We start from the raw sequence: 57,671 nt of genomic DNA, 5'->3' as shown, positions 1-57,671 counted from the left end.
CAGGGGCTTTTGCTGAGTGTGCTAATATGGATGTAAAAGCCATAGACGCACCAAATTTGACAAATGTTAGCTCACTGAGCGCTATGTTTTATGGTTGTTATGCTCTTGTTGGAAATAATAGTTTCAATTCATGGGATGTTTCAAATATTACTAATATGAACTCGCTATTTTCAGAAAGTAGTTTTAATAGCGATATTTCTAGTTGGGATGTTTCAAATGTTACTGATATGAGCAGTACATTCGGTTTCTCAGTATTTAACCAAGATATTTCTGATTGGAATGTTTCAAATGTTACCCAAATGGGTGGTATGTTCGGCTTCTCTAGCTTCAACCAAGATATTTCTGATTGGAATGTTTCAATTGTTACTAACATGAATCAAATGTTTATGGAAAGTAATTTTGATCAAGATATTTCTAGTTGGGATGTGTCTAATGTCACTCAAATGGGAAGCATGTTTTCCAATTCAGTATTTGATCAAGATTTAGGCAACTGGAATATTTCAAATGTATTGTTTATGAACGATATGTTTAATAATGCCGGGCTAAGTTTAGCTAATTTTGATAGCACTTTAGAAGGCTGGGGCACACAACAAGTGCAGTCAGGGGTAGCCTTTGATGCAGGCAACAGCCAATATTGCCTCGGTGAAGAAGCCCGACAAAAACTAATTGATGATTTCGGTTGGACAATTACAGATGCTGGTAAAAGTGCCGATTGTATAGATACCACATCTTTTATTACCACTTGGAAAACTGATAACCCTGGAGAGTCCGCCGATAATGAAATTACTATTCCCACAGTACTTGATGAAACATATAATTATACTGTTAATTGGGGAGATGGTACTTCGGATTTAGGAGTAACAGGAAACATCACTCATACTTACGAAACACCAGGAACTTATCAGGTTTCTATTTCCGGAGAATTTCCTAGAATACTATTTCCAAATGCAGTAGATCATCAGAAAATAATTTCAGTTGATCAATGGGGCGCCATAGAATGGAACTCAATGAATACTGCTTTTGCATCTTGTGTTAATTTAGAAGTACTCGCATCAGATGTCCCTGATTTGTCAAATGTAACTTCTTTAAAATCAATGTTTAGTATGTGTTCGTCGATGTCTGGCAACGGTTCATTTGGTTTATGGGATGTGTCGAACATTGAATCTATGGCGAGCATGTTTGAGCATTCTACTTTCAATCAAAATATAAGCTTATGGAATGTTTCGAAGGTAACCGATATGTCGGGAATGTTTTCAAACGCAGTTAATTTCAATCAAGACATTAGAGATTGGGATACCAGTTCTGTAATAAACATGGGAGCAATGTTTTCTGGAGCTAGCTCGTTCAACAACGATTTAAGTGGTTGGGATGTTGGCAAAGTAACTAATATGGGAGGAATGTTCTTGTTGACCTCATTTAATTATGATATTTCAGCATGGGATGTTAGCAATGTTACTGACATGAATGCCATGTTTGCTTTAAACCAAGAATTTGATCAAGACATTTCTAGTTGGGCTGTCGGCCAAGTAGAATTTATGAATGATATGTTTTTTCAAACGGCACTCGCGACTGAAAATTACGACAGTATTTTACAAGGATGGAGTATGCAACAGTTACAAGATGGTGTAATCTTTGATGCAGGCAATAGCCAATATTGTCAAGGCGAAGAAGCCCGTCAAAAACTAATCGATGACTTTGGTTGGACAATTACCGATGGTGGCAAAAGTGCCGATTGTATAGATACCACATCTTTTATTACTACTTGGAAAACAGATAACCCTGGTGTATCAGAAGATAATCAGATTACGATTCCAACTTTTGATGGCGAGGTGTACAATTATTCTGTTGACTGGGGTGATGGTACCTCTGATTCCGGTGTGACCGGAGATATAACACATACTTATGAAACTGTAGGTACTTATCAGGTTTCAATTGCTGGTGTTTTCCCCAGGATTTACTTTTTCAATGGGGAAACTGAAAAAGATAATAACAAACTTCTAGAGATAAATCAATGGGGTCAAGTAGAATGGAGTTCTATGCGGTCAGCATTTTACGAATGTGAAAACATGGACATGTTGGCAACAGACGTTCCCAATTTAACCAATGTAAATAGTATAGGTTTTATGTTTGATGGATGTACAAATTTTGTTGCTAACAATAGCATTGAAGACTGGGATACTTCAACAATTACCGATATGAGTGGTGTTTTTAAGGGTACGGAGTTTAATCAAAACATTGGGAATTGGAATACGTCATTGGCAGAAACTATGGATGCCATGTTTTATTACGCAACCTCTTTTAATCAGGATATTGGCGAATGGGATGTATCTACTGTTAACGCAATGGTTCAAATGTTCGAAGGAGCTGAATCTTTCAATCAAGATATTAGTGGTTGGGATGTTTCAAATGTTACAATTATGTGGGATACCTTCTATGGAGCTAGTTCTTTTAATCAAAACTTGGCCAATTGGGATGTTTCTAACGTGGGGACTTTTATTGCTTTCTTAGATAATTCTGGTCTTTCTGACGAAAATTATAACAATATGTTAATTGGTTGGAGCGAACTCCCATCTTTAAAAAACAACATAACTTTACAAACGAATCAGAGCCAATTTTGTGCCGCAAAAGAAGCCCGACAATTTATAATTGACACTTATGGATGGACGATAGAAGATGCTGGAGAATCAGCAAATTGTGAGTCCATTCCAGATTTCGCACTACGAATCAATACTGGTGGTACAGAAGTAATCTACAGCGGAGAAACCTTTAGTATAGATACCTATTTCAATACGGGTAATACATTAGATAGACCACAAACAGGTCTGCCAGAACCATATCAAAGTTTTAGATTTAGTCGTTCACAACAAATGAGCTACGATATTCCCTTAGAAGATGGCGAATACACAGTCAACCTCTATTTTGCCGAACTCTGGTTTGGGGCTACAGGCGGCGGTTCTGGTGGAGTAGGCAGTCGTATTTTTGATGTAAATATTGAGGGCCAGCTTGCAGAAGACAATTTAGATGTTTTTAAAGAAGTCGGAGCTGATGCTATGCTGATGAAATCGCATACGGTTACGGTTACTGACGGGATTTTGAATATTGATTTTAATTCGACAGATGCCGTTGGTGGTGAACGTCACCCAATTATTAATGCTATTGAGATTTTGGGTCAAGTGCCAGAACCAGTAGAACGTCCATTTATTACCACTTGGAAAACAGATAATCCTGGGAGTTCCGCAGATAACCAAATCACTATTCCTACTTCAGACGAATTTGATTATGATTATCGTGTAGATTGGGGTGATGGGACCTCAGATGATGGAGTCAATGGAGATATTACACATACTTATAGTTTGCCCGGTACGTATCAAGTTTCGATTTCAGGAAATTTTCCTCAAATTAAATTTTTAGATAAGGGGGACAAAGAAAAAATTCTTTTCGTTGACCAATGGGGCGATATCGAATGGTCATCCATGTTTCATGCCTTCAGTGGCTGCTCTAATTTAGATGTCTTGGCTATTGATACTCCAAACTTAGGAGATTTCGCCCATTTGCAATATTTATTCTACCAATGCAACAGCTTAATAGGCAATGAAAGTTTTGCTGATTGGAATACAAGTAATGTCCCAGCAATGAGCTTTACTTTTTGGGGAGCTGACCAATTTAATCAAGATATTTCTGCTTGGGATGTTTCTAAAGTAAGATCTATGCGTGGAATGTTTCAAGATGCGAGTTCTTTCAATCAAAATCTTAATGACTGGAATGTACTAAATGTAACTGATTTCACAAGAGTTTTTTACAAGGCTGCAAGTTTCAATCAGAATTTAAAAGACTGGAATATTAGTAATGCTTTCGCCCTTGACAATATTTTTGATCAAACTAGTCTTTCTACCGATAATTATGATGAAATTTTGATTGGTTGGAGTGTTATAAGTCAAAATGAATTAGGTATTCCAATCGGTTTAAGTTTAGGGGCTGCAAATACCGCATACTGCGAAGGCGAAGAAGCCCGTCAAAAATTAATCAATGATTTTGGGTGGAGCATTGTTGATGGTGGAAAAGCTAGCGATTGTTTAGATACGACTTCATTTATTACTACTTGGAAAACGGACAACCCTGGTGCATCGGAAGATAATCAGATTACAATTCCAACATATTTAGGAGAAACTTATAATTATTCTATCGAGTGGGGTGATGGTACGTCAGATTCGGAGGTTACTGGTAATATAACACATACCTATGCCACTCCTGGCACATATCAAGTTTCTATCTCAGGTAATTTCCCTGGTATTCATTTCAATACAAGTGAAGCTGATAAGGAAAAACTAGAATTAATAAATCAATGGGGAGATATCGTCTGGAGAAAGATGAATTCATCATATGAAGGATGTTCTAATTTAGATGTTAACGCTATGGATGCACCAAATTTATTAGGTGTTTCCACTCTAAATGGAACTTTCACCAATTGTACCAGCTTAATAGGTAATAATTCGTTTAATAGCTGGAATTTGGCCGACATAGTAGAAATTGAAAATTTGTTTGCTGGAGCCTCTCTATTTAATCAACCACTAGATCAGTGGAACGTTGGTAGCGTAATTGATATGACAGGAACCTTTAGTGGTGCTTCATCATTTAATCAACCATTAAGCACTTGGGAAGTTGGCAAAGTAGAAGAAATGTGGGATATGTTTGGTAATGCTACCTCCTTTAATCAAAACATTGAAGATTGGGATGTGAGTAGTGTTTTAGACTTTACTGGAATGTTTGCTTCAGCAAGTTCTTTTAATCAAAATTTAGAGAATTGGGATATATCCAATGCTTCAAGTATGGAATTTATGTTCAATGGATCCGCTTTGTCACAAGAAAATTACGATAACATCCTAATTAGCTGGAGTCAAAACCCTTCATTGTTAAATAATGTATCACTTGGTGCTAGTGATACCAATTACTGTCTAGGCGAAGCCGCCCGCCAAAAACTAATCGATGATTTTGGTTGGACGATTACCGATGGGGGCAAAGCTTTCGATTGCCCAGACCCTAATGATTTTGCTATACGCATCAATACGGGTGGTCCGCAGGTTATTTGGTCAGGTGATACCTTTATGGCCGACCAATACCGGACGGGCGGGGCAGTTTACGCTGTTGACTTTCCAATAAGCGACACTACCAATGATGAACTCTATCAAACAGAAGTATACGGGCCTGCAGTGGGTCCTTTTACATATGAAATACCTATAGAGACTCCAGGGGAGTATAACATTCGCCTCCATTTCGCAGAGCTATATTTTGGTGTTCGATCGGGTGGCTTAGGTTCTAGGGTCTTTAATGTTTCCATTGAAGGCAATGTAGTACTGTCTAACTTCGATATTTTGAACGAAGTATCACCGGCCACTGCTTTAATAAAGGAATTCAATAACGTACAAGTAAGTGATGGCTTTGCAACTATTGAGTTTACAGGGGTAACACAAAGAGCCAAGATAAGTGGTATAGAGATATTAGGAACGGGTCCGCAAGAGGAGCGACCTTTTGTGACCACTTGGAAAACAGATAACCCTGGTACTTCCACTGACAATGAGATTACGATTCCAACTTTCTCTGGAGAAACTTACAATTATATAGTTGATTGGGGGGATGGTACTTCCGATTCAGGAGTGACTGGGGATATTACTCATGCCTATGTAAGCCCTGGTGAATATCAAGTTTCTATTTCAGGTGATTTTCCCAGAATAGCTTTTAATAACAATAATGACGCAAAAAAAATAGTAGCAATAAATCAATGGGGCGATATAGAATGGAAATCTATGGATAGCGCTTTTGTAACTTGTAGGAATATGCAATTGCTTGCGAATGATGCGCCCGATTTGTCTAAGGTAACATCGCTTAGATTTATGTTCGCTTTCGCCGAATTAATGAATAGTGATTTATCCGGTTGGGATGTTTCAAATATTACAGACATGGCAAGTATGTTTAGTGGTGCCAGGTCGTTCAACCAAGATATTAGTGTCTGGAACGTTTCTAATGTCACTAATATGAGTTTTATGTTTAATATGGCAGAGAAGTTTAATCAAAATATAGGTATCTGGGATGTTTCAAATGTAACCAGAATTCCAGGAATGTTTCTAAATGCCAGTTCATTTAATCAAAATCTGGAGAATTGGAACGTTGAAAATGTTACCACAATGGCCCAAATTTTCATTAATAGTGGGCTTTCAAACGAAAACTATGATAATACACTTATTAGTTGGAGTCAATTACCATCCTTAATAAATGACGTGCCTATGGATGCACCTCAAAATCAATATTGTATTTCCGAACAAGCCCGCCAAAAACTGATTGATGATTTTGGTTGGATAATCACTGATGCCGGTAAAGCTGCAGATTGCCAGCCCTTTTCGAACGATGAATTCTGGCTAGAAGCTGAATGTGCCAATGTAGGCGAAAATTGGAGTACGATTAACAGTGCTAATGCATCAGGAGGACAATATTTACTATCGCCGGCAGGAGCCAATTATAATAGTGCACCAACCGATCCAGAATCGACTATACGTTTTGATTTTGACGCGGAAGCGGGCATCTATAAAATTTATGCAAGGGTAAGTGTACCTTCTGAGGAGGACGATAGTTTCTGGGTACGCGTCAATGATGGTTCTTGGTTGCGTTGGAACTTGATTCCTGGTAGTGCAGATTTCAGCTGGCACCAAGTACACGATAGGGAAAACAATACGGTATTCTTAACCTTCGATTTGGTTGATGGAGCAAATACAATCGAAATAGCTCACCGTGAAGACGGTGCAGGACTCGATAAGTTGTACGTTACAAGAATTCCAAATATTCCAACCGGATTTGGCGCTACAGATGAAACCTGTAATTCAGGAATTAGTGGCAAAAGAGCGGTTGTAGAAACCAATCCGGCAACCTTGACACCGAATCCGGTGCTAACCACAACGACTTTAAGTTTTGAAAAGCCAGTTCAGCTTACCGAGATTCAAGTATTCGATGTAACGGGTAGATTGGCACATACCTATAACGGGAAAGATGTTTTCGACGATGGTGCTTACCTACTGAATGTAAATGCACTTCCGGCGGGGACGTATTTTATAAACTCCGTTGATGTCAATGGAGTAAAACACCAAAAGCAGATGGTGATTAAAAAGTAGATAGAACAGAGCATAATTACAACAGAAAAGCGGCCTGAATTCAGGTCGCTTTTCTGTTGTAAAACATCGTAATCACTTTAGAACTAAAAGATGCATTTCATCGATGAAGTACTGTCTTATATCTATATTAACAGTGAGGTGTAATCTTACAAAATCTAGTTTTTGTAGCTTTAAGTAAGGCTAAAATAGTTACCAGTAGTTAGTCTAAATTGATATCAAAACCGAACCATTATTTAAAAATTAGAGGCTAAGAAGTTCATCTAAAAAGCCAATCTGAAAATCAAGTTGTTTTTTGTGAAGACTTTACAATTAGAAATCCATTATTGATATTAGTCTGTTATAAAACACCTTCACAACAACTTAGCCAATTGTATACCACATGATACCAGCGCTTCGCAACATAAACTTGATTACAGCCTTAAATTATAATAGTTTAACTATGCGTTTAAATGTACGCCCTTCCCAGATTTACTATATACATTCCCCTACTTTTTTTAATTCATCCAAGAATACCTTTTTTAGGTATTTGCACAGAATTTTGTGGTTATTGTTCCCCTCTATTAGTAGTGCTCATAACAATAATTAAAATGCAGTTATTATGAAAAACTTTACTTTTCTAGTTTTGTTCGTTTTCTTTTGTGCGGCAACTAATCTTACTGCCCAAGAAAATTTTGCCATACGTATAAATTCAGGAGGTACAACCACCGACTATAATGGAGAAACATATAGTGCCGACAACTATGCGGATACGGGCAGCTTATTGGATCGTCCCCAAACAGGCTTACCAGAACCCTATCAAAGCTTTAGGTACAGTCGTTCGCAGCAAATGAGCTATGTTATTCCTGTTCCCGACGGAGAATATACCGTAAATCTTCATTTTGCTGAACTCTGGTTTGGCGCAACTGGCGGCGGTGCTGGCGGAGTTGGTAGCCGTGTTTTTGATGTAACAATCGAGGGACAATTGGCTGAGGATAACCTCGATATTTTCGCCGAGGTCGGAGCCAATGCAATCCTGGTCAAAACTCATCAAGTTACAGTTGCGGGAGGAGTTCTTGATATTGATTTTGATTCTCGCGATGCCGTTGACGGTGAACGTCACCCAGTTATTAATGCTATCGAAATTTTAGGTGAAGAAGAACAACTAGATATTGCTCTGGAAGGTTTTTCTGTTTGGGAATTTTGGGGCGGTGATAGTCCATATGGAGCTTACCCTTTAAACAATGGTGACCAAATAAGACTGATAAATAATTCACGTCCTTATGTTGGTATTGGCGCTAACGTAAATGAACAAGCACAAAGTGTGCTTTACGAGTATATAAATGAAGATGGTAATCCTGAAACAAAAGTAATTAATCAAAGTGCAGGACTTGGAATTTGGATAGAACCGAGTATTAATATTGGTATGCATACTATTACAGCAACACCCTATTCTGAAGTTGATCAGGGTGGAGAGATGGGCACACCAGTAACAATAAACTACGAAATTGTTGAAGATTTAGCAATAACTCATTTTGTAGCGTGGAAGGCTTTCGTTAGTGGTGATTCGGGAGTAGGCCCAAATGGTTTTATCAACAATGGAGACCAGATTAGAAATTGGGAAGCTAACTACTCTTTTGAGGGAGTGGGGGTTGAAATTACCAATAGCGTTAAAAGCGTAGCTTATCAACATATCAACCCTGCAGGTATTATAAGCAATGAAGTATACAATACGAACGATCGAGGGAATGTTTTAGCCATAGCTACAGGAAGAGATCTTGGTATACATACTATTACAGCGACACCCTATTCTGGCGCTGATCAAGCTGGAGAAATGGGCACACCGGTAACGATATTTTTTGAGATTATTAATAGTTGTGAAGCGGTTTCTTTTGAAGTAGTAAATGCAACAACTTGTAACCAAAATGGAGGTTATGCCATACTAAGGGATGAGGCCAATAATTATGAATCTTGGTTAGATGACTTTGACAACCTTGGATTTTGGGAATTTGATGAGAATTTAAATGCATATGTAGCAAGAAACCTCTCAGCAGGTACATATACTACCGATTATTACGGTCGATATGGTTGTACAACAAAAACATTTACTATTGAAACAGTTGATTGTGAAGAAGAACCCAATGATTTTGCACTTCGCATAAACACAGGTGGTACAGAAACGACATACAACGGGGAAACCTTTATGGCAGATATAAATTACTCAACAGGTAGTGTACTGGATAGACCACAAACTGGCCTGCCTGAGCCCTACCAAACCTTTCGATTCAGTCGTTCACAACAAATGAGCTACGATATTCCTGTACCTGACGGAGAATATACGGTAAACCTGCATTTTGCTGAACTCTGGTTTGGAGCAACCGGCGGAGGTGCTGGTGGAGTAGGTAGCCGGATTTTTGATGTAACCATTGAAGGAGCTTTGGCAGAAGATAATTTAGATATTTTTGCTGAGGTCGGTGCTGATGCGATGTTAGTAAAAACGCATACAGTAAATGTTACTGACGGAATACTGGATATTGATTTTGATTCTCGAGATGCCGTGGGCGGTGAGCGCCACCCTGTTATCAATGCGATCGAAATTCTAGGCAATAGAATTGGACCCCAACCCAGACCATTTATTACTACTTGGAAAACCGATATTCCTTCGGGTGTTTCTGCAGATAACTTTATTGCTATTCCTACCCATCCAGGTGAGACCTATCACTATACGGTTGATTGGGGCGACGGGACCATCTCTGAAAATGTTACAGGAGGTATTAGTCATGACTATGCGGCACCGGGAATTTACACAGTTTCTATAAGTGGGGATTTCCCAAGAATTTTTTTTAATGATCCGAATAGTTTGCATTACGAGTCACCCACAACAGCTCTTAAATTGCTTTCTGTAGAGCAATGGGGCGATGTGGAATGGGGTAGCATGGAGGCCGCTTTTATGGGATGTCAAAACTTAGATATACTAGCTTCTGATATTCCTGATTTATCTGCGACGACTTCAATGTCCAGTATGTTTTGGGATTGCATTGACCTTAAAGGCACTGGCACCTTCAATAATTGGGATGTTTCGAATGTTACCGATATGGCGGCCATGTTCTATAATTCAAGTAATTTCAATCAAGATATCGGTAATTGGGATGTTTCGAATGTTACCGATATGTCGGCCATGTTCTCCGACGCACAGAAATTCAATCAAGACATTGGTGATTGGGACGTTTCTAACGTGACTAATATGAATAGAATGTTTGGTTACCATCTATATGGCGCCAGCGATTTTAATCAGAATATCGGGGATTGGGATGTGTCAAAGGTGACTGATATGAGTGATATGTTCTATCGCGCTTCAGATTTTAACCAAGATATTGGGAGTTGGAATGTTTCTAATGTAACAACTATTCGCAATATGTTTGGTGATGCAGAGGCCTTCAACCAAGATATTGGAGCATGGGATGTTTCAAATGTGACAAATATGAGTAGGACATTTCAAAATGCAATTGCCTTTAATCAGAATATTGGGAATTGGAATGTTTCTAATGTGACATTGATGAATGGCATGTTTGGCAGTCATTCTTTTAGATACGGGAATTTTGATCAAGATATTGGGGCGTGGGATGTTTCAAATGTTACCAATATGGCCGATATGTTCAAAGGAGCGAAAGATTTTAACCAAGACATAGGGTCTTGGGACGTTGCTAGTGTAACAAATATGCGTGCTATGTTCGAAAGTGCTGGAACCTTTAACCAAGATATTGGGGCTTGGGATGTTTCTAGTGTAACTAATATGCGTAATATGTTCCAATCTGCGGACTCCTTTAACCAAGATATTGGCGGATGGGATGTTTCCAATGTTACAGAAATGTATCAGATGTTTAGAGGGGCCGTTACTTTCAATCAAAATATTAATGCATGGGATGTTTCTGGCAATACGCTAATGGACGAAATGTTCTATGGCGCCCTTGCTTTTAATCAAGATGTCAGTAGCTGGGATGTTTCCAATGTGACCAGTATGGATTCTATGTTCAGGTCGGCTGAAAGCTTTAATCAAGATATTAGTGGCTGGGATGTTTCTAATGTTATGGATATGGATCGTATGTTCAATAATGCTAGCGCATTTAATCAAAATCTTGGGGCTTGGAATGTTTCTCATGTAACTTATGCATCCAATCCGGTATATCGAAGTATGAACAGAATGTTTACTGATTCCGGTCTTTCCAATGAAAACTATGACAAAACATTAATTGGTTGGAGCCAATTACCTTCATTACAAAGTGGGGTTACATTAGATGCTCCCCAAAACCAGTATTGTGCTGCCGAACAGGCAAGACAAAAACTTATCGACATCTATGGCTGGACGATCAATGATGCTGGAAAAGACACAAATTGCCTAGAGATAAGTGCATTGTACGCCGTAAGGTCCTCTGATGGAGCTTCAACTATTTTTGAAGAAATTATTTATGATTCTTCCGGTGATTACTCCTTTGATGTGGATCATTATGAGTCTGAAAATGGTGAGATTTTTAGCGGTATTGCTCCAATAATCTCAAGTAATGTTAAAAGTTTAAGCCTTGTAGTTAACAATAATTCTACAGGCACCAAGGATGAGCTGGTTATACATGGCGAATTTCCGGTGTACGATATGGATGAAATTGGAGTTTATGATGTTTACCTTACGCCATATTCTGAAGAGAATTTAGGTGGGGTGGCGGGCTTTACTTACTATTATCGCTTTAATATAGTTGATAATTGCGAGGATATTGCGTGTGAAGAACCCAACGATTTTGCTTTGCGCATAAATGCTGGAGGTTCTGAAGTTGAATACAACAATGAGACCTTTATAGCTGACACATATTTTGATACTGGTAGAACTCTAGATAGACCACAAACAGGTCTTCCTTCTCCATATAAAAGTTTTAGATACAGTCGTACCCAGCAAATGACCTATGCGATTCCAGTCCCTAATGGAGACTATAATGTAAGACTCCATTTTGCTGAACTTTGGTTTGGCGCCTCGGGTGGTGGTCAGGGTGGAGCAGGTAAGCGAGTATTTGACATTACCATAGAAGATGAATTAAGAAGAGATAATCTCGATATTTTTGATGAAGTGGGTGCGGAAGCTACGTTTGAGACAATTTATACCACTACGGTGAGCGATGGTATTTTACATATAGACTTCGATTCAAGAGATGCTGTTGGCGGCGAACGACACCCAGTTATCAATGCCATAGAGATTATAGGTCAAGAAGCTACTGCTTCCGGTAATTCCAACTTAAGTTCTAGGTCGTCAGTGTTAATCGTAAATCCGTCAGTTTTAACACCAAACCCAGCAGTGACAACAACTAGCTTGAGTTTCGAAAAACCAGTGGAGTTAACTACAATTAACGTTTTTGATGTAACAGGTAGGTTAGTACATACTTATAACGGACCAGAAGTTGCTGATGAAGGTTCGTATATTCTTCAAGTAAACGATTTAGAATCAGGTACCTACTTTATAAATTCTACTGATGTTAAAGGTGTGAAACACCAAAAGCAAATGGTGATTAAGAAATAGAAAGAATATTTAAACTCATAAAAGAAAAGCGACCTGAATTAGGATCGCTTTTTTTAGTTTCGTCTAACGTCTAACGTCTAACGTCTAACGTCTAACGTCTTATGTCATTCCTGCATCGTATGATACACATTCTGTACATCGTCGTCTTCCTCAATTTTTTCTAAAAGCTTTTCTACATCGGCAACCTGCTCTTCAGTAAGTTGTTTGGTCACTTGTGGAATACGCTCAAAACCGGAAGATAAAATTTCAACCTCACGTTTTTCCAATTCTTTTTGAATGGCTCCAAAGCTTTCGAATGGTGCATAGATAAGAATTCCATCGTCGTCAACGAATACTTCTTCTGCTCCGTAATCTATCATTTCTAGCTCTAGTTCTTCAGGATCAATACCTTCTGCGGGAATTCTAAAATTACAGGTATGGTCAAACATAAAGTCCACCGAACCTGAGGTGCCCAAGTTACCATTACACTTATTAAAATAGCTTCGGACATTAGCAACCGTTCTTGTATTGTTATCTGTAGCAGTTTCTATTAGAATTGCAATTCCATGAGGAGCGTAACCTTCGAATAGAACTTCTTTAAAATCCCCTAGACTTTTATCGCTCGCACGTTTTATGGCGCGCTCGATATTGTCTTTAGGCATGTTCACGGACTTCGCATTCTGAATAACAGCACGTAAACGTGAATTTGAATCAGGATCAGGACCTCCTTCTTTTACAGCAATGACAATATCTTTACCAATACGTGTAAAGGCTTTGGACATGGCCGACCACCGTTTCATTTTTCGTGCTTTTCTGAATTCAAAAGCTCTTCCCATAATTATATCCTATTTAACTTAAAATCAAAATTACTAAAATCAAATACAAACGCAAATTTCAAATACAAACACAAAATCTCTTAGATTCATGTTTTGAATTTGAGTTTGTTTTTTGAATTTGTGTTTACCTACTCCCCTTCGATAATACCTTCAATGGTATGCGCCAATTTAAAGTCTTTCTCGGTTACACCCCCTGCATCGTGGGTATTGAGACGAATATGTAAATTTTTATAAACATTACTCCAATCAGGGTGATGTCCCTGCGCCTCACATTCGAACGCGATACGAGTCATCGTGGCAAAGGCTTCTTTAAAGTTTGCAAATTCGAAAGAGGTTTCGATAGCTCCATCCACAAATTCCCATCCATCTAACTTTCCTAGATATTCAATAATCTGCTGGTCTGATAATTTTTCCATGCTTATGTTTTTTTTATTTTCATTTCCTCGAATAAGGAAATCTATATTTTTTGAATAGCTCTACTTAATGAGCTCATTTTCTAATAATTATTTGTATTTCAAAAGTACTGAAACGTTTTACAATACCTTAAAAAGTCTTGAGTCTAATATCTCAGAGCGCAGCGGTCTTAAGTCTTTTTTTTTAGCTTAAAATATGATGGTCGATAATGTCTTGATAACTCATCTGCAAATTTTTCGGCAGCTTATTATGCTTTGGGAGTACAGCTAGATAGCGATCTTCATTTGTGGTGAAAACACGTTTGTAAATAGGATTAAAGCTTCCAATGCGTTCTACAACTTCTTTGATGAAATCCTCGTGATGAACTAAATCTTTACTTCCTAAATGGAAGATTCCCGTTTTATTTCTGTTAATTAAATAATGAATTTGCTGTGTCAATTTATCAGCGCTTGTCACATTTAAAATCAAATTGGGAAAGACCTCTACCGGTTCATTTTCTAAAATGAATTTCTTGATTTCTTTTATCCGTGGAGAACCGTTACCAAACACCATAGGCACCCTTAAAATTGCCATTTTTTCTTTTGGAAGTCTTAATAGCATATTCTCAATGCGAATCTTCAGCCTTCCATAGACACTCTCCGAAAGTGTCTTGTCATTCTCGTAGGACGGATACTTACTATAAGCATCAAAAACATTCGCTGATGATATAAAATACAATGTGCAATCATTCTGAATTAGGTATTCTGTGATATGTTGGTGAGCCTGAACCTGAGCCGCAAAATTACCACGGACAGCTGAAATGATGATATTTGGTCGGATTTTTTCCAATAACGAAAAGATGTCATCTTCCGTCATGTCATATTTAAAAAATTGCTGATTTTTTTCGAATGACCTACGTGCAGAATTGTAAGTTCCGTAGGTGTCGAAATAGTTACAGAGTTCTTTGTAAATGGAGTTTCCTATAAAACCACTTCCTCCTATAATGAGTATTTTTTTTCCGCCGTCATATTGCCTCTCCTTTTTTTTGCCCATGCAAGCTTATGCTTTATAAAAAGGAAGTTTTACAACTGTTGCCGGAACTTTGTTTTTGCGAATCTGAATATTGATTTTACTACCCACTTCTGAAAAAATGGTAGGCACATAACCTAGTCCGATACCTTTGCCCATAGATGGAGACATCGTTCCTGAAGTTACGATTCCTATCTTTTTTCCTTGTCCGTCTACGATATCATAATCGTGCCTTGGAATGCCACGTTCATCCAATTCAAAAGCAATGAGCTTTCGTTCTGGTCCGTGTGCTTTTTCCTTGGCAAGTGCTTCACTATTGACAAAGTTTTTGGTGAATTTGGTTATCCATCCTAAACCTGCCTCAAAGGGAGAAGTTTCATCATTGATATCGTTTCCGTAAAGACAGTATCCCATTTCTAATCTTAAAGTATCTCGAGCTGCAAGGCCTATTGGTTTGATTCCAAAGTCGGCTCCAGCTTCCAATACCTTGTCCCATACTTGTTTTACTTCTTCGTTTTTACAATAGATTTCGAATCCTCCTGAGCCCGTATATCCGGTAGCAGAAATAATTACATGTTCAATTCCTGCAAAATCTCCAACCACAAAATTGTAGAATTTGATAGCCGATAAGTCCTCTGAAGTTAGACTTTGCATTGCTTCAACCGCCTTCGGTCCTTGAATCGCCAACAGGGAATATCCCTCTGAAATATCGCGCATTTCAGCGTTAAACTCTGCATTGTATTTTGAAATATGATTCCAGTCCTTTTCAATATTTGAGGCGTTAACCACCAATAAATACTGCTCCTCCTTCATTCGATAGACGATGAGGTCATCAATAATACCGCCCGTTTCATTGGGAAGACAGCTGTATTGTGCCTTTCCAATAGTCAGTTTTGATGCGTCATTAGAAGTAACTTTCTGAATCAAAGCTAAAGCGTTCGGACCACCAATCAAGAATTCCCCCATATGGGAAACATCAAAAACACCAACTCCATTTCGAACGGTTTCATGCTCGGCATTTACGCCTTCATAGGAAACGGGCATGTTATAGCCCGCAAACGGAACTATTTTAGCTCCGAGAGCTTCATGAGTTTGGGTCAAAGCAGTATTCTTCATATCTAAATTTTTAGCTTAGCAAAGCTATTGAATAATTTAGGGATGAAAAAAGAGGAAGCTATTGTTTTCTAAACTATTTTGTTTTCGGGAATCAACGATTCGTCAAAAATGTTTTCAAATCATCATAAGTTTTGATTTGGATGGATTTTTTCTCTTTATCCATTACCTTTTGAATCTGCGGAGGAATCGCCAATTTTTCAGGAATGGTTTCTTCTACTACATCTAAAAACTTCACTGGATGCGCTGTTTCTAAAAAGATGCCATAGGTTTCAGGATGCGTTTCTTGATATTTTTTTAATCCCAAATAACCAACCGCGCCATGCGGGTCGGCGATATATTTTGAATCGCTATAAATGGTTTTCATAGCAACTCTAGTTTGCTCATCAGAGAAAGTGAATGAAGATAGGTTTTCAGACAAAGCTTCAAAGTTATCTTGAAATAAATGCCGAATTCTAATAAAGTTACTGGGGTCGCCAACATCCATAGCATTTGAAATGGTAGCCGTTGAAGGCTTAGGATGGTATTCCCCGGTTTTCATAAACTCAGGAACCGTATCATTGACATTTGTTGCTGCAACAAAATGTTTTACCGGCATGCCTAATTTTTGGGCTACCATACCCGCACAGATATTTCCAAAGTTTCCACAGGGTACCGAGAAAACGATTTCTTTTCCTTGAGATTTGGCCTGTTTGTAAGCAAACAGGAAATAGAATAACTGGGGTAACCAACGTGCTACATTAATTGAATTCGCAGAAGTCAGTTGCATTTGATGTAACAATTCTTCATCTAGAAAAGCTGTTTTAACCATTTTTTGACAATCGTCAAAAGTGCCATCAACAACTAGGGCGGTAATATTTTGCCCTAAAGTGGTGAGTTGGCGTTCCTGAATATCACTAACTTTTCCCCTAGGGTAGAGAATAACTACTTTCACTCCATCAACGCCCAGGAATCCGTTTGCTACGGCTCCTCCTGTATCTCCTGAAGTGGCAACTAAAACAGTAACTTCCTTTGAATCACCCTCGGAAAAATAACCCAAACAATTCGCCATAAAACGTGCACCCACATCTTTAAAAGCCATGGTTGGGCCATGAAATAACTCAAGGGTTGCAATATTTTCTTCTATTTCAACTACTGGAAATTCAAAGTCCAGCACATTTGTCAAAATTTTCATTAATTTTTCATTCGGAAGGTCATCACTAACAAACTGATGAATAGCATTGAAGGCTATTTCTTGATTCGAGAGTTCTTCTATGTTTTCAAAAAATGAAAATGGCAAAGGAGTTATATTTTCTGGAAAATATAATCCTTTGTCAGGGGCAATTCCCTTAATCACAGCATCTTTGAAAGATACTTCTGGGGCTTGTTTGTTAAGGCTATAAAAGTTCATCTAATCTAAAATCTTTATTCCTGAAGGATTAATTTTTGAAACATGTATTTCGTAATCGATTCCGACATTTTTATAAACATCTTTCATGGAATCTGCGACCTTTCGAGCTATCTTTTCTCCACGACTTAATGCGAATATCGATGGACCAGAGCCTGATATTCCACAGCCTAAGGCTCCGGAAGCGATTGCTTCTGATTTAACTTTATCAAATTCGGGAATCAATATAGAACGAATGGGTTCTACAATATGGTCTTCCAAAGAGCGGCCTATTAAATCATAATCTTTGGTATAAAGTCCGGCAACCAAGCCACCTACATTTCCCCATTGTTTGATTCCATCTTTAAGGGTGATGTTAGTCTTTAGTATTTTCCGAGAATCTGAAGTCTTTACTTCAATCTGAGGATGAATCACTGTCGCGTATAATTCCTCAGGACTCGGTATCGGAATAACATCCAAAGGTTCGTAACTGCGAACTAAAGTAAATCCACCAAATAGGGCGGGGGCTACATTGTCTGCATGTGCAACGCCACTTGCTAAACGTTCACCTTCCATGGCGAACTTCACCAAATCTATTGTTGTAAAGGGCTTTCCTAATAGTTCATTCATGGCCCAGACCGCTCCTGTAGAACTTGCCGCACTGCTACCGATTCCGCTTCCAGCTTTGATGTTCTTATAAATTTCAATTTCGAATCCGCCTTGGTAATCACTTTCTTCTAAAAGTGCTAAGCCTGCAACTCCCGCAACATTTTTAAGGGTTTCCATGGGTAAATCTTGCCCTTTAAGCTTTGTAATACGAATGCCCTTTTCTGAAGTTTTTCGGACTACCATTTCATCTCCAACGGAATCTAGAGCAACACCAAGCACGTCAAATCCACAAGAGATGTTGGCTATCGTTGCTGGACAAAATATTTTTATTTTGGTTTGACTCATAATTAGAATTCACCGTCTTTACGAGGAGTTTTTCACGACGAAGTAATCTGTTTGTTTAGTGTTTCTAATGCACAGATTGCTTCGTGCCTCGCAAAGACGTTATTTTTAATCCTTTCACTTTTTAAAAATTACCTATTCGAATAATATCTGCAAAGATACCCGATGCCGTAACATCTGCCCCTGCACCAGCTCCTTTAATAATCATGGGTTGATTCGGGTAGCGTTCGGTATAAAACAGTACGATATTATCACTTCCTTCCAAGTTGTAAAAATCATGCCCTTTCGGAATTTCCTGTAAACCAACACTTGCTTTTCCTTCCTCAAATTGCGCTACATACTTTAGTTTACTTTCTTTAGCTACAGCGTCAGCGTATAGCTTTTGAAAATACCCTTCGTACTTTACCAAAGAAGCAAAGAAATCATCATTGTTATCGGTGTCTAAACTTTCCTGTGGTAGGAAGGATTTGTTTTCAATGTCATCGATTTCCAATTGATTTCCACTCTCCCGAGCTAGAATCAAAATCTTCCGCATCACATCAACTCCACTCAAATCGATTTTCGGGTCCGGTTCGGTATACCCTTCCTCTTGAGCTTGTTTTACAACGTCATGAAACGAAGTTTGGTCGTTGAAATTATTAAATACAAAGTTTAGACTTCCTGATAAAACCGCTTGAATTTTTAATATTTTATCTCCTGAAGCAATCAAATGCTTCAAAGTATCTATAATAGGTAAACCAGCGCCCACATTGGTTTCAAAGAGGAATGGTGCGTTGTAAGTTCGTGCGAGACTCTTTAATTCTTGGTAGTTGGAATATTCCGAAGAACAAGCAATTTTGTTACACGTAACAACCGAAATACTATTACCCAAATATGAGTTATAAGTCGTAGAAACTTCAGCACTGGCGGTATTGTCAACAAAAATACTGTTGCGATAATTGAGCTGATTTACTTTTTCGAAGAATTGTTCTTTATTGGCTTTTTCCCCGGAAGCTAAGGTGTCTTCCCAATTTTTAAGGGGAATTCCGCCTTCATCGAAAACCATCGTTCTAGAATTTGACAAACCGATAACTCGGATATTCAGTTTTAAATTTTCTTTGAGGTATTTCTTTTGCTGGCAAACTTGGTTCAAGAACTTTGCACCAACATTTCCAACACCCATTACAAACAAATTGAGTTGTTTTATGTTTTCTTCAAAAAACTCTTCATGCAATGCGTTTAAGGCTTTTTTTACGTCATCTTTTTTAATAACGGCTGAAATATTTCGCTCTGAGGCTCCTTGCGCAATTACGCGAATATTTACGTTGTTCTTTCCAAGGGTACTGAACATTTTCCCGCTTAGTCCCTGATGACTTTTCATATTGTCACCTACGAGTGCGATAATGGCCAAGTTTTTCTCAGCGATAACAGGTTTAATCTTTCCACGCTCTATTTCATATTCAAAAGCATTATTTACAATCTGCACCGCTTTATCAATATCATCCGCAGAAATACCGACACAAATCGAATGTTCTGAGGAAGCTTGTGTAATCAAAACTACGCTGATTTCTGCCTGAGAAAGCACTTCGAAAAAGCGTTTTGAGATTCCTGGTATACCAACCATGCCAGGCCCTTCTAAAGAGAGAAGCGCAATGTTTTCAACATGACTTATGCCACGTACCGTTTTTCCTTTTTCGTTTTGGCTTTTAGTAATTAAGGTCCCTTTGTCTTCTGGTCTGAATGTGTTTTTTATTTCTAAGGATATTCCTTTAGACAATACGGGTTGTATCGTTGGAGGATATAAAACTTTTGCCCCGAAATGAGATAATTCCATGGCCTCTTCATAGGAGATATTAGGAATAGCTTTCGCTTGTTTTACTAACTTCGGATTGGCCGTGTACATACCGCTTACGTCAGTCCAAATTTGAAGTACTTCGGCATTTACAGCGGCCGCAATGATAGCTGCAGTGAAATCAGAACCACCACGACCAAGTGTTGTGGGATTTCCATTTTCTGAGGAAGCAATAAATCCGCCTGCCACGATAATCTTATGAGGAGTTTCCGAGAAAAACTTTTGACAATTCGTATTTGTAATTTTGAAATTGACTGCTGCTTTTTCATTGACTTCATTGGTAACAATAAGCGTTCTGCTGTCAACATGGGCAGCATTTAATTGCTGATGTTGGAAGTACTCACTGATGATGTATGACGACAGCATTTCCCCATAACTTACGATTTTGTCTGAGAGTTGAGGTGTGATTTCTCCAATCAAGAAAGCTCCTTCTAATAAATCTTCAAGTGTGTTTAGTTCACTTTTAATTTTGCTCAAGACAGTACTTTGCCCGTGTATAGGAATTAAGCTTTTAACCGTATCTAAATGTCTTTTCTCAATTTCTTTGAGCACCGTTTTATATCTCTCATCTTTTTTTGAAGAAAGGTCTGCGGCATTTAACAAGGTGTCGGTAACACCGCCTAAAGCAGAAACTATTATTATGCATTTATCGGTAGCACAAGTTGCTACAATATCTTTAACTAGGGAAATATTTTGAGCATTGGCAACAGAAGTGCCGCCGAATTTTAAGACTTTCATGTCATGGGATTAAAAATGTAATTTTTTGAAATGGGCCAATAGAGGCAAACGGATGAATATAATAGCAAATTACCCCAAAGGGGTTGTGGTGGCTGTAGTGAACGTAAAGCCATTTGTGATAGAAAATTTAGTTGCTATATCGAATCTCATATCGAGCATTGGTCTAATAAAGTAGTAAAAGTAGTACTTTTGATTGCTTAATCAAATCATCAGTTGAATTTTTATGGATTCGGTATTAAATCGGATTTTATAGTATCGATTGTTAGATTTTGGCTTTAGTTGCTAACCTAAAATTAAGAATACCATTATGAAGCTTTTCAGTGCTGCACAAATTTATGAAGCCGATAAATTCACGATTGAAAAACAACAAATTTCAAGTGAGATTTTGATGGAACGCTCTGCGGTTCAGATTTTTAATTGGATTCACACGCGAATGCAAGGAGCTCCAGTAAAAATTCATTTGTTCTGCGGAATTGGAAATAATGGGGGAGATGGCATCGCATTAGCAAGACATTTGCAAGAGCATGGTTACAATATTGCTGTCTATGTGGTGAATTACAGTAAGAAACGTTCAAAAGATTTCTTAATCAATCTCGAGCGCTTAAAGGACCGAAAAATTTGGCCAGAATTTTTAGATTCTGATTGTACCATGCCTGTAATCGGAAGAGAAGATATTATTGTTGACGCAATTTTTGGCATAGGATTGAATAGAGCGCCAGCCCCTTGGGTGGTAAACCTCATGAATCATCTTCAGAAAACGGAGGCATTTGTGCTTTCTGTAGATATTCCTTCGGGATTGTTTACGGATAGACTACCAGAAGATGAAAAGGCAGCGATTAAGGCTAATTTTGTGCTGAGCTTTCAAACGCCGAAGCTTGTGTTTTTTCTTCCGGAAACTGGAATGTATATAGACCAATGGGAAGTCCTGGATATCGGATTAGACCCTGAATATCTGACCACGACCGAAACTGAATATCATTTGATTGGAAAGCATGATGTATTACCGTTTTATATTCCAAGGAAAAAATTTTCGCACAAAGGAAATTTTGGGCATGCGCTCATGATTGGCGGTAGTCATGGTAAAATTGGTGCAGTTCATCTCGCTAGTAAAGCTTCTCTTTTTATTGGGAGCGGATTAGTAACGGCCTATGTGCCTGAATGCGGTTATGTTGCTTTGCAAGCTAGTTTGCCTGAGGCAATGGTTCTGACTGACGGAGAAAAGCACATTTCAAAAATAGAATTTGATATTGTTCCTTCAGTAATTGGAATAGGTATGGGGTTAGGAATCGAATCAAAAACTGTGGAAGGATATTCTAATTTTATAAAAAAGAATAAAATTCCCTTGGTTATCGATGCTGATGCATTGAACATTCTGTCACTAAACAAAGCCTTACTAAAAGTCTTACCAGAACGAAGCATTTTAACCCCGCATCCAAAAGAGTTGGAAAGACTAATTGGGAAATGGAAAAATGATTTTGATAAGCTGAAGAAAACCAAGGCCTTTTCCAAAAAATACGACTGTATAGTAGTTCTAAAAGGGGCGAATACTATAACGGTATATGAGGGCAAAGGTTATATCAATACGACTGGTAATCCTGGAATGGCAACTGCCGGCAGTGGTGACGTTCTTACGGGGGTTATTTCGGGGTTAGTTGCACAAGGTTATGAGCCACTAAAAGCAGCTCTTTTTGGTGTTTATCTTCATGGAAAAGCGGCAGATATTGCAATAGAAGAAACAGGATATCAAACCTTAACTGCTTCCAAAATAATAGAGACTATTGGGAAGGCCTATATAAATTTGTTCGAAATACCGGAACCTCCTCAAGTTCAAGAACCAGAATAAATATAAATAAGACTAAAACAAAAAAGGACCCTGAATAAGGTCCTTTTAAGTATTTAGTAGTAGTTTGGTTTATCTTCCTCTAACTCGGCGTTTTACCCAAGCTAGTGCATTATCATATTGAATAAAGAACTTCATAGGTTTTTTGTAAAATAATTTTTCGATTTTAAAATTGTGCATATCAATTTCTTTAACAGAAACAATTGCAAACGCTTTCAAATTATCGAGACTTCTGAGATAGGTGTATACAGTAGGGTCAATTGCATAAGAGTTTTTACGCAAACTAATATATCCAAAATCTTTGTTTCTGAAATGTATTTCTGCAATACCTAAAATTTGGTATGCTCTTTCTAAGGTCAGCGTTGCACCATCTTCAAATACAGAAACCATATAGTTTTCAAAAACTTGTATAGTTCCCACATCTAAATGATACTCTCTAACAACAACGGTCTTCTTTGATTGCCCTATGCTCATTTAAATTCTAATTATAGTGGTCTGATACGAAAGTATAGCTACCCGTTACCTTTGGGAAAAATAATAGACCAATAACGCAAATATCGTTCGTACTGCATTTTACTAGGGATGCGCGTGTTTTATTTCTTACTGTTCTCATTCTATAGCACAAAAAAAGGAGCCATTTTAGATGACTCCTTTTGTTCTAATTTCTTACGAAATTTATGCTTCAGATGACTTTTTAGCCTTTTTAATTTTTATAGTAAGTTCCTCTTTTTTCTTGTCCAAATCCATATGAATACTATCGCCTTCTTCAAGTTTGGAATTTACGATTTCTTCTGCGAGCGTATCTTCAATATACTTTTGGATAGCCCTTTTAAGAGGCCTAGCGCCATATTGCTTGTCAAAACCTTTTTCGGCAATGTAATCTTTCGCAGCCTCGGTTAAACTTAAATCGTAGCCAATGTCTTTTATTCTGTTAAACAATTTCTCAAGCTCGATATCAATAATCTTATGAATGTCTTCTCTTTCTAACGGATTAAATACAATAACATCATCAATTCTATTCAAGAATTCCGGAGCAAAAGCCTTTTTTAAAGCATTTTCTATTACTCCTTTTTGATGTGAATCGGCCTGCGACTTTTTGGCTGATGTACCGAAACCAACTCCTTGTCCGAAATCTTTCAATTGACGCGCACCAATGTTCGAGGTCATTATAATTATAGAGTTTCTAAAATCGATCTTTCTGCCAAGGCTGTCTGTCAAATATCCATCATCTAAAACCTGCAGCAACATATTAAATACATCAGGATGCGCTTTTTCAACTTCGTCTAATAGAATAACAGAATAAGGTTTACGACGTACTTTTTCGGTCAGTTGTCCACCTTCTTCATAACCCACATATCCCGGAGGTGCACCTACCAACCGCGAGATGGCAAATTTCTCCATGTACTCACTCATATCTATTCTAATGAGTGCATCTTCAGAATCAAATAATTCTTTGGCTAAAACTTTGGCTAACTGGGTTTTACCTACTCCAGTCTGACCCAAGAATATAAAGGAACCAATCGGCTTATTTGGGTCTTTAAGTCCCGCTCTATTTCTTTGAATTGCTTTAGATACTTTTGCAACAGCTTCATCCTGACCAATTACGTTGGACTTTATAAGCTCAGGCAATTCGGCTAACTTATTACTTTCAGTTTGTGCAATACGATTTACGGGAATTCCGCTCATCATAGAAACTACATCTGCTACGTTGTCTTCTGAAACTGTTTCTTTATGAAGTTTGCTATCGTCTTCCCATTTTTCTTGAGCAGCCGCTAGCTCTTTTTCAAGACGTTTTTCATCATCGCGAAGTTTTGCGGCTTCCTCATACTTCTGCTTTTTGACCACACTGTTCTTTAATTCACGTACATCTTCCAATTGTTTTTCAAGCTCAACAATCTGCTTCGGTACATCCATATTAACAATATGAACACGAGATCCTGCTTCATCTAAAGCATCAATGGCTTTGTCTGGAAGGAATCGATCTGTCATATATCTATTGGTCAACTTTACACAAGCAACAATAGCTTCATCAGTATAGCTAACATTATGGTGATCTTCGTATTTTCCTTTTATATTTTGAAGAATTTCAATTGTTTCATCTACCGTGGTAGGTTCAACGATTACTTTTTGAAAACGACGTTCCAAAGCTCCGTCTTTTTCAATGTATTGCCTGTACTCGTCAAGAGTAGTAGCTCCTATACATTGAATTTCACCCCTTGCCAAAGCAGGTTTAAACATATTGGAAGCATCTAGACTTCCTGTAGCCCCACCGGCTCCAACTATAGTGTGTATCTCGTCAATAAAAAGAATAACATCGTCATTCTTTTCCAATTCATTCATAACCGCCTTCATACGTTCTTCGAACTGTCCACGGTATTTTGTGCCAGCGACTAAAGAGGCAAGGTCAAGTGTCACAACACGTTTTCCGTAAAGAATACGTGATACTTTTTTATTAATAATCCGAAGGGCAAGTCCTTCAGCGATGGCACTTTTACCAACACCAGGCTCACCAATTAACAACGGGTTATTTTTCTTTCTTCTACTTAAAATCTGAGAAACTCTCTCAATTTCTTTTTCTCTTCCAACTACAGGATCCAATTTATTTTCTTCCGCCATTGCGGTAAGATCACGTCCGAAGTTATCTAGTACAGGAGTTTTCGATTTCTTATTTCCTTTTTGACTCGAAGTTGCTCCGAAATTTCCTTCTTTCCCTTCGTTTGCATCATCATTCTCGCTAGGAAAAGATTCTGAAGTTGGTGCATCAACTATATCATCATCACTTGTAATCATAAATTTGAATTGTTCCTTAACACCATCATAGTCAACTTTTAGTTTATGTAGTAATTTGGTGGTAGGGTCATTCTCGTTTCTCAAAATACAAAGTAATAAATGAGCAGTATTGATAGACGAACTTTGAAAAAGTTTCGCTTCTAAAAACGTAGTTTTTAGAGCACGTTCTGCTTGTCTAGTCAGGTGAAGGTTTTTTTTGTCCTTTTGAAGGCCACTTTGGTTAGGATTTGAAGGGCTCAGAATTTCAACTTTGCGTCTCAAGTGGTCTAAGTCAACATCAAGTGCATCAAGAATGCTTATTGCCTTTCCATTTCCATCACGCAACAAACCTAGCATTAAGTGCTCAGTCCCAATAAAATCGTGACCGAGCCTTAGAGCCTCCTCTTTGCTGTAAGCAATTACATCCTTAACTCTTGGGGAAAAATTATCATCCATAAATTATGCGGTATGAGCATTAAAATTAGTAAATCTCAGGCAATCTAAGGCAAATACTATACCTGAAATCGACAAACTAGTTCGAAATGACGAAAAAAGGAACGAATTACAAAATAATTAACATTGTAATTATCAACTAATCACAACGCAGAAAGTGTTAATAAATTGTTTACTAAAGTATTTGATATGTGCTTCGAAGGCATCGATTTTACGTATATTGGCTTACTTTTTTAATCAATAGAAAAACAGCAAAATTTTAAAATGGCAGAAGGCGAAAAACTGATACCGATTAATATAGAAGATGAAATGAAATCTGCCTACATTGATTATTCAATGTCGGTCATTGTGTCACGTGCCCTCCCTGATGTCAGGGATGGTTTAAAACCTGTACACAGAAGAGTACTTTACGGAATGTACGAACTTGGTGTTCGATCGAGTAGTGCTCACAAGAAATCAGCACGTATTGTAGGAGAGGTGTTGGGTAAGTACCATCCTCACGGAGATACTTCAGTTTATGATTCAATGGTGCGTATGGCTCAAGAATGGAGTCTGAGATATATGCTAGTAGATGGCCAAGGTAACTTTGGTTCTATAGATGGTGATAGTCCTGCAGCAATGCGTTATACGGAAGCACGTATGCGCAAGATTGCTGATGACATGTTGGCTGATATTGATAAAGATACCGTAGACCACCAACTCAATTTTGACGATTCTTTAGAGGAGCCAACTGTTTTACCAGCCAGAGTTCCTAATTTATTAGTGAATGGAGCATCTGGTATTGCCGTAGGTATGGCGACCAATATGCCACCTCATAACCTTTCTGAGGTTATTGATGGAACCATCGCATATATAGAAAACAACGATATCGAAATCGATGAGTTGATTACGCATATCAAAGCCCCTGATTTTCCAACCGGAGGTATTATCTACGGATATGATGGTGTGAAAGAAGCTTTTCATACCGGTAGAGGTCGCGTTGTGATGCGTGCTAAAGCTACTTTTGAAGAAGTTCAGGGTAGAGAATGTATTATTGTTACAGAAATACCATATCAGGTCAACAAGGCAGATATGATCAAAAAGACAGCAGATGCTGTTAATGAGAAGAAAATTGAAGGTATTTCTAGTATTCGTGATGAATCGGATAGAAAGGGAATGCGCATTGTTTATATCTTAAAGAGAGATGCGATACCTAATATCGTATTGAATACCCTTTATAAATATACAGCGTTACAATCTTCATTCAGCGTTAATAATATTGCATTGGTTAAGGGTAGGCCACAACTGTTGAACGTAAAAGAAATGATTCACTATTTTGTGGAGCATCGTCATGAGGTTGTCGTCAGGCGTACGAAGTTCGAGTTGAAAAAAGCTGAAGATCGAGCACATATACTAGAGGGTTTAATTATTGCTTCTGATAATATTGATGAGGTTATAAAGATTATTAGAGCTTCAAATAATGCAGACGAAGCAAGAGAAAATTTAATTGAACGTTTCAAACTTTCTGAAATTCAAGCGAAGGCAATTGTCGAAATGCGCTTGCGTCAGTTGACGGGTTTAGAACAAGATAAGCTTCGCGATGAATTTGACGAGATTGTCAAGACGATTGCAGACTTAAAAGATATTCTTGATCGCAAAGAGCGAAGAATGGATATTATAAAGGATGAGCTTCATGAGATCAAATCTAAGTATGGAGATGAGCGTCGTTCTGAAATCAACTTTGCAGGTGGTGACCTGAGTATGGAAGATATGATTCCGAATGAGCAAGTAGTAATTACTATTTCTCACGCGGGGTACATCAAGCGAACACCCCTTACCGAATACAAAACACAAAATAGAGGAGGAGTTGGTCAAAAAGCCTCTTCCACTAGAAATGAGGATTTCTTAGAGCATCTTTTTGTTGGTACGAATCACCAGTATATGTTGTTCTTTACGCAAAAGGGGAAGTGTTTCTGGATGAGGGTTTATGAAATTCCCGAAGGAAGCAAAACATCTAAAGGTAGGGCCATTCAAAACTTGATCAATATCGAGAATGACGATAAGGTAAAAGCATTTATTTGTACTCAAGACCTTAAGGATGAAGAATACGTAAATAGCCACTATGTTATTATGGCTACGAAGAAAGGTACTGTAAAGAAAACTTCTTTGGAGCAGTATTCGAGGCCGCGTCAAAACGGCATTAATGCTATCGGAATTCGTGAAGATGATGAATTGCTAGAAGCAAAACTTACTACGGGAACAAGTCAAATATTCTTGGGCTTGAAATCTGGTAAGGCCATACGTTTTGAAGAAAGTAAAACGAGACCCATGGGTCGAAATGCTTCCGGTGTAAGAGGAATTCGATTGGCAAGTGAGTCTGATGAGGTAATCGGAATGGTTTCCGTTCATAATTTTGAGGATGAACTTCTAGTAGTTTCTGAAAATGGGTATGGTAAAAGATCCAGCATTGAAGACTATCGAATTACTAATAGAGGCGGAAAAGGTGTAAAAACGATCTCAATAACCGAGAAGACCGGCAACCTTGTAGCGATTAAAAACGTATCTGATTCAGACGACCTTATGATTATCAATCGATCAGGTATTGCAATTCGTATGTCTGTAGAAGACCTAAGGGTAATGGGTAGAGCAACACAAGGGGTTAAACTAATCAACATAAAAGGTGATGACTCTATCGCAGCAGTAGCAAAAGTTATGAAGGATGAAGATGATCTAGAAGAAGTTGACATACTTGATATTGAGGTAACTACGGAAGATGGCACGGCTATTGATAATGGAAGCACGGATGCTTCAGAAAGTAGCTCCGAAGAAGAATAAATTTATAATCAATAAACTCTAATTTTAATTAAATCGAAAATGAAAACTAAAATTTTTATACTGGCAGCCATGTCCTTTACAATGGTTGGTTTTGCCCAGAAAACGGAGATTAAAGCAGCTGAAAAAGCTTTGAAAGCTGGCGATGCAATGACGGCAAAGACAGCACTAGAAGGCGCATCAGGTACAATAGATGCAGCTGATGCTAAATTACAGGCACAGTATTATTCTTTAAAGGGTAAAGCTTTGACAGAAATAGCAAAAGGTGGAGATAATACTGCATTTTCAGAGGCAGTTGATTCTTTCAAAAAAGTTGTTGCTATTGAAGAGAAGAGCGGAAAAGTAAAATATACAGCTGATTCCAATCAACGATTAGCATCCATTACCGCTGATTTGGTAAACTCAGCAGTTGAAGATAATGGCAACAAAAATTTTAAAGAAGCTGGAGAGAAGTTGTATTTGAGTTACAAGATCAGTCCTCAAGATACGACTTATTTGTACTATGCAGCTAGTAGCGCAATTAATGGTGCTCACTATGAACAGGCTTTGTCATATTACAATGAGTTACAAGAAATTGGTTATGATGGTAGTGGCATAGAGTATAAGGCAACAAATAACGAAACTGGTGAAGTCGAAACTATGGATCGTGTTCAAAGGGATCTTATGGTGAAGTCAGGTACCTATAAAGATCCAGTTGATGAAAAGACGCCTTCAAAAAGAGCTGAGATAGTTAAGAATACTGCTTTAATTTATGGCCAATTAGGTCAAGATGATAAAGCATTAGAAGCTTATGCAAAAGCACGTGCTAGTAATCCCGAAGATGTCAACTTAATTTTGCAAGAGGCTAATCTTCATTACAAGTTAGGTGACAAAGATAAATTTAAGACCCTAATGGCGGAGGCTGCTACCATGGAACCCGATAATGCTGACCTTCATTATAACATTGGTGTTATTAACATGGAGCAAGGTAACCTAGCTGATGCAAGAGCCTCATACCTTAAAGCCTTAGAAGTAGATCCAGGTTATATAAATGCACAGTTGAATCTTTCTACTACTTATGTTAATGAGGGTAACGGGCTAATTGATGAAATGAATACCCTAGGTAATTCACGAAAAGATATCGCACGTTATGATGAGTTAAAGCAGCAAAAAGATAATTTGTTTAATGAGGGGGCTAAGGTCTTGGAAGATGCGTTAAAGCAAAATCCTGATAACCAAGGTATTCTTTCTCAATTAAAGAATATTTATGGTGCTATGGGTGACAATGATAACTTTATGCGCATCAAAAAATTATTGGGAGAATAAGAATTATAATCCCATTTAAATTAAAAAACCTCCTTTATTTTTTAAAGGAGGTTTTTTTATATGATTTTTTTGATTACTCTAAGTGAGTGACTATAGGTTCTGGTTTCTGAATTAAAAATACCAGTATGGTCTATACGGTCAATACGTACTTTGCCGAATGCATGTATAATATAGTTGTCTTTCATTATGATACCAACATGATTGATATCACCATCGTTATTATCGAAAAATGCCAAATCACCGGGTTCACTTTCTTCAATAAAACTAAGTGCATCGCCTTGGTTACATTGTTCAGCGGCATTTCTTTTCAATGAATACCCATTGATTTTATACACCATCTGTGTAAATCCTGAACTATCTATTCCGAACGGTGTTCTTCCTCCAGATAAAAAAGGAGCATTTAAGTATTGCAATGCCGTCTTTACTAAAGAGGGTTTTTCTCCTTGGGAGTTTGTAAAATCCCCTTCGAAAGCATTAGGGAGATTTTTGACATTATGCACCGAAGATCCCAAAATGATAGGAAGCAAAACATCGGCTTTGTTCGAAACAAAAGAAACTAGGTTGGCTGAATATTTAGGTTCCTTAGAACTTTCTATTTCATAGTAATCTTCTTCTGTAATAAGAATAATTTGAACATTACTTACCCATCCTTCAAACCCATCAGAAGCAATTCGAATGCGACTCCAGAATTTTCGTTGCTCGAGAACTTTAAAATGTTCTCCATATAAAACTTGATTTGTCATTTCACTCGCTTCATCAGCAAGCGATCGAACTGGAATGACGCTTAATGCGCAAATACCGTAGTGCATAGTTGTTTAAATAGGAACTATTGGTTTCTTTCTACAACGATTGCAGATGCTCCACCGCCACCGTTACAAATAGCTGCCGCACCTGTTTTTGCATTGTTTTGATCTAGAACATGAAGAAGTGTAACCAAAATTCTAGCTCCTGAACATCCTAAAGGGTGGCCCAATGACACCGCTCCTCCATTCACATTCACATTATCATCTTTTAGACCTAATAACTTCATATTGGCTAGACCTACAACAGCAAAGGCTTCATTGAACTCAAAATAATCCACATTATTTATTGAAATACCTGCTTTGTCTAGTGCCTTAGGCAATGCTTTGGCAGGTGCAGTTGTGAACCATTTTGGTTCTTGAGCGGCATCGGCGTAACTCTTAATAGTGGCTAAAGGTTTTAGATTTAATTCCTTAGCTTTTTCAGCGCTCATTAAAACCAAAGCAGCTGCACCATCATTTATGGTTGACGCATTGGCGGCTGTAACCGTACCATCTTTTGAGAAAGCAGGCCGTAAATTAGGTATTTTTTCAAGCTTTACATTTTTAAATTCTTCATCTTCAAAAACTATGATAGGTTCTCCTCTGCGCTGAGGAACTTCAACAGGAACAATCTCATTCTTAAACTTACCATTATTGGAGGCATCAGCCGATCTCTTATAAGATTGAATCGCAAAATTATCTTGATCTTCACGACTAAAATCATGTTCTGTTGCACAAGCATCAGCACATACACCCATAGCGTTTTGATCATAAACATCAACAAGGCCATCTTTCTGCATGCCATCGATTAAACTGGTTGGACCGAATTTTTGGCCTGTTCGCAAATGAACATAGTGCGGAATCAAACTCATATTTTCCATGCCTCCAGCAACAATTATTGATGCATCACCTAATGCAATTGCCTGAGCAGCTTGCATCACTGTTTTCATTCCAGAGGCACAGACCTTATTAATTGTTGTACAAGGAACGTTATCAGGAATATCCGCAAAAATTGCTGCTTGTCGAGCGGGTGCTTGCCCCGTGCCAGCTTGAACTACATTACCCATTAAAACTTCTTCAACTAATTCTGGGGATAAGTTGATTTTTTCAAGAGCACCTTTTATGGCGATAGCCCCAAGTTTAGGTGCTGGAATGGTTGACAAAGAACCCATAAAGCTTCCTATTGGAGTCCGAACAGCTGATACAATTACTACTTCCTTCATGCTAAAATTTCAATTTTTTGTACATCTGCAAAAATACGAATTTTAAGCTGAATTAGAGATTGTCTTCTGTTTGCTTTTGGAGTGAATTACTGATTCTGATATTCTATTTTGAGGCTCATATTTAAATTGGACTATAATCAAAAGTTACCTTCTCTTATATTTTTCTATTTTTGAAACTAGATACCTTCTCTATGAGCAAGTCATTGGATCGGTTATATAAGAACCAATCCCACATTTATAAATATATTTTATACGGACTATCCCTGTTTTGTATTGTCTTTTTTTTTCCGAAAGGAGGACAGTTCAAATATGAATTCCAGAAAGGAAAACCCTGGCAATATGAAAATCTCTATGCCCCTTTTGATTTTTCTATTAGTAAAGAAAAGTCTGAAATTTTGGCAGAACAGCAGAAGATTAAGAACAGTCATATTGAATACTATCAATATGATTTAGCTAAAGCGAGAGAAGTTTATCAGCAATTTGATTCGCGTTTTAATACGGCGTTTCCATCTGATAAGTATAATTCAAATCAATTAACCACTTTGCGCGAGACCTGCAGGTCAATACTTGATGAATTATATACAAACGGAATTGCAGTAAGCAAAAGTGCTACAAATTCTAAAAAACAGATTTATGTTATAAGAGAGAATGAAGCCAATCAAATAGCAATAAACGAACTATATACTGGTGAAGATATTGAACGGGTGGTCAATAGAATAATTCGCAATAAAGGTCTAGTTACTTTCAAGAATGCGTTTCAAGAACTATTTGTTGAACTGACCATACCCAATGTGTCTTATGATGAGAGTCTTTCTGCGAAGGCCTTAAAAGATGAGTTAGCCAGTATATCTTATACCCGTGGCACCATAGATGAAGGAAAACTAATTATAGCTAGAGGAGAAGTTGTTGAGTCAGAAAATTTTAAAGTTCTTAATTCCCTTAAGAAAGAGTACGAATCAGAATTATGGACCGATAAAAGTCAATATTTTATTCTCTTCGGATATGCTGTTTTGGTGGCCTTAGTGCTTATGATGTTGTTGCTTTTTTTGAAAAAATATAGACCAGATATATATGAGAATAATACGAAAGTAACATTTATCTTTTTTAACGTAATACTTATGGTTTTTGTAACCACAGTGGTTGTAAAGTATAATGAAGCTTATGTTTTTGTCGTTCCACTATGCATTCTTCCCTTATTACTTAAAACTTTTTTTGATGCTCGCCTTGGGCTCTTTATTCATGTTCTGACCGTCTTAATTCTGGGGTTCGTGGTGCCTAATAGTTTTGAGTACATTTTTTTGCAGATTATAGCTGGGATTGTCACTATTCTAACAGTTTCTGAGCTTTATAAACGAGCAAATCTTTTTATCTCAGTTGGGCAAATTACACTAATCTACATTGTTGGATATTTAGCCTTTCATATAATTCATGAAGGTAATTTGGAAAATATTGGATGGTTTACCCTTGGCTTGTTTCTTTTGAATGGAATGATTACACTTTTTGTACAACCTCTGATTTATGTATATGAAAAGGTCTTCGGGTTAGTTTCAGATGTATCTCTACTGGAACTATCAGATACGAATTCAAAATTACTGAAAGAACTTTCAAATAAAGCACCTGGAACGTTTCATCACTCACTACAGGTCTCCAATTTGGCGGAAGCGGCAGCAAATGAAATTGGTGCAAATGCCATGTTAGTTAGGGTAGGAGCATTATACCATGATATTGGAAAGATGTTGAACCCAACTTATTTTACTGAGAATCAAATTACGAATGTGAATCCGCATGATGAGCTGTCTTCAAAGGATAGCGCTAAAATCATACTAGATCACGTCATAGGAGGTATCGAATTGGCTCGCAAGAATAATTTACCCGATCGCGTAATTGATTTTATCAGATCACATCATGGTACTACATTGGTATATTATTTCTTTAAAAAACAGCAGGAAATTGACCCTGAAGCTAATGCCGATGATTTTAGATATCCCGGACCAACACCTTTTTCAAAGGAAACAGCAATTTTGATGATGGCAGATTCTGTTGAAGCGGCGTCAAAGAGTTTAAAGAATCCAACCTTTCTTATTATTGACGAATTTGTTGACAAGATTGTCGCAGGTCAAATGGCTGCAAATCAATTCTTGAATGCGAATATTACTTTTAAAGAGATTGAATCAATTAAGAAAATATTCAAACAAAAGCTTACCAATATCTATCATTTACGTGTGGAATACCCAGAATGAGAAATTCCTTAATTCAACAGTAAAAAAAGTAAATAAAATGTTGTGTAATAGCATTTGAAAAATGTACATTTGCATCCGCATTTTATGCGATAGTTCATTGAAGATATTTAGGAGAGGTGCCTGAGTGGCCGAAAGGAGCGGTTTGCTAAATCGTCGTACCCTAACAAGGGTACCCAGGGTTCGAATCCCTGTCTCTCCGCAAGAGTCTGTGCGAGAGTGCAGCAATACTAATTTCTACTTTTTGGAATTTGGTATTTATTTTTTGAAATTTTTATGCTACGGGGTGTAGCGTAGCCCGGTTATCGCGCCGCGTTTGGGACGCGGAGGTCGCAGGTTCGAATCCTGCCACCCCGACAAAAGTGGTATTTTTAGATACCATCTTTTTGCTAAACAAATGAAAATCAAGGAATTAAATTTTCCTTGATTTCATTTGAATAGTTTTAGAATCATATTTGAAGGTGTCCTATTAGGTGTCCTATTGATAAATATCAATTTTGTATCTTACACCTAGATCGTCGCAATTGATCTTCACAGCGATTTGACTTTCGTTTAACGGAATTAATAACTCTAAAACGAAAGTGATGAAAACAACACACACTTTTAGCGTAGTATTTTGGCTAAAGAAGCGTTCCACCAAAAAGGATGGTACTATCCCAATTTATGCGCGAATTACGGTAGACGGCATCCGAGCAGATGTCAGCACAAAACATTCTGTATTACAATCCTATTGGTCTTATGATACAGGTAGGGTAAAAACCAAGGTAAATGGAGCCAAGTCTATAAACGATGACTTGATGGAAGTTTACCAAGATATTACCCAGAGTAAAAAAGAGCTCCTAGAAGAGGGCAGGATTCTTACTGCCCAGTCCGTAAAATTGAGGTATCTCGGTCAGGACGTTCCTCTTAGAACACTTAAGGACTTGCTTCAATATCATAAGGATAATGAAGTACCGAAGTTGGAGCAGGGTACCGCTAAGAATTATGGTGCCACAGAAAAATACTTGTTATTGTTTATCAAAAAGAAGTATAAGTCAAAGAATGTGCACCTCGCCCACATCAACTATTCCTTTGTTCTTAGTTTTGAGAACTACCTTCGGAATTGTAAACCGTTAAAGGCCTCTCAACCATTGACTAATAACGGAATTATGAAGCATATGGAACGGTTGAAAAAGATGACGACCATCGCATTCAAATTGGATTGCATCAAGAAAGACCCTTTCGCGTTTTTCCGTGCAAACTTCAACCGGTACGATAGACCTTTCCTGAGTATCGAGGAATTGAAATTGATGGAGAGTCTTTCTTTGAAGGACATTGGACTTGAATATGTTAGGGATGTTTTCGTCTTTGCCTGCTATACGGGCTTATCCTACATAGATGCAAAACAACTTAAGCCTGAACACGTTGTTCTTGGGATGGACGGGGATGATTGGATATTCACGCGAAGGGAAAAAAGTGAGACACTTGTTAAGGTTCCATTATTGGACAAGGCCCAGGCCATAATGGACAAATATGCAGATAAACTTTACGGGAAGAATGAAGACTTGCTTTTACCGGTATATTCTAATCAGAAATGTAATAAATATTTGAAAATCTTAGCTGCCAAATGTGGAATTGACAAGAATCTTTCTTTTCACTGTGCAAGACATACTTTCGCAACATCTGTTACTTTGGCCAATGGTGTTCCAATAGAAACCGTATCTAAATTACTTGGTCATAAGAAACTTTCGACCACTCAGATCTATGCCAGAGTATTGGAAAAGAAGATTAGTGAGGATATTTCGGACCTAAAAACGAAACTTAAATCCACGGAAAGAAAAGTTGCGTAAAGCGTTTTTTTTTGAAGATTACGAAATTTTGATAAACAAAATGTGTTAAGATCGTTCGATTTTGGTTCTGGGTGTTTTATTTCCAATATGTTTATCGTTGAAGGTCAAATTGCGAGAAAAGGCTGAAATCAAACTTGGTTTTTGATTCAGCCTTTTTTTATTGGTATTTCATTTTCTATCAAAACCACTTGACTAACCCTACCCTTTGTTTCCCTAATTTTAGTTTTAATTTTTTATTCTTTTCAATTATATTTTGAAGTCTATACCAATGAAGGCATGATTTTTGGTGTTTGTTTAATAGAGAATTTCCTAACCTCTATTTAGTAATTCATATAGTTATTCCCCAATCCTATGATGAACGATAGTATGAACTATTGTCTAAATTTTGGGATATGGAAAGAGCATTACTTTCAGAAAAGTTATTAGAGGATTTAAAGTTAATTGAGAACACCATTTCGGAGGTCATTAAAAAATGTGACCTATCCATCACGAAATGCAGAGATGTTATTTATCGGTTTAAAAAGCAGATTTCAAGCTTCAAGTTCAAAAATACCGATGCCGAAATCCACTTCTTTAAATACATCAAACAAGTTCCATTGTCCAATTTGGTGTACTATTCGGAACTGCGTTCCTTTGAAATTCAATTTCCATTAGGTAACCAAGATGTCCAAAAAGAGTATATCCAGAAAAAGATGGACAAGATCAATCGATTCTTTAGATATAATCTTGACTTTACGCAATACATTGAACAGGAAAAGAACCACCTAGATGAGAATTACTTTACTAGGGCAAATTTTCGAGATGTAAATATTACTTATTCTAGACACTATTATCGTGACAGGGATTTCAGTACATCTCATGACTTATTGTTAGCCAAGTTATTTGCAAATAAGAGGTTGATAGACTATTTGAAAAAGCGCCTTTCAAAAATTGATTCCGACTGTCCACCATGCGATGAATGTTCTGAGAGTGAATTGAGATGGACATTTTCAAATACCGCTTATGTTGAACTCATATACGCTCTGGTGAGTGTAGGTGCGGTAAACGATGGTAAGATTGAAATTTCGACAATCGATAGGGCTCTCCGTAGGGTTTTTAACCACGACTCAGGTGATATTTATAAAATCTATTCAGAAATTCGAAGAAGAAAAAAAAGCCGTGCTAAATTTATGGAAGACCTGTCCAAAGGCCTTGAAGATCGCATGGACTCTGCTGATGCATAATTTAAAATTACCTTCATCTTAGCGACCGTTAAAAATGTTAAAATTTCACCAGAGGTCGGGTTAACTGGTGAATATTCTCCATTGTTTATAATCAAATTTGTTTAAAGGGATTCAAATTACTAAAAGTAGGATTGATTCATTCCCTGTACTTCAATTCTAACATAAACAAATAAGTTATGGCAGCAAATATTATTACAACAGAAGATTTAGAAGAGTTCAGGATAAAACTTCTTAACGAAATAAAAGAATTACTTGTGTCTAGTGGGAGGGTAGGGGTTGATCATTGGATTAAGTCTGGTCAAGTTATGAGTAAACTCGAAATTAGTCCTGGTACGCTACAAAATTTCCGAATAAACGGAACCATTCCCTTTTCAAAACTTGGCGGAATCATCTATTATGATGTGGAAAAAATTAATGAGATACTGGAAAACAACGAGATTGATTTTAAAAGAAAAGCAGCATGAAAATAGCGACCTTTAATATTCAAAACCTATTCCACAGACATATTGATATGATAGAGTTGGAATACGAAATTAAATCCGAGATTTGGAAAGAGGAGTTCGAATCACTTTTTTCCAAAACCCAAAAGAATTCTCTTGACTATAATCGTATGAGGGAACTGGCAAATCTTCTGGGCTTCCATCAAGCAACACATACGTCTTATCTATCAATGAGAAATATAGAAGGAAATCTACATGTGAAATCGGATATGCAGGTAATGGAGACACAAGCTTCTTACTTGACCAATTGGAACGGTTGGACAAGATTAAAATCAGCCCCAATAAATAAGAAGTCCATTATCAATAAAGCTAAAGTCATTTTAGAAATTGACCCAGATATTGTTTTATTACAACAAGTTGAAAATAGGGAATCCCTTATCCAGTTCCATGAATTATTCTTTGAAAAAAATAGTGAATCAGCCTATTCTGAAATTATGCATCTTCAGGGTAATGACGGCTTAGGTTTAGGTATGGGCATCCTTTTAAAGAAGGGTTATCATATCAAGTCAGTGAAATCCTTTTCAAATGAAAAAGATGCTAAGGGAAGGTTACTTTTCAATACTGATTTTCAAAAATATAAAATCAAAACTCCCCAAAATAAGACATTACATCTTCTATGTTGTCAGCTTGCAGGGGAAAACGAACCTGATTCCTTAAGAAGGCAACAAGCAAATAAGATTGCAGAGATTTATAACGACCTACAATCAAAAGGAGCAGAAAATATTATCATAGCCGGAACTTTAAATGCACCCTCTTATGCTGCCTCCATTTCTACAATTTTGGATACAGGAGTTATGGATATTGTCAAACATGATTCTTTCCATACAGTTCTGGATTCAGGAAACGATTCTCGTTATTTCAGAATGGGGGCTTACAGAATGGGTGTCAATATCAAACAGAAGGACTATCTATTGGTTTCCCCTTCGTTATTTCACAAAGTGGAGGATAGTGGATTGAATAGAAAAGCCATGTGGCCACTCAAGAAACCAGAATGGGAAACTTATGATACTGTTGAAAATGAAAAGGATGCAGCTAGTGACCATCCATTGCTATGGGCCGAATTCAAATTAGAAGATTCCATTCGGTTCTATAAAAAATGTGCCTGAACAGCTAGTTATAAATGGCCAAAACCATACTTTTTATATGAGTTTTGGCGACTTATAACTTTTTAAATAGATTATCTATTGTAAGTTCATTTTGCACATACTGCTTAGAATATTGATTTGAAACCAATCCGTAAGTAGTTATAAAAGTTACAAAAACACTCTTCTTGGTTTTGGTACTTTCTACAAATTTGTTGGACTTATTTGCTATTTCATTGGCGTACTTTTTATTCAATGTAAATTCAGTATTGTAGAACTTCATTTCACATAGATTGATGACATTATCATCCCTATCGATAAGCATATCTATTTGGGCTCCCTTTCCGTTACCTTTTTCAATCCAGCTTCCATGAGTTGAATTGATTCCTGCTATTTTTAACCCTTCCTTAATTTGTTCGACATGCTTTATACATATGGTTTCAAAACTGTATCCTGACCATATTTTATAGGACTGTTTCCCTTGCATTACCATCCAAAGACCACCCTGCGAAGGTTTTGTTTTTTCAATGTATTTGATATAGAACATCGAATATTCGTCACTAAGTCTATAGATGGAATCTTTGACACCTTGATATGGCAAGTAGTTTTCAATAAACCCTGAATCTTCCAATTCCATTAAAGCTTTTGTAAGTCCTCCGCCGGAAGGCATGCCCGTTTTGGCGGATATTTCATTTCTTGTCAGACCTTTTCTTACTGAAGCTAATGAACGTACAATCGACTCGTGGTTCTCATAAAAATCAAAAAGGGAAGCGAATACATTTTCAAATTCCGTTCGAAGAAATCCATTTTTCATAAAACACAATCGGTCAAGGGCCTGTGGAACGCTTTCACCAGGGTTTATCTTATCGAGATAATGGGGAATACCACCCATTGCCATGTAGATTTGTAAGATGTCATAACGAGAGAATTTTACCTTGTTCTGTTTTAGAAGTTGTTCTGTCTCATTAAGGTTAAATGCGGCCAATTGAATACTTTCCGTTAATCTATTATGTAAGCCTCCTTTATTCTTGATGATATTCTGAATCATATAAGATGCGGCTGAGCCACAAACGATGACAACCATATCATCTCTTTTTGAAGCATAGTTATTCCAGAAATTATCAAAGGCAGAAAGAAAATTCGACCGCCTAGAATCAAGCCAGGGAAATTCATCAATAAACAATACCTTTTTCTTTTTTGACTTTAAGGTATCAAAATACTTACCTAAATGATGGAAAGCCTCAATCCAACTTTTTGGTTCCTTGAACCTTAGGTTTTTATCAGAAAGTACTAAATGAAAATTAGCTAATTGTTCTTTTAAAGAAGCATTATGAATTCCAGAAAACCTGAATTTTATTTCTTTCTCATAAACTTTATCAATCAAAAATGTCTTCCCAATCCGTCTTCTTCCATATACTACAATAAGTTCAGGACGGTTGCTTTTTAAAGCTGCCTCTAAAATTCCTCTCTCCTGTATTCTTCCTACTAATTGTCTCATATATATATTATATCTCGCCAAATGTATTACAAAAATACTAGTTTTGGCGACTTATAAGTTCTTGTTTTTATAATTGCCCATGAAATAGGTCACTTCTTTGTACATCGTTGAAATAATACTTCCTATACTCTTAACAACTTCATATAACAGTTCTTTCATATCGTCAATTTTATCGCCATTAAAATTGCCAAAGCCAATGCCTTTCTATTCTCATTACCCTTTAGATAATCGGATTCATTTGAATTGGACAAATACCCAAGCTCTAATAGAAGCGCAGGACAGTGCTCTTTTGTTTCCCTTATAACCTGAAAATTGCCTTCTTTGGGTTTTCTGGTCACAAAGCCTAGATTCTGATTTAGCTCATACAAAATTATTTGGGCGTATAGTTCGGATAGTTCATTATTATCATAGGTAAAAACTTCTACGCCTTTTATGTTCGAATCATTTATATGATTACAATGCAGCGAAATAAAAATATCCGGCTTAATATGTTTGACAAGTTTAGCTCTATCGTCCAAGGAGATAAGTGTATCACTATTCCTTGTCAGATAGATATCGTATTTAGATTCCAACAAACCATGGTTCCATGCCATCATACTTAGAGCGATATCCAGAACAACATCTTTTTCAAGCAGCCCGTCGTCAGATACCGTACCCGAATCGATTCCACCATGCCCGGCATCAAGAACAATAACTTTTCTCTCCGCTTCTAATGTTTGACCAATAGCTTTGTTATTACCTAGAATAAATAGACATATAAGAAAAGTTGTCCTTGTTTTCATCTATTCACGATTTTACAATTCTTCATTGAGCAATATTCAACGAATCTTCCAAAACCATAAACTTCCATCAAAAATTAACGCTATTCCTAGTTAATTTTTAGGAATCCTTCGGCAAAAAGAGCTTTCCCCTTCTACATTCCATAATAATTAATCACAGGCCGAAATATTTCGACCTTAAAATTATCAGTTATGGAAAAAGCTAAAAGTCTAACGCTGGCATTCCTGTTTATGAGCCTTGCCAGTTACGCTCAGGTCGGTGGAATCGAAGATTCCGTAAACGATGTATCTGATACCATTCGCGCCATCTTTCCCATTATCCTTGGGGTCATCTTTCTTATAGGTTTCCTATTTAATGCGGGCCACTTTTTCGGAGAGAACGCGGACCTCAAAAAGGGTATTACAAGGGTACTGGTATTCGTGCTTATAGCCGGTGCCGTAGTCGGCATCTTTACTTATTTAATCTCAATAGTGGTGTAATGAGAAGCTACGAGGTTTACCGGAACATCCGCAAAGGGGCATTGATATGGGGTCTGCCCATATCGCTCTTTGCCCTTTTGATGGTGTCCGTCGTGGCCTCCCTGTTAGTTATCATTTTCTCGTTCAGTTTGATAATGGTGCTCTCGCTTTTTATTTGGAACGCTGGCCTCTTTATAGGCCTGAATAAAATGAGCAGCAGTACTCAACTTTTCAATATCAGAAAAGTATTCCCTAAAAGTATCAGTAATAAAAAAGACAATATCCTGAACCATGTCGAAGATTAATATCTCTAAATATCATCCCATAGCGGACATCAAGGACCACTTGTTATTCTGTAACAACGGGAATGTGGTGGCCTGCTATAAGGTAGAGCTACCTGAGATTTATTCCCTTTCGGAAAAAGATTTCGAGGACATGCATAGCAATTGGTTCCAGGCAATGAAATCCTTACCCGTCGGAACCGTAGTGCATAAACAGGACGTTTATTTCAAAAAATCCTTCACTTCGGAAAACCTACCCAATAACACCTTTCTATCGAAGGCCACATATGACTACTTTAAGGGAAGAGAGCATATGGAACACCAAGGGTATCTCTTCTTTACACTTACCAAGAACAAACAACTCAACAACTCAAAATATGTCAACCCCTTTCGCAAAGCGGATGCAAAGATTCCCGAAGTGCTACAGGAAAATCTGCAGCGTTTCAAAACCGCTGTCAACGACTCGGTTTCATTTATCAATAATGGACGAAAGGTGTCGCTGATACCGATGAGGAGCCAAGAAATCATATCAATGAGTTCGGATTATTTCAACGGCTATAACGAAGGTTTTGATACAGCTATTGAACTAGGAAGAAAAGATATCCAAATAGGGGAGAATCATTTCGATGTACTTGCCGTGAACAGTGAAAGCTGTTTTGGGGAGAAAGTACAGACCAGTAAGATAAACGAACGCTTTACCTCGGATGATTTCAGTTTTCATCAAGGTTTTATAGATGGACTTGGGCTTTCCCTAAACGAAAACCATGTGGTCAACCAAATCATATATCTCGATGACAAACAGAAATGGCGCAAGCTATTGGACAAGAAAATCGAAGAACTGAACAAGAGTTCCAATTTCGGGTCTCAGAACAAGGTCATCCTCAAGAAAATTCAGCACATCCAAGAGCAGATCAATACCGATGATAGTTCTCGAATCATAAGGGGTCACCTAAACGTCATCTACTGGCACAAAGAGGAAAAACAACTCGAAAAAATTGCTTCACAAATTAAGACGGAGTTTAAGGAACTGGATATCGTGCCTTATTATCCAAGTAGCGAAGAGCGCAAGAACTATTTTCTGAATAGTTATTGCTGTTTCGCTTCCAACTTTTCAAATGAAGACCTCTACGTGACCGATTTGAAGCATGCATTGTGTTTGCTCATCAATAACACGAATTATCAATCCGATAAAACAGGAATCATATTCAACGATAGGGAACATAATATTCCCGTTTTGAAAGATGTATGGGACGAAAAAAAGAAACGGATAAAGGCAAGGAACTTTGCAATTTTTGCGCCAACGGGTGAGGGGAAATCCTTTCTGGCAAACAATATCCTGCGCCAATATTTTGAAATGGATGTCCGTCTGGTCATCATCGATTTAGGGGGTTCGTATACCAAGTTCGCACAGTTATACCCTGAGCAGTATACTGTTCTGCGTTATGAGAGCGGAAAGAACTTAGGTATCAACCCCTTTTATATCTCGGATGTAAACGATATCAGTCCAGAGCGTTTAGAAGACCTATCCGTCTTTCTGTTTGAACTACTTGCGTCGGATTTAAAAGTGACCAAGGCACAATCGGTATCGCTTAAGAAAATCCTTCAACATTACTACAAAACTGTTTCCGAGGCTCATTCCTTGGAGAGCTTTTATGGCTTTATCCGAAACAATCGTGAGCAAATTCTGGAAACCCTTGGTATCGACAAGGCGTATTTCAACATTACCAATTTCTTGCACATCCTCTCGGAATATGTGGAAGGTGGATTGTATAGCTTCCTCTTCGAGATGAGCGAGGACCAATCCTATAAGATAGAAGACAAGCGATTGATCGTCTTCGAACTGGACGAGGTCAAGGACAATAAGGAAATCCTGTCCGTAATGTTAAAGCTCATCAAAACTGCAATCCAACGCACCATTTGGCGCAACAAGGAAGAAAAAGGAATCATCCTTTTCGATGAGTTCGCCAAGCAACTGAAATTTCCGAACGTATTGGAAAGTGTTGAATTCTACTATCAGGCCATCCGAAAGCAGGAAGGGGCCATCGGAATCATTTTGCAATCCATCAACCAACTCCCGGACAATTCCACATCCGCAAGTATACTGGAAAATACGCAGGTAATTTATAGTCTGAACAATGAAAAGGGGTATGACGAATTGATTAAACGGCTCAACCTATCCAGTCATGACCTGAACCAACTCAAATCAATAAAGAACGACCTTACGGGTGAACGCAAATACACCGAAATGTTCATCAAAATCGGAAAGGAGAGCAACATCTTCCGATTGGAAGTACCGCCCGAAGTATTCGCGGCCTACCTAACAGATGGCTCCGACAACGAGGCCATAATGGCACTTTATAACGAAGAAGACAATATGGAAATAGCTATCAAGCGGTTCTTGGAACGCAAGGCCGCATAGCATAAATAATGAATGTTGAATCAGATGACGAAATCAAAAGTTTCGGCATCACAAAAACCAGAAATCATGAAAATAGGAATCAAAAAAACTAGCATAATGCTAGCCCTTACAATGGCCTTTTTCTTATCTCCCCGCATTGCGGGGGCTCAGGGAATACCTGTTTACGACAATGTGAACTTCATCTCATTTGTCAAACAACTGTTGGAAGCTGGAAAACAGACCGCCAATATCATCAAGACGGTCAAATTCCTTAAAAAACAGAAAGAAAATATCGAAAAGGTAAGTGCAGCCATTGAAAAACTAAAGGCAGTGCAAGAACTCATTCGCAATAACAAACGCCTTTATGATACGGTGCAGGGAGATTTAAGGGATATACTTAATTCACCGCATATAAGGGCTGATGAAGTGGAACGGATATCCACATCGTTCAACGCCATCTTGGATCAAGCTACGGAGGACTTGGAATTCATTAACGAAATCCTGTCCAGTGACCATTTGAAGTTGACGGATGGGGAACGCATGCGGGCCATCCGTGCACATCAACAGGAGTCCAAGGAAATGGTGACCGAAATCGAGCGTAAGACTGAGCGGTATCGTGATATCATTGCCTTTCGTGAAATGCAGGACAAGATCAATAATAGAAAAACTAACTATTAAAGATGGAACTCATGATTTCCTTGAGCATAGGACTTGAATATGTAGACGCTGTCTTTGAGACGATCAAGGGCACCGACTTCTCTACCTATACCATTAGGGGTATCAAGGTCTTGGCCGTGCTGTTCTTTTTGGTCAACATCCTCAAAAAATACAATGAAGGAGTTGCCGATAAGGAAGGATATTCATGGGGACTATCCCCAAGGGATCTCGCCAAGAATTTTGTAATCGTCCTATTGGTCATATTCTCGACACAGATCCTGGGCTTTTTCGATGGTATTTTGGTGGCCATTGAAGGACAGTATCGTGATACAGCTCCGGCCTTGATTCCTTTGCAATTACAGGAAATTCCGATTGAAGAAGATGTTGGTGCTTTCGATGCGGCCAAGAAAGCTTGGGCCTTATTGTACGAAGCTTTGGTCACTCCCGTATTCGGCATCAAGATGTTCAGTTTTTTCATTGGACTCATCCTATGGATGATAGACCTGTTCATCTATCCCTTGTTCTTGGCGGAGCGGTATTTCCTGCTTGGGATTATGCAGGCCTTTTTTCCTTTGGTCATCAGTTTGGCGGTTTTTGAGAAATTCAGAACTATGGCCTATACCTTTTTCAAATTGTATGCCGCGGTCTATATGCTCGTCCCTGCTTTTTTTCTGGTCAACATTTTTGTGAACCAGTTGTATTCGGAAATCAACGCCAATTTCTGGACGAACCTTTGGGGAGGGCCAACAGATAATACCACCATAAAGATTTTAGTGGAAGCCGCGACCATTGGGTTTATCGTCTTCCTGAAATTCAAACTTTACAAGAGGGCGACTTCCTTTACGCTAAGACTCTTCACATAATAAACTTAAATGATAGAAGTATGAAACTACCGTATAAGAACATTTATGATGTACTCAAATTGAACCGCTATGTGACGATAGTTGTTACCGTTACAGCGCTTTTATCCAGTGTATTTTCAGGGGTAATGGTATTCAATATGTACCAAAAAGCGATGGGTAGTGCCTTCGCCGTGAATACGGATGGTTCTGTAATTCCCTTAAAGTTGGTTTCCCAAAAGGAAAATCTTCAGGTCGAGGCATTGTCGCATTTGCAACTGTTCCATGAATACTTCTACGGTATTGATGACAGTAATTATGAGAGTAACCTTGAAAAGGCACTTTGGCTGGGAAACAGCACGGTCGACAATGTTTATCGGCAGAAAAAGGCAGATGGGGTCTACAACCGGATATTGCAATATTCCCTGGTCCAAAAAGTATTGAGTGTCGAATCACAAGTGGATTTAAGGGCCGAACCCTATCGCTTTAAAACCATAACCGTTTTTGAAATCAACAGAGGGTCCGTCATTGACCGCTATGAAATGGTCTCAACAGGCGGACTCATAACGGTTGACCGAAACTATCCCAAGAATACACATGGATTACTCATTACCGATTATTTCGAGAATTCCTTGAAGAAGGTAAAAGAGCAGGAGTGAATTGAACTAAAAAAGTAAGCTATGAAAATGGACAAAAAGAAAATAGTATTTGCAGCGGTAATCGGAGTGGTCATCTTATTCATCATCGGTTATTCGGTTTTTGTTTTGGGTGCGGATGATGAAAATGCCAACGAACTCCAACAGACTTTGGTGCCCGAACTAGAAGATGGGGAGGATATGTACTCCTCCAAAAAGGTAGCAGTGGATGCCATAAAAGATGAAAGGGAACGGATTGCCCCCAGTATTTATGACGAACGTTTCTTAGATGAATCGGGAATATACGATGAAGACCTTTTGGACAAAAAGAAACAGCGTATCGTGGATAGTATTTACCGAATCGGTCGTATAGATTACTCTCAAGATTCTACAGCTTCTGGAACCAGAAAACCATTACGTAAAAAGCGGAGAAAGAAAAACGAGGTAATCGATACAAAAGACACTATTTCGCCATTGAAGGCGATGGGTCTGGAGCATCAATTGTTCTTTGCGGTCAGTCCCCAAGTCTTGGCAGATGGCACTGGCGAATCTTTGGAAGTGGAAATCGATGGGGAGCAGACCATAAGGGTAAATGACCGGCTACAATTGCGGGTAACTCAGAACACGACCCTTCAAGGTTTGGAAATCAAAAAAAATACACTGCTCTACGGAATTGTCAAGTTCCGGCCCAATCGGGTCATTTTAAATGTTGAGAATATCGAGGGAATTCCGTTGAAGCTCAAAGCTTATGATAATGCTGATGGATTGGAAGGCATCTACATTCGAAATAGTTTCCGTGGCGATGTTTTCAAAGAGGTCTTGGGCGATGCGATTTCTGAATTCAATATTCCTGGAGTTCCTGATGTTTCAGGGGCTGTCAATACTGGGGTAAGTGGAGTGAAAAAAGTATTCCAACGCAATAACCGTAACGTCAAGGTTACGGTCAACAATAATTACAAACTCATTTTAAAACCGAAGCTATGAGACATAAATTCTTGATTTTTCTTTTGGCGACTTTGGGTGATTTTTTATTTGCCCAAGAGCCCCGACAATTGGATACCATTTATGCCAATGAAAAAATGAACCTGGCTCTATTCTTTCCGACGAACATCCGTCAGGGAATCGTCGGAGCAACTAACTATGTCTTCAGTTACAATCGGGAGCGCGCTCAACCCTTGGGACTGTTGAAAGCTACCAAAGGAAAACAGAGCAATCTTCTAGTAGTTACCACAGATGGTAAGGTATATTCATACATCATCAAGTATGCCGATTCATTAAAGGAGCTGAACCGTTTTGTTTCCTTTTCAGAAAGTATCGGGCACGAACATCAAAGGGAGTCTCTTGTAATTCGTGATACCGTACAACTGGATTCCAATATGGTCGTACACAAACAATACCCAAAAGCGTTTTTGGAAAAATCATCAAAAGCAATGCTCGAACAACCGGAACGAAAGAATATTTTCAAGCGAAAAGAAGGTGTTTCATTGGCCATCAAGAATATGGTCTATTTCGAGGATTTGGTCTTTATTCAGTTCGAGATCAAGAACGAATCGGGTATTGATTTTGACATTGACTATCTGAAAGTAGCGATGGTCATAGGTAACGAGAAACGCAGAGCTTCATATCAATCCGTACCGCTTAAGCCTCAATATGTTTATAAAATGCCTGAAAAAACTAGGCATGCAGAGACTTCAAGGTTTGTTTATGTACTACCGAAATTTACTTTGGGCGATAATGAGAAACTGGAATTAAGGCTAAAGGAATTTAAAGGGAATCGGGAATTGATACTAAGAAGGAGGTTATAAATAGGTCTTTCGTAAAATTTCTATGAACAGTTTTTACATTTTACGCAGATTACACTCTCCCTAAAAATCCTTCAAGCGATGTTCAAACGTTTCTGCTAAGTCTTCTAGTTTTTTTATTCCTCCCACACAACACTTAAAACAGTATTATATTTAGGTGTAACAACGGCAAACTCATAGAAATTATAGTCTTCGTCTTTTTCCCAATCATTTACCAAAAACCAAGTGGATTTCCATATTTGTTGTTTGGATTGTTCTTTTGGATAAATTCTATTCTTCTCAAAAAACTCCATCGCAACCGAATCATCCGGTACTGTTAGTTTAGTTCGATCTACTATAAAATGTGGAAATTCTTCGGGTCTTTTCCAATAAGAGACCTTTCCATTATAAGAATGGAATAAACAAATAGGGTGGTCTCCTAATTCAAGATATTTAAAGGCAACAGAAGTCAAACTGGTTTTAAAGTAATGAGATAAATCCCTTAACAATTGTGGAGAAAATTTCTTTCCTTTTTGTTTCTGTATAAATAGTAGACTAGGCATTAGTAATTCGGATGCAAACTGGTTCGCCTCGCTCTCAACTTTACTATGCTGAGCTTGCTTTTCTTTATTGTCAAACCATGAGGTCGTTGCTTCATTGTCATTGTGGACATCAATTCCTTTATGCATAACAAGATGTCCGATTTCATGTGCTAAAGTGAAACTCTTTTTTCCTTCAAATTCAATGCAGCTATTTATCTCAATTAGGGTGTTTTTTTGACCAAAAATTATGCGTCCATCTGAATTCAATAATGGTTTATATATCACTGTTGCTCCCAAACCATTTGCAAATAAGTTCAATGGATAATGCAATAAATTATCAAAGCCAGTATCGAGCAATAAGTCTCTGGCACACGCAGCCCCTTTGGTATATTTAATTAGTTTCGTCATCCAACTCATCCATTAAATCAACCAGGTTTTTTCCTTTGATTATTTCCTTTATTTCATCTTCACTCAACTTCTCAAGGTTTCTAAATTGAACTGAAAGTTCTTTTTCTTCAATTAGTTTTTTAAGCGTTGCAATTGGTTTATCAATATTTTTTTCTATTGCATTTTGAAACTTTCCAATAATCAATTCCATAAGGTTTTCAGATTTTTCTTTAGCTTCAATAGCTTTATAATTGAATTTCAATCTCTTTGAAAACTGAGATATCTTTTTATCCAATATATCAATATCACAACCATCCTCCTTCAAAGAATCTTTGATAATACCAATATCAACGTTCAAATAAAACTCAATGATACTATTGTCAATTTTATTTTTTAAGTTGCTCATGACCTTTCCTCATTAATTTTTTTTCGCCTTCTTTTCAGCCTTTTCAAGGCGTTATAAACAGAAGCAATTTCGACTCCAATTAAGTCTGAAATTTCCGCTGGGTTATCAATACCGTCACACCAACATTCAAAAATCCATATCTCTGTTTCCGAAGCTCCTGAATCTTCCAAGAGTTTCAGAAAGGTTTTCTTTTGCGTTTCGATGTCTATGTTAGCACCAAGATCTTCCATAGTTCCATTTTCAGTAGGAAAATCAGGAATATCAATTAAGTACGATTCGTCTACGCCATCCTCCTTTTTATCTGGATTTCTTCTTTTTAACTTCTTAAGGTGGGCCCATATTTCATTCTGTAATGCCTTAAACATGAAGTATTCAAAACTAATCTTTTTGTGAGGCCAATTTTTGATTCCCGTCAAGGCCTTTTCAAAAACGGAGAAAACGAAATCTTCAGGTTCTAAACCATTGTAAACAGAGTTTTTTCTTCCTAATCTATTTACGGTATAGCTTGTCATCCTGTATATCAAGTTTTCGATATCACAGGAAGCTATAGCCTTGTTTATTTCCGAATTTGAATTCGACATAAAGTACTTTCTATTTGGTATATGCTCGCTTAAAGAAGATTTTTTCCATGTTGGTGGCAAAAAAACGAAAGTTATGGGCATATACCTATGAATACAAGTTTATTTATAAAAAAAATATTAAAAATGGCAAAGAATAAACCTACAGGTGATAATGCTAGAAAAGGAGCAGTGAAAAATCGCTCCCAGGTTCTAAACCCAAAGACAAACCTATTCGTAAAACGAGATTCCGACACCGGAAGATTTATGGATGTAAAAACTTCTGGGGGGAAGTTCAAAGGTGTTAGAAAAGAAAAATAATATGGAAAAAGAAAGACTTGAGTATACGGTCAACAGGCTAGACCATTACTTCGATAGTGTAAATAACAAGACCGCCGTGTACATAGCCATCAATACCTTTTTAACTGGTGGTGTCATTACCTTAATAACACAGGTAAAGGAAGTTTTGACTCAGCATTTTTGGTTACAGTTCGTTATTGGCTCGATTCTGGTTCTCGGAATATTAAGCTTAATTCTTTTAGCATGGGCCAGTATTCCATATTTCTCCCCAAACACTAAGTTCGATTCGCTGTACTACTTCGCATCGATAAGTGATAAGAAGTTCCATGCGTTTTCTGAAAATTCCGAAGAACAAAACAAAAAGGGAGATTTAAAAGACCTTCGAAGCCAGGTACATCTGATGTCGATCGGTCTTACCAAAAAATTTCGAAAACTGACTTGGGTTGGTGTTTTACTGATTGCGCAATTCGTTCTTCTAGCCCCATTAACCTATTTATTAATTTCAAAATTATTGTAAAAATGGATGTATTTGACTCTTATAAAAATGTAATTCAGAAAGCGGTAGAAAATGACCCTTTACGAAAGCATAGATCTTACTATGGCCTCGGCCAACCCTATGTAGAAACTAATCAAGATTATTTAGTAAAGTTGCGAAACGAACTCCCAGGCATGGAACTCAATGAGAGCATGAAGACTTTTTCAAAAGGAATGGGCGGGGTATCGACTCTAACTTATCCAAGTCTTGGTAACCACCCGGATTTTTCTTATTTGAGGGGAACGGGCGATTCTGAAGACCATTGGATAATTTCAGGCTTCATAGATGTCAGAAAGAGCACACAACTTTTCAACCAATTTACTAAAGGTACAGTCCGGCTTATTACGGAGAGTATTGTACGTGCCTCAATATTTGCTGTAAATCTATGTGGGGGTTACGTTCACAGAATTCACGGTGATGGCTTGATGGTTTATTTTGGACGAAAGAATATGGATAAAAAGCAGGCGGTCAAAGATGCTCTAAAATCCTTTTCAATGATCTCTTATTTTGTCAAGAACGATTTGAAGGATTATTTTGAGTCCAATGGGATAAAGGATATTCATACTCGGGGAGGGCTGGATTTGGGTCATTCAAATCAGGTCTCATGGTTCTACTCTGGTATTGGTGATTCCGGAGAAGTTACTACCTGTAGTCTTCATACCAGTTTGGCCCCAAAAATGCAAGGCAACGCAAAAATTAATGGTATAGTTGTGGGCCATCATATATATACGCAAATAGGTAAGGATAAGTATTTTGATAAGCGTAGTAATCCAATCCATGATTATGGTGACGGTCGAGTATATAACCAATATCATTTTGATTGGGAAAGATATTTGGTTGATATCGGATTGGCTGTTCAAAAAGATAATGGTGTTCTCGTTTTAACCATTAATGCTTTACCCACACCCGGGCGGAATAGTGATAATTTGCACAACATTGCCTCTAAAAGCAAACCTTTTTTCAATAATGGGGAATTATAGTCTGGACACTGAAATAAAACATTTCTTGTCCAAATACTTTGCCTTTGAAAGGGTTGAGTATCCTAATCCGAATTATTTAGTTCTCGAAGGCAAAATGGACATTGTGGATGATGACAATGCTTATTGGGGTAGTTTTGAGGTGCAGATTATTCTTAACAAGAACGAGTATCCTCATACTGTCCCAGTTGTAATTGAAAAAAGTAATGTCATCGATAGAACCGATGACTTGCACATATCAAAAGAAGGCGCCTGCTGTTTGGACATCCCGCATGTTTTGGATAAAATGAAAAGGAGAGGGATAAGGTTTACGAGTTTCTATCAGGATGTCATTTACCCCTTTTTCGCCAACTATCATTATCATTGTGATAAGAAGAAATATGCCAAAGGTGAATATAAGCATGGATTCTCTGGCGTTATTCAGTTCTATGAGGAAGAACACCAATTGACAAATATTGAGTACATAGTTTCTCTTTTGAAGGTGACAATTGGTTTTCCAAAGCCAGAGAGAAACTCACAGTGCCCAATTTGTGGAAAACCCAAATTCAAAAGGTGCTGTGGAAAAAAGGTATTAGAGTTAATTCCCTATGGTCAAGAGCGCCTGAAAAAGGATTTAGATTTATTTACTTATTTGCTTTCCGAAAAAAAAGAAGCGTAATTGTTATTCTTGGAGAATCCCCTTCGCCTCCCGATGAATCTTCTCAAAATTCTCCTGTAGTTTTTCTTTTAAATTCCGTCCTGGCAAAGGCAACTTCCTAACAATCTTGGGTGTTTTGAATTGCACTTTCTTATCTTTTCCATCTGTCAGCACCACGAAAGCCCCTTGTTGCAAGCCATAGAACACATCGGCACGGGTCTTTGCCACTTCCCGTTCCCCTTTAGTCACACGAGTGTCAAAGTTGAGGTTATAGCCTTTGTTAACGCTTTTGGTTTCCTTCTTTACGATTTCAAAAAAGCGTTCGTAATATTTGGCGGTATCGGGGTCATTGGCCTTCCCAAAAAACTGATAGGACAGGTTGGCCAAGATTGCCTTACTGGCCATCGGCCCGTATATCATATCGTTTTGAATCTTGTCCTGCAGTACATAGACCGTGGCGATATCATAGCTGCGTAAGGTAGCAGGAATACGGTGCATATTCAATAATCGCAAGGTCGCAGCTTCTTCCATTAACAAAAAAGAAGCGTTTTGATTTCGGACACTCATTTGCTTGGTCATGGTATGAATGATGGTCGCAATAACAGGGGAAAGGGATGTTTCGATTTTTGGGTTATTGACCACCGAAACAACCGCCAAATTATCTTTGTGATTGATGTTCAAATCAACTTCATCTGCAGAGAGCGCCATAAAAATCCGTTGGGTACTGATTTTTTTAAAGGCATTGGCCAAGGTACTTTTGACACCAGCTGTTTGCCGTTCAGAATCCACTCCGCTAATAAAGGCATCGGCCATTGCTTTCGAGGTAACATTGTCGGATAGGAACTCAATAAGTTGTGCCGTATTTAGATGTTGATATAGGGCAATTAAATGGGGCAGGGTACAGCATTTTTCAAAATCGGTTTTCAAACGCCATATCATTCCCCCGACTAGGCCCTCTACCACATCGTTAAAGAACCGGGTGGTAGCGTTCATGTTGTTGTCCTTCTGTTCCAAAAGGTTTTCTACCAGTACCCGTGAAAGCTCGTTGACACTTTCCTCGTCGGGCAGGTATCTTGGGGCAATGGGATTGACCCTTGAATGAATGGTGTCGAAGGAAATGATAAAGAAGGGAATATCGCATTGACTGAATAGGGGGTAGGCCATTTCGGTAATCTCAAAGTCTTTGTAATCGTAGATGACCCCACTAAAGTTCCACTGGCTAAAATGATTCAAAAGGGGATAGACTACACTTTCCGTTTTGCCACTTCCCGCAGCTCCGATAATGGCAATTCCCCTACGGATGTTTTCCAAAAGCAGTTTCCCTTTTGAGACTTGAAGCTTGACGCGATACCTGCCTTGGGTATTCGATTCGCCCTCCTTGGGAAAGAATACATAAAAGAGGATGTTGATAAACAACAGGGGCAAACCAATTATTAGCAGAACCGAAAGGAACTGCTTTTGATCTGCGGCATTTGACCAAGCCCAAAACAATCCAAGCCCGATCCAAAGTATATTGATAAAGAATCCTTCCTTGATAAAACGCACCAAAAGTAAGCAAAGGCCGCTTCCAAAGAGAAGGGTCAACACAACACGACTAAAATTTAATTCTTCCATGGCTTTGATTTAAATTCCGATTGATCCTGATTCGATGGCCCGTTGCATTCCCCGTCTTAATCTGTGAAACACTTTTAAGGCCAATTGCACTTTGTTCGTTGGAATGGAAGGAATACGCATTCCAGATTTCGAGAGCAGTTTCAGGGCAAGGGCTTTTTCGTTGGTGGGTAGGTTCCCCAAGAGCATCCGAAACATCGCGGGATTTTTAACCAAGGTTTTCTTGGCGGTATAGGTCTCTACAAAGTTGCGGTCGTAACCAAAGACTTTATCAAAAGTCTGTTCGGCCTTCTCGAAGAATTGATCTCGGTGGAAACCCCGTTGCACCTTTTTACCATGCATTTCAACTTCGGATGCCTTGTATTTCGATCCAGGGGAAAGGCTAAAGGTATTGGTCACATCCTTGCGGCTAACGATAATATGGATGTGGGATTGGTTGCCCTCTTTTTTCATTCCGGCTACGATCATCTGGCCATTGATCTGATGGGGTGCTGCTTGTCTTAAAGCTGTGATTTCCTGTTCCAATTTTTTAATAGTTCCCTCTAATTCCCCACGCGCTACCTTTCGGATATCGTTCTCCAGTTTGGCAATTTGTTTTCGATAGGGGGCATTTTCCAGCACTTCATTTTCGAAGCCACGATAGGTGCGTTCGTGTTCTATTTTGGCGAAGTATTTTATCTGATCTACGGTTACGGGTTTTTCTCGGTAAAAGGATTTGGCGTACTCCTTCATTAACTCCCTCGTATAGGTTTTCAGCGCCTCTGGATTGTTCGCTATTTTTTTGAGTTCGCGTTGGCTTGGACTGACTACGATCGAATAAAATTTGGGTTCGGTTTTTTTGAGTTTTGCGGTATTGGCATCGATTTCAGAAATGACTTTATCGGGGGAAATTCGGTCTTCGGTTTGGCTGAAAAAATGTTCCTGATTTTCCTGTTCCAAACCCTCGTTTTCCTTTTCGAGATAGGCCACATAATCCGCTGCGCTGTTCGAATAACTTTGACCTAGTTTCTGTGGTGTGATTGCTATATACATATCATGAATTTTTTAAGCCCCTTTTGAAACGTGCAAGTTCTTCTCGAGTGATTTCCAATTTTAAAAAGTCTTTTCCGAAACGGTTGCTGACCAGTTCGACCCGTTCCAAAACATATCGTAATCTGTCTTTGGTCTCGGATAGTTTTTCCTGTGTTCGGTCATAGTCGATTCTTGAAACGGTATTTTTTTCGGCTGTCGAATTTTGTTTGGATTTAGCAACCTTTTTTGGTTCCAACAATTTGGGGGCATACTTTTTAATCTCCTCTTTAAAGAGTGATTTTAGCATAGCCTCGATATTCATAATCGGAACGTTCTGTGACTTCTCGACGGACTTGATGATCGCAATAACGGCATCGATTCGTTTGCGGTTTTTCTTTTGTCCTGCGATTACATCTTTGCCAAAACGTTGGTGTGGCGAGTAGTTGTGCCATTCAAAAAAGTCCATCATAGCGGTCAAGGTCTCGGCATGAGAACGGGCTACCTTTTTAGAGAAAGCACGAAAGCGTACAACGACCTTTGCCTGTAAGTTCAAGGCCAGATAGTCATACTTGTATTTGTTTTTTACCTTCATTTTGCAACAAACTTTTTCAATGTTTTAGGGGTCTTCCGAATGTTTTGCAACAAACTTTTGACCTATTCCTAGACTGTATCAGAGCCTAAAACACCGATAATCAATTCATTTTCAAGGCATTGAAAAAGATATCGAACTTCATAACATCGCTTTAGCGTGTTATCCTCTTGCTATTCCTTTTTCCCCGCAGGGGAAAAAATAAATACCTTTACTTCAAGGTAAAGGCTCTCGTTTCTAAAGTTGAAAAAGGCATCCATTTTAAGAAGGTTAAAGCTATTTTTTTATGGATTCAATATGAATTATTGAGAAGTGTTGCATTTTCTAAAATAGAAAAGGGCAACTTTTTGAAAGTCGCCCCATGCATTCAAAATCTTCTTGCTTTAAATAGTGAACATGAATTTGTAATTATAAAGGTTCTTAATAGCTTCCTCTTCCAAAATTTCTTGATAGTCCAAATGATTTTCTTGGGCATATATTTTCATTTCAGAACCGAATTTTATTTCAACTTCTTTCTTGGATTGCTCCATCAATTTTTCCTGTGTATCTCCGTCCAGATTATTGAAATTTAGACGAAACGGTATATCTATATTAATATCCATACGATTTGAATTTTAAAGTATTCCCTCATCGGCAAAACTGTAATAGTCGCCATTGGGTACAATTAGAATGTGATCGAGTACTTTGATGTCTAAAAGCTGTGCAGCGTTCTTGATTTTTTTCGTAATCTGTCTATCCGCTTCGCTTGCTTTTAGTGTTCCACTTGGGTGGTTGTGTGTCAAGATAATCGCTACGGAAAGGGTTTTTAGGACAACCGCAAATAGGATTCTCAAATCTACAAGCGTTCCTGTTATTCCCCCTTGTGAAATTTGATAGATTCCTTTGACCTTATTGTTATTATTCAATAAAACTATTTTGAACGATTCATGTAAGCTAATAGTACTTTTATCCCAATGCTCAAAAAGAAGTTCCGCAGCATCTTTCGAGGAATTTATCTTGCGCCAAAATGGTGCGGTTATGCGTTCTTTGTAACTGACTTTAATTTCATTAACTTGTGATTTCATTGCTTTTGATTTAAACGTTATTAGTAATGAAAAAGAGGGCAGTACTTTTCCGAGAATGCCCTCTTTGTTTTTCTACAATCCACTGTTTAAGCTGCTTTGTTTTCAGACTTAGAACCCAATAACAATACTTCACTAACAATCACTTCCGTGATGTATCGCTTTTCGCCTTCTTTGGTTTCATAACTGCGAGAAGTTAATTTTCCTTCGATGGCAATTTGCTTGCCTTTGACGGCATACTTTTCTACAATCTCGGCAGTCTTGCCCCAAGCCACCATATTATGCCAGTCTGTACTTAGAACTTTCTCGCCTTTGGCGTTTTTGTAGTTCTCATTGGTGGCCAATGAAAAACGGATTACTTTTTTACCGCTTTCCAAAACGGTCATTTCGGGATTGTTCCCCACGTTGCCAATCAATTGGACTTTGTTTCTAAGATTACTCATAATTGAAAATATTTAGAATGAATTAATAGACCTGCCCGAACTTTTCGAACAGCATTTAATAGCGATTTACTTATTACACCTAGAGCGTTTTCCTTTTTGTTATTTTTTAACTTTTGTTCCGATTCATTTTTGAGGATTTGATATGATTTCATGATTTCCGGTTTTGATTTACTTCCCACAGAGTATCCTATGATAAATCCAAATTTTGAAGCATAAGTTTTATCTATTCTTCCAAGATTTTTTGTGCAAACCTTTTGAATCGATTTACTTATTATATCCTGAGCGTTTTCCTTTTTTTGATTTTT

At 38.0% G+C, this 57,671-nt stretch carries 45 protein-coding genes and 2 tRNA genes (1 of these 47 running past the window's edge); 23 read left to right on the top strand and 24 right to left on the bottom strand.

Features of this window, described 5'->3' with window-relative positions; all coding sequences use genetic code 11:
• A protein-coding gene (locus tag ACKWCD_RS13645) for a BspA family leucine-rich repeat surface protein (RefSeq protein WP_413984516.1) crosses the window boundary here: on the top strand, positions 1–7,157 show its 3' portion. 1,792 nt of this gene lie to the left of the window's left edge; only the last 7,157 of its 8,949 coding nucleotides appear in the window; the start codon falls outside the window, past its left edge; the stop codon is at positions 7,155–7,157.
• A 598-nt stretch (positions 7,158–7,755) separates the two neighbouring features.
• Positions 7,756–12,693 carry a BspA family leucine-rich repeat surface protein gene (locus ACKWCD_RS13640; RefSeq protein WP_413984515.1) on the top strand — a complete coding sequence of 1,646 codons (4,938 nt, stop codon included), beginning with the start codon at positions 7,756–7,758 and terminating at the stop codon, positions 12,691–12,693.
• Positions 12,694–12,797: 104 nt separating this feature from the next.
• Here ACKWCD_RS13640 and ACKWCD_RS13635 read toward each other — a convergent pair whose 3' ends face one another.
• The 7 genes from ACKWCD_RS13635 to thrA form a co-directional block, all read right to left on the bottom strand.
• Entirely contained in the window at positions 12,798–13,508 is a 711-nt protein-coding gene (locus ACKWCD_RS13635) for a YebC/PmpR family DNA-binding transcriptional regulator (RefSeq protein WP_413984514.1), read from the bottom strand.
• Between the two features lie 128 nt (positions 13,509–13,636).
• Positions 13,637–13,924, bottom strand: a complete 288-nt coding sequence (locus ACKWCD_RS13630) for a 4a-hydroxytetrahydrobiopterin dehydratase (RefSeq protein WP_413984513.1) — start codon at positions 13,922–13,924, stop codon at positions 13,637–13,639.
• A 181-nt stretch (positions 13,925–14,105) separates the two neighbouring features.
• Positions 14,106–14,954, bottom strand: coding sequence for a sugar nucleotide-binding protein (locus tag ACKWCD_RS13625; RefSeq protein ID WP_413984512.1), 849 nt, complete (start codon positions 14,952–14,954; stop codon positions 14,106–14,108).
• Positions 14,955–14,960: 6 nt separating this feature from the next.
• Complete coding sequence (gene gcvT / locus ACKWCD_RS13620; protein ID WP_413984511.1) at positions 14,961–16,046, bottom strand: glycine cleavage system aminomethyltransferase GcvT; 1,086 nt, start codon at positions 16,044–16,046, stop codon at positions 14,961–14,963.
• 91 nt (positions 16,047–16,137) lie between these two features.
• On the bottom strand, positions 16,138–17,433 hold the full coding sequence (gene thrC / locus ACKWCD_RS13615; protein ID WP_413984510.1) for a threonine synthase: 1,296 nt from the start codon (positions 17,431–17,433) through the stop codon (positions 16,138–16,140).
• Positions 17,434–18,363: a homoserine kinase gene (locus tag ACKWCD_RS13610; protein WP_413984509.1), complete on the bottom strand. Its 930-nt coding sequence runs from the start codon at positions 18,361–18,363 to the stop codon at positions 17,434–17,436.
• A 121-nt stretch (positions 18,364–18,484) separates the two neighbouring features.
• Positions 18,485–20,929 carry a bifunctional aspartate kinase/homoserine dehydrogenase I gene (gene thrA, locus ACKWCD_RS13605; protein ID WP_413984508.1) on the bottom strand — a complete coding sequence of 815 codons (2,445 nt, stop codon included), beginning with the start codon at positions 20,927–20,929 and terminating at the stop codon, positions 18,485–18,487.
• A gap of 307 nt (positions 20,930–21,236) precedes the next feature.
• Here thrA and ACKWCD_RS13600 point away from each other — a divergent pair, with 307 nt between their 5' ends.
• Positions 21,237–22,772, top strand: a complete 1,536-nt coding sequence (locus tag ACKWCD_RS13600; protein WP_413984507.1) for an NAD(P)H-hydrate dehydratase — start codon at positions 21,237–21,239, stop codon at positions 22,770–22,772.
• Between the two features lie 69 nt (positions 22,773–22,841).
• Here ACKWCD_RS13600 and ACKWCD_RS13595 read toward each other — a convergent pair whose 3' ends face one another.
• Both ACKWCD_RS13595 and ACKWCD_RS13590 read right to left on the bottom strand, forming a co-directional pair.
• Positions 22,842–23,243: an STAS/SEC14 domain-containing protein gene (locus ACKWCD_RS13595; protein ID WP_413984506.1), complete on the bottom strand. Its 402-nt coding sequence runs from the start codon at positions 23,241–23,243 to the stop codon at positions 22,842–22,844.
• 201 nt (positions 23,244–23,444) lie between these two features.
• Positions 23,445–25,994: an ATP-dependent Clp protease ATP-binding subunit gene (locus ACKWCD_RS13590; protein ID WP_413984505.1), complete on the bottom strand. Its 2,550-nt coding sequence runs from the start codon at positions 25,992–25,994 to the stop codon at positions 23,445–23,447.
• Between the two features lie 261 nt (positions 25,995–26,255).
• Between ACKWCD_RS13590 and gyrA the strand changes: the two genes are divergently transcribed.
• Positions 26,256–28,805: a DNA gyrase subunit A gene (gene gyrA / locus ACKWCD_RS13585; protein ID WP_413984504.1), complete on the top strand. Its 2,550-nt coding sequence runs from the start codon at positions 26,256–26,258 to the stop codon at positions 28,803–28,805.
• A 39-nt stretch (positions 28,806–28,844) separates the two neighbouring features.
• A complete protein-coding gene (locus tag ACKWCD_RS13580) occupies positions 28,845–30,107 on the top strand; it encodes a tetratricopeptide repeat protein (RefSeq protein WP_413984503.1) in 1,263 nt (420 codons plus the stop codon).
• Positions 30,108–30,163: 56 nt separating this feature from the next.
• Here ACKWCD_RS13580 and ACKWCD_RS13575 read toward each other — a convergent pair whose 3' ends face one another.
• Both ACKWCD_RS13575 and ACKWCD_RS13570 read right to left on the bottom strand, forming a co-directional pair.
• Positions 30,164–30,916, bottom strand: a complete 753-nt coding sequence (locus ACKWCD_RS13575; RefSeq protein ID WP_413984502.1) for a C40 family peptidase — start codon at positions 30,914–30,916, stop codon at positions 30,164–30,166.
• A gap of 17 nt (positions 30,917–30,933) precedes the next feature.
• A complete protein-coding gene (locus tag ACKWCD_RS13570; protein ID WP_413984501.1) occupies positions 30,934–32,112 on the bottom strand; it encodes an acetyl-CoA C-acyltransferase in 1,179 nt (392 codons plus the stop codon).
• A 191-nt stretch (positions 32,113–32,303) separates the two neighbouring features.
• Between ACKWCD_RS13570 and ACKWCD_RS13565 the strand changes: the two genes are divergently transcribed.
• From ACKWCD_RS13565 to ACKWCD_RS13535, 7 genes are all read left to right on the top strand, one after another.
• The gene (locus ACKWCD_RS13565; RefSeq protein ID WP_413984500.1) at positions 32,304–34,352 is read left to right on the top strand and encodes an HD family phosphohydrolase; all 2,049 of its coding nucleotides are present in this window, start codon (positions 32,304–32,306) and stop codon (positions 34,350–34,352) included.
• Between the two features lie 110 nt (positions 34,353–34,462).
• A tRNA-Ser gene (locus tag ACKWCD_RS13560) sits at positions 34,463–34,551 on the top strand.
• Positions 34,552–34,631: 80 nt separating this feature from the next.
• Positions 34,632–34,706 (top strand) — tRNA-Pro (locus ACKWCD_RS13555).
• A 227-nt stretch (positions 34,707–34,933) separates the two neighbouring features.
• Positions 34,934–36,178 carry a site-specific integrase gene (locus ACKWCD_RS13550; RefSeq protein ID WP_413984499.1) on the top strand — a complete coding sequence of 415 codons (1,245 nt, stop codon included), beginning with the start codon at positions 34,934–34,936 and terminating at the stop codon, positions 36,176–36,178.
• A 392-nt stretch (positions 36,179–36,570) separates the two neighbouring features.
• Positions 36,571–37,401 (top strand): RteC domain-containing protein, encoded by an 831-nt coding sequence (locus ACKWCD_RS13545; RefSeq protein ID WP_099544440.1) that lies wholly within the window; start codon positions 36,571–36,573, stop codon positions 37,399–37,401.
• Between the two features lie 176 nt (positions 37,402–37,577).
• Complete coding sequence (locus ACKWCD_RS13540) at positions 37,578–37,865, top strand: helix-turn-helix domain-containing protein (RefSeq protein WP_099544439.1); 288 nt, start codon at positions 37,578–37,580, stop codon at positions 37,863–37,865.
• The gene (locus ACKWCD_RS13535) at positions 37,862–39,007 is read left to right on the top strand and encodes a hypothetical protein (protein WP_413984498.1); all 1,146 of its coding nucleotides are present in this window, start codon (positions 37,862–37,864) and stop codon (positions 39,005–39,007) included. Before ACKWCD_RS13540 ends, ACKWCD_RS13535 begins: the two co-directional genes overlap by 4 nt.
• 52 nt (positions 39,008–39,059) lie before the next feature.
• On the opposite strand, the gene ACKWCD_RS13530 is transcribed toward ACKWCD_RS13535, so the two are convergent.
• Positions 39,060–40,481 (bottom strand): AAA family ATPase, encoded by a 1,422-nt coding sequence (locus ACKWCD_RS13530; RefSeq protein WP_413984497.1) that lies wholly within the window; start codon positions 40,479–40,481, stop codon positions 39,060–39,062.
• Positions 40,482–40,636: 155 nt separating this feature from the next.
• Positions 40,637–41,263 carry an N-acetylmuramoyl-L-alanine amidase family protein gene (locus ACKWCD_RS13525; RefSeq protein ID WP_413984496.1) on the bottom strand — a complete coding sequence of 209 codons (627 nt, stop codon included), beginning with the start codon at positions 41,261–41,263 and terminating at the stop codon, positions 40,637–40,639.
• 189 nt (positions 41,264–41,452) lie between these two features.
• Between ACKWCD_RS13525 and ACKWCD_RS13520 the strand changes: the two genes are divergently transcribed.
• Positions 41,453–41,740, top strand: coding sequence for a hypothetical protein (locus ACKWCD_RS13520; protein ID WP_138658712.1), 288 nt, complete (start codon positions 41,453–41,455; stop codon positions 41,738–41,740).
• A 104-nt stretch (positions 41,741–41,844) separates the two neighbouring features.
• Here the strand turns inward: ACKWCD_RS13520 and ACKWCD_RS13515 are convergent, their stop codons facing one another.
• Positions 41,845–42,012 carry a hypothetical protein gene (locus ACKWCD_RS13515; protein WP_413984495.1) on the bottom strand — a complete coding sequence of 56 codons (168 nt, stop codon included), beginning with the start codon at positions 42,010–42,012 and terminating at the stop codon, positions 41,845–41,847.
• Here ACKWCD_RS13515 and ACKWCD_RS13510 point away from each other — a divergent pair.
• From ACKWCD_RS13510 to ACKWCD_RS13485, 6 genes are all read left to right on the top strand, one after another.
• Positions 42,011–44,419, top strand: a complete 2,409-nt coding sequence (locus tag ACKWCD_RS13510) for a TraG family conjugative transposon ATPase (RefSeq protein WP_413984494.1) — start codon at positions 42,011–42,013, stop codon at positions 44,417–44,419. The genes ACKWCD_RS13515 and ACKWCD_RS13510 overlap by 2 nt on opposite strands.
• Positions 44,420–44,485: 66 nt before the next feature.
• Entirely contained in the window at positions 44,486–45,076 is a 591-nt protein-coding gene (locus tag ACKWCD_RS13505; RefSeq protein ID WP_462037581.1) for a conjugal transfer protein, read from the top strand.
• Positions 45,077–45,078: 2 nt separating this feature from the next.
• Positions 45,079–45,918, top strand: coding sequence for a hypothetical protein (locus ACKWCD_RS13500; protein ID WP_413984492.1), 840 nt, complete (start codon positions 45,079–45,081; stop codon positions 45,916–45,918).
• Between the two features lie 20 nt (positions 45,919–45,938).
• Positions 45,939–46,553: a conjugal transfer protein TraK gene (locus ACKWCD_RS13495; RefSeq protein ID WP_413984491.1), complete on the top strand. Its 615-nt coding sequence runs from the start codon at positions 45,939–45,941 to the stop codon at positions 46,551–46,553.
• 21 nt (positions 46,554–46,574) lie between these two features.
• Positions 46,575–47,513: a conjugative transposon protein TraM gene (traM, locus tag ACKWCD_RS13490; RefSeq protein WP_413984490.1), complete on the top strand. Its 939-nt coding sequence runs from the start codon at positions 46,575–46,577 to the stop codon at positions 47,511–47,513.
• Complete coding sequence (locus ACKWCD_RS13485; RefSeq protein ID WP_413984489.1) at positions 47,510–48,334, top strand: DUF4138 domain-containing protein; 825 nt, start codon at positions 47,510–47,512, stop codon at positions 48,332–48,334. The genes traM and ACKWCD_RS13485 overlap by 4 nt, the downstream gene beginning before the upstream one ends.
• Before the next feature lie 113 nt (positions 48,335–48,447).
• Here ACKWCD_RS13485 and ACKWCD_RS13480 read toward each other — a convergent pair whose 3' ends face one another.
• From ACKWCD_RS13480 to ACKWCD_RS13470, 3 genes are read right to left on the bottom strand one after another with little or no spacing between them, the layout of a single operon-like run.
• Positions 48,448–49,260, bottom strand: coding sequence for an ImmA/IrrE family metallo-endopeptidase (locus ACKWCD_RS13480; RefSeq protein ID WP_413984488.1), 813 nt, complete (start codon positions 49,258–49,260; stop codon positions 48,448–48,450).
• Positions 49,244–49,645, bottom strand: coding sequence for a hypothetical protein (locus ACKWCD_RS13475; protein WP_413984487.1), 402 nt, complete (start codon positions 49,643–49,645; stop codon positions 49,244–49,246). The genes ACKWCD_RS13480 and ACKWCD_RS13475 overlap by 17 nt, the downstream gene beginning before the upstream one ends.
• A complete protein-coding gene (locus ACKWCD_RS13470) occupies positions 49,642–50,226 on the bottom strand; it encodes a hypothetical protein (protein ID WP_413984486.1) in 585 nt (194 codons plus the stop codon). Before ACKWCD_RS13470 ends, ACKWCD_RS13475 begins: the two co-directional genes overlap by 4 nt.
• Before the next feature lie 123 nt (positions 50,227–50,349).
• On the opposite strand from ACKWCD_RS13470, the gene ACKWCD_RS13465 reads away from it, so the two are divergent.
• From ACKWCD_RS13465 to ACKWCD_RS13450, 4 genes are read left to right on the top strand one after another with little or no spacing between them, the layout of a single operon-like run.
• Positions 50,350–50,523, top strand: a complete 174-nt coding sequence (locus ACKWCD_RS13465) for a hypothetical protein (RefSeq protein WP_172976340.1) — start codon at positions 50,350–50,352, stop codon at positions 50,521–50,523.
• A 1-nt stretch (position 50,524) separates the two neighbouring features.
• Positions 50,525–51,019 carry a Pycsar system effector family protein gene (locus ACKWCD_RS13460; RefSeq protein WP_413984485.1) on the top strand — a complete coding sequence of 165 codons (495 nt, stop codon included), beginning with the start codon at positions 50,525–50,527 and terminating at the stop codon, positions 51,017–51,019.
• 2 nt (positions 51,020–51,021) lie between these two features.
• Positions 51,022–52,017, top strand: coding sequence for a hypothetical protein (locus tag ACKWCD_RS13455; protein WP_413984484.1), 996 nt, complete (start codon positions 51,022–51,024; stop codon positions 52,015–52,017).
• A complete protein-coding gene (locus ACKWCD_RS13450) occupies positions 52,004–52,672 on the top strand; it encodes a hypothetical protein (protein WP_413984483.1) in 669 nt (222 codons plus the stop codon). Before ACKWCD_RS13455 ends, ACKWCD_RS13450 begins: the two co-directional genes overlap by 14 nt.
• Before the next feature lie 3 nt (positions 52,673–52,675).
• On the opposite strand, the gene ACKWCD_RS13445 is transcribed toward ACKWCD_RS13450, so the two are convergent.
• From ACKWCD_RS13445 to ACKWCD_RS13415, 7 genes are all read right to left on the bottom strand, one after another.
• Entirely contained in the window at positions 52,676–54,265 is a 1,590-nt protein-coding gene (locus ACKWCD_RS13445) for a type IV secretory system conjugative DNA transfer family protein (RefSeq protein ID WP_413984482.1), read from the bottom strand.
• 9 nt (positions 54,266–54,274) lie between these two features.
• Positions 54,275–55,294: a MobB family relaxase gene (gene mobB / locus ACKWCD_RS13440; protein WP_413984481.1), complete on the bottom strand. Its 1,020-nt coding sequence runs from the start codon at positions 55,292–55,294 to the stop codon at positions 54,275–54,277.
• Position 55,295: 1 nt separating this feature from the next.
• Positions 55,296–55,865, bottom strand: coding sequence for a BfmA/BtgA family mobilization protein (locus tag ACKWCD_RS13435; protein WP_413984480.1), 570 nt, complete (start codon positions 55,863–55,865; stop codon positions 55,296–55,298).
• Positions 55,866–56,245: 380 nt separating this feature from the next.
• Positions 56,246–56,464, bottom strand: coding sequence for a hypothetical protein (locus tag ACKWCD_RS13430; protein WP_413984479.1), 219 nt, complete (start codon positions 56,462–56,464; stop codon positions 56,246–56,248).
• A gap of 12 nt (positions 56,465–56,476) precedes the next feature.
• Entirely contained in the window at positions 56,477–56,926 is a 450-nt protein-coding gene (locus ACKWCD_RS13425) for a JAB domain-containing protein (RefSeq protein ID WP_138659884.1), read from the bottom strand.
• An 86-nt stretch (positions 56,927–57,012) separates the two neighbouring features.
• Positions 57,013–57,366 (bottom strand): single-stranded DNA-binding protein, encoded by a 354-nt coding sequence (locus tag ACKWCD_RS13420; RefSeq protein ID WP_138659885.1) that lies wholly within the window; start codon positions 57,364–57,366, stop codon positions 57,013–57,015.
• On the bottom strand, positions 57,363–57,671 hold a 309-nt coding region (locus ACKWCD_RS13415; protein ID WP_413984478.1), incomplete at its 5' end, for a hypothetical protein. The genes ACKWCD_RS13420 and ACKWCD_RS13415, both read right to left, overlap by 4 nt.

The organism is Maribacter taeanensis (assembly GCF_047345145.1).
Taxonomy (GTDB): Bacteria; Bacteroidota; Bacteroidia; order Flavobacteriales; family Flavobacteriaceae; genus Maribacter_C.
The sequence above is the reverse complement of the archived record's forward strand: the minus strand, read 5'-3'. Positions and strand labels throughout refer to the sequence as shown.

Excerpts from the sequence above, each read along its gene's own strand:
- thrC (WP_413984510.1), bottom strand. The coding sequence starts at position 17,433 with ATGAACTTTTATAGCCTTAACAAACAAGCCCCAGAAGTATCTTTCAAA.
- ACKWCD_RS13595 (WP_413984506.1), bottom strand. The coding sequence starts at position 23,243 with ATGAGCATAGGGCAATCAAAGAAGACCGTTGTTGTTAGAGAGTATCAT.
- ACKWCD_RS13570 (WP_413984501.1), bottom strand. The coding sequence starts at position 32,112 with ATGAAGGAAGTAGTAATTGTATCAGCTGTTCGGACTCCAATAGGAAGC.
- ACKWCD_RS13420 (WP_138659885.1), bottom strand. The coding sequence starts at position 57,366 with ATGAGTAATCTTAGAAACAAAGTCCAATTGATTGGCAACGTGGGGAAC.
- ACKWCD_RS13600 (WP_413984507.1), top strand. The coding sequence starts at position 21,237 with ATGAAGCTTTTCAGTGCTGCACAAATTTATGAAGCCGATAAATTCACG.
- ACKWCD_RS13625 (WP_413984512.1), bottom strand. The coding sequence starts at position 14,954 with ATGGGCAAAAAAAAGGAGAGGCAATATGACGGCGGAAAAAAAATACTC.
- traM (WP_413984490.1), top strand. The coding sequence starts at position 46,575 with ATGAAAATGGACAAAAAGAAAATAGTATTTGCAGCGGTAATCGGAGTG.
- ACKWCD_RS13480 (WP_413984488.1), bottom strand. The coding sequence starts at position 49,260 with ATGACGAAACTAATTAAATATACCAAAGGGGCTGCGTGTGCCAGAGAC.
- ACKWCD_RS13575 (WP_413984502.1), bottom strand. The coding sequence starts at position 30,916 with ATGCACTACGGTATTTGCGCATTAAGCGTCATTCCAGTTCGATCGCTT.
- ACKWCD_RS13525 (WP_413984496.1), bottom strand. The coding sequence starts at position 41,263 with ATGAAAACAAGGACAACTTTTCTTATATGTCTATTTATTCTAGGTAAT.
- ACKWCD_RS13470 (WP_413984486.1), bottom strand. The coding sequence starts at position 50,226 with ATGTCGAATTCAAATTCGGAAATAAACAAGGCTATAGCTTCCTGTGAT.
- ACKWCD_RS13580 (WP_413984503.1), top strand. The coding sequence starts at position 28,845 with ATGAAAACTAAAATTTTTATACTGGCAGCCATGTCCTTTACAATGGTT.
- ACKWCD_RS13430 (WP_413984479.1), bottom strand. The coding sequence starts at position 56,464 with ATGGATATTAATATAGATATACCGTTTCGTCTAAATTTCAATAATCTG.
- ACKWCD_RS13460 (WP_413984485.1), top strand. The coding sequence starts at position 50,525 with ATGGAAAAAGAAAGACTTGAGTATACGGTCAACAGGCTAGACCATTAC.
- ACKWCD_RS13500 (WP_413984492.1), top strand. The coding sequence starts at position 45,079 with ATGGAACTCATGATTTCCTTGAGCATAGGACTTGAATATGTAGACGCT.
- ACKWCD_RS13475 (WP_413984487.1), bottom strand. The coding sequence starts at position 49,645 with ATGAGCAACTTAAAAAATAAAATTGACAATAGTATCATTGAGTTTTAT.
- ACKWCD_RS13590 (WP_413984505.1), bottom strand. The coding sequence starts at position 25,994 with ATGGATGATAATTTTTCCCCAAGAGTTAAGGATGTAATTGCTTACAGC.
- ACKWCD_RS13485 (WP_413984489.1), top strand. The coding sequence starts at position 47,510 with ATGAGACATAAATTCTTGATTTTTCTTTTGGCGACTTTGGGTGATTTT.
- ACKWCD_RS13510 (WP_413984494.1), top strand. The coding sequence starts at position 42,011 with ATGTCGAAGATTAATATCTCTAAATATCATCCCATAGCGGACATCAAG.
- ACKWCD_RS13610 (WP_413984509.1), bottom strand. The coding sequence starts at position 18,363 with ATGAGTCAAACCAAAATAAAAATATTTTGTCCAGCAACGATAGCCAAC.
- ACKWCD_RS13425 (WP_138659884.1), bottom strand. The coding sequence starts at position 56,926 with ATGAAATCACAAGTTAATGAAATTAAAGTCAGTTACAAAGAACGCATA.
- gcvT (WP_413984511.1), bottom strand. The coding sequence starts at position 16,046 with ATGAAGAATACTGCTTTGACCCAAACTCATGAAGCTCTCGGAGCTAAA.
- ACKWCD_RS13520 (WP_138658712.1), top strand. The coding sequence starts at position 41,453 with ATGGAAAAAGCTAAAAGTCTAACGCTGGCATTCCTGTTTATGAGCCTT.
- ACKWCD_RS13455 (WP_413984484.1), top strand. The coding sequence starts at position 51,022 with ATGGATGTATTTGACTCTTATAAAAATGTAATTCAGAAAGCGGTAGAA.
- ACKWCD_RS13540 (WP_099544439.1), top strand. The coding sequence starts at position 37,578 with ATGGCAGCAAATATTATTACAACAGAAGATTTAGAAGAGTTCAGGATA.
- ACKWCD_RS13535 (WP_413984498.1), top strand. The coding sequence starts at position 37,862 with ATGAAAATAGCGACCTTTAATATTCAAAACCTATTCCACAGACATATT.
- ACKWCD_RS13495 (WP_413984491.1), top strand. The coding sequence starts at position 45,939 with ATGAAACTACCGTATAAGAACATTTATGATGTACTCAAATTGAACCGC.
- ACKWCD_RS13465 (WP_172976340.1), top strand. The coding sequence starts at position 50,350 with ATGGCAAAGAATAAACCTACAGGTGATAATGCTAGAAAAGGAGCAGTG.
- ACKWCD_RS13515 (WP_413984495.1), bottom strand. The coding sequence starts at position 42,012 with ATGGTTCAGGATATTGTCTTTTTTATTACTGATACTTTTAGGGAATAC.
- ACKWCD_RS13450 (WP_413984483.1), top strand. The coding sequence starts at position 52,004 with ATGGGGAATTATAGTCTGGACACTGAAATAAAACATTTCTTGTCCAAA.
- gyrA (WP_413984504.1), top strand. The coding sequence starts at position 26,256 with ATGGCAGAAGGCGAAAAACTGATACCGATTAATATAGAAGATGAAATG.
- thrA (WP_413984508.1), bottom strand. The coding sequence starts at position 20,929 with ATGAAAGTCTTAAAATTCGGCGGCACTTCTGTTGCCAATGCTCAAAAT.
- ACKWCD_RS13630 (WP_413984513.1), bottom strand. The coding sequence starts at position 13,924 with ATGGAAAAATTATCAGACCAGCAGATTATTGAATATCTAGGAAAGTTA.
- mobB (WP_413984481.1), bottom strand. The coding sequence starts at position 55,294 with ATGTATATAGCAATCACACCACAGAAACTAGGTCAAAGTTATTCGAAC.
- ACKWCD_RS13635 (WP_413984514.1), bottom strand. The coding sequence starts at position 13,508 with ATGGGAAGAGCTTTTGAATTCAGAAAAGCACGAAAAATGAAACGGTGG.
- ACKWCD_RS13435 (WP_413984480.1), bottom strand. The coding sequence starts at position 55,865 with ATGAAGGTAAAAAACAAATACAAGTATGACTATCTGGCCTTGAACTTA.
- ACKWCD_RS13445 (WP_413984482.1), bottom strand. The coding sequence starts at position 54,265 with ATGGAAGAATTAAATTTTAGTCGTGTTGTGTTGACCCTTCTCTTTGGA.
- ACKWCD_RS13545 (WP_099544440.1), top strand. The coding sequence starts at position 36,571 with ATGGAAAGAGCATTACTTTCAGAAAAGTTATTAGAGGATTTAAAGTTA.
- ACKWCD_RS13530 (WP_413984497.1), bottom strand. The coding sequence starts at position 40,481 with ATGAGACAATTAGTAGGAAGAATACAGGAGAGAGGAATTTTAGAGGCA.
- ACKWCD_RS13640 (WP_413984515.1), top strand. The coding sequence starts at position 7,756 with ATGAAAAACTTTACTTTTCTAGTTTTGTTCGTTTTCTTTTGTGCGGCA.
- ACKWCD_RS13505 (WP_462037581.1), top strand. The coding sequence starts at position 44,486 with ATGAAAATAGGAATCAAAAAAACTAGCATAATGCTAGCCCTTACAATG.
- ACKWCD_RS13550 (WP_413984499.1), top strand. The coding sequence starts at position 34,934 with ATGAAAACAACACACACTTTTAGCGTAGTATTTTGGCTAAAGAAGCGT.
- ACKWCD_RS13565 (WP_413984500.1), top strand. The coding sequence starts at position 32,304 with ATGAGCAAGTCATTGGATCGGTTATATAAGAACCAATCCCACATTTAT.